The 57,671-nt window shown below is 38.3% G+C and carries 56 protein-coding genes and 1 tRNA gene (1 of these 57 running past the window's edge); 35 read left to right on the top strand and 22 right to left on the bottom strand.

Annotated features, from left to right (window positions below; all coding sequences use genetic code 11):
* Positions 1-1,078, bottom strand: partial view of a prephenate-dependent tRNA uridine(34) hydroxylase TrhP gene (gene trhP / locus MKL35_RS13770; protein WP_032010217.1) — the 5' portion only. It extends 293 nt beyond the left edge of the window; only the first 1,078 of its 1,371 coding nucleotides appear in the window; it begins with the start codon at positions 1,076-1,078; the stop codon falls past the left edge of the window.
* Between the two features lie 56 nt (positions 1,079-1,134).
* Positions 1,135-2,601 carry an aminotransferase-like domain-containing protein gene (locus MKL35_RS13765; protein ID WP_081404388.1) on the bottom strand — a complete coding sequence of 489 codons (1,467 nt, stop codon included), beginning with the start codon at positions 2,599-2,601 and terminating at the stop codon, positions 1,135-1,137.
* Between the two features lie 230 nt (positions 2,602-2,831).
* Here MKL35_RS13765 and MKL35_RS13760 point away from each other — a divergent pair, with 230 nt between their 5' ends.
* The gene (locus MKL35_RS13760; RefSeq protein WP_032010214.1) at positions 2,832-3,701 is read left to right on the top strand and encodes a PhzF family phenazine biosynthesis protein; all 870 of its coding nucleotides are present in this window, start codon (positions 2,832-2,834) and stop codon (positions 3,699-3,701) included.
* 53 nt (positions 3,702-3,754) lie between these two features.
* Here MKL35_RS13760 and MKL35_RS13755 read toward each other — a convergent pair whose 3' ends face one another.
* Complete coding sequence (locus MKL35_RS13755; protein WP_002049093.1) at positions 3,755-4,534, bottom strand: ferredoxin--NADP reductase; 780 nt, start codon at positions 4,532-4,534, stop codon at positions 3,755-3,757.
* A gap of 104 nt (positions 4,535-4,638) precedes the next feature.
* Here MKL35_RS13755 and tsaA point away from each other — a divergent pair, with 104 nt between their 5' ends.
* A complete protein-coding gene (gene tsaA, locus MKL35_RS13750; RefSeq protein WP_081404395.1) occupies positions 4,639-5,367 on the top strand; it encodes a tRNA (N6-threonylcarbamoyladenosine(37)-N6)-methyltransferase TrmO in 729 nt (242 codons plus the stop codon).
* Positions 5,368-5,377: 10 nt separating this feature from the next.
* On the opposite strand, the gene MKL35_RS13745 is transcribed toward tsaA, so the two are convergent.
* On the bottom strand, positions 5,378-6,646 hold the full coding sequence (locus MKL35_RS13745; RefSeq protein ID WP_004707821.1) for an MgtC/SapB family protein: 1,269 nt from the start codon (positions 6,644-6,646) through the stop codon (positions 5,378-5,380).
* A 288-nt stretch (positions 6,647-6,934) separates the two neighbouring features.
* Between MKL35_RS13745 and MKL35_RS13740 the strand changes: the two genes are divergently transcribed.
* The 4 genes from MKL35_RS13740 to MKL35_RS13725 all read left to right on the top strand — a co-directional run bounded on the left by MKL35_RS13740 (position 6,935) and on the right by MKL35_RS13725 (position 11,240).
* Complete coding sequence (locus MKL35_RS13740; RefSeq protein WP_004707823.1) at positions 6,935-8,692, top strand: GspE/PulE family protein; 1,758 nt, start codon at positions 6,935-6,937, stop codon at positions 8,690-8,692.
* Positions 8,693-8,767: 75 nt separating this feature from the next.
* The gene (locus tag MKL35_RS13735; protein ID WP_002049212.1) at positions 8,768-9,118 is read left to right on the top strand and encodes a NirD/YgiW/YdeI family stress tolerance protein; all 351 of its coding nucleotides are present in this window, start codon (positions 8,768-8,770) and stop codon (positions 9,116-9,118) included.
* Between the two features lie 104 nt (positions 9,119-9,222).
* Positions 9,223-9,885: a response regulator transcription factor gene (locus MKL35_RS13730; RefSeq protein ID WP_032010211.1), complete on the top strand. Its 663-nt coding sequence runs from the start codon at positions 9,223-9,225 to the stop codon at positions 9,883-9,885.
* Positions 9,882-11,240, top strand: a complete 1,359-nt coding sequence (locus tag MKL35_RS13725; RefSeq protein ID WP_032010209.1) for an ATP-binding protein — start codon at positions 9,882-9,884, stop codon at positions 11,238-11,240. The genes MKL35_RS13730 and MKL35_RS13725 overlap by 4 nt, the downstream gene beginning before the upstream one ends.
* Before the next feature lie 65 nt (positions 11,241-11,305).
* Here MKL35_RS13725 and hemP read toward each other — a convergent pair whose 3' ends face one another.
* Positions 11,306-11,476, bottom strand: coding sequence for a hemin uptake protein HemP (gene hemP / locus MKL35_RS13720; protein ID WP_000993415.1), 171 nt, complete (start codon positions 11,474-11,476; stop codon positions 11,306-11,308).
* A 136-nt stretch (positions 11,477-11,612) separates the two neighbouring features.
* Between hemP and MKL35_RS13715 the strand changes: the two genes are divergently transcribed.
* Entirely contained in the window at positions 11,613-12,515 is a 903-nt protein-coding gene (locus tag MKL35_RS13715) for an NUDIX domain-containing protein (RefSeq protein WP_032010207.1), read from the top strand.
* 22 nt (positions 12,516-12,537) lie between these two features.
* Here MKL35_RS13715 and MKL35_RS13710 read toward each other — a convergent pair whose 3' ends face one another.
* Both MKL35_RS13710 and mrcB read right to left on the bottom strand, forming a co-directional pair.
* Positions 12,538-13,089 carry a tetratricopeptide repeat protein gene (locus MKL35_RS13710; RefSeq protein ID WP_004707833.1) on the bottom strand — a complete coding sequence of 184 codons (552 nt, stop codon included), beginning with the start codon at positions 13,087-13,089 and terminating at the stop codon, positions 12,538-12,540.
* A gap of 20 nt (positions 13,090-13,109) precedes the next feature.
* Positions 13,110-15,506: a penicillin-binding protein 1B gene (mrcB, locus tag MKL35_RS13705; RefSeq protein WP_032010203.1), complete on the bottom strand. Its 2,397-nt coding sequence runs from the start codon at positions 15,504-15,506 to the stop codon at positions 13,110-13,112.
* A gap of 186 nt (positions 15,507-15,692) precedes the next feature.
* Here mrcB and MKL35_RS13700 point away from each other — a divergent pair, with 186 nt between their 5' ends.
* Both MKL35_RS13700 and MKL35_RS13695 read left to right on the top strand, forming a co-directional pair.
* Entirely contained in the window at positions 15,693-16,601 is a 909-nt protein-coding gene (locus MKL35_RS13700) for an NAD(+) kinase (protein WP_002049094.1), read from the top strand.
* On the top strand, positions 16,598-16,870 hold the full coding sequence (locus MKL35_RS13695; protein ID WP_003650690.1) for a YeaC family protein: 273 nt from the start codon (positions 16,598-16,600) through the stop codon (positions 16,868-16,870). The genes MKL35_RS13700 and MKL35_RS13695 overlap by 4 nt, the downstream gene beginning before the upstream one ends.
* A gap of 211 nt (positions 16,871-17,081) precedes the next feature.
* Here MKL35_RS13695 and MKL35_RS13690 read toward each other — a convergent pair whose 3' ends face one another.
* Positions 17,082-18,086, bottom strand: a complete 1,005-nt coding sequence (locus tag MKL35_RS13690) for a glycosyl transferase family protein (RefSeq protein WP_209796271.1) — start codon at positions 18,084-18,086, stop codon at positions 17,082-17,084.
* 498 nt (positions 18,087-18,584) lie between these two features.
* Here MKL35_RS13690 and MKL35_RS13685 point away from each other — a divergent pair, with 498 nt between their 5' ends.
* Positions 18,585-19,940, top strand: a complete 1,356-nt coding sequence (locus tag MKL35_RS13685; protein WP_002049312.1) for a dicarboxylate/amino acid:cation symporter — start codon at positions 18,585-18,587, stop codon at positions 19,938-19,940.
* Between the two features lie 159 nt (positions 19,941-20,099).
* On the top strand, positions 20,100-21,245 hold the full coding sequence (locus MKL35_RS13680; RefSeq protein ID WP_004707843.1) for an acyl-CoA dehydrogenase family protein: 1,146 nt from the start codon (positions 20,100-20,102) through the stop codon (positions 21,243-21,245).
* A gap of 50 nt (positions 21,246-21,295) precedes the next feature.
* On the opposite strand, the gene MKL35_RS13675 is transcribed toward MKL35_RS13680, so the two are convergent.
* Both MKL35_RS13675 and MKL35_RS13670 read right to left on the bottom strand, forming a co-directional pair.
* The gene (locus tag MKL35_RS13675; RefSeq protein ID WP_017393809.1) at positions 21,296-21,919 is read right to left on the bottom strand and encodes a hypothetical protein; all 624 of its coding nucleotides are present in this window, start codon (positions 21,917-21,919) and stop codon (positions 21,296-21,298) included.
* 108 nt (positions 21,920-22,027) lie between these two features.
* Positions 22,028-22,972, bottom strand: a complete 945-nt coding sequence (locus MKL35_RS13670) for an alpha/beta hydrolase (protein WP_119689361.1) — start codon at positions 22,970-22,972, stop codon at positions 22,028-22,030.
* 185 nt (positions 22,973-23,157) lie between these two features.
* On the opposite strand from MKL35_RS13670, the gene pheA reads away from it, so the two are divergent.
* The 5 genes from pheA (at position 23,158) to MKL35_RS13645 (ending at position 30,406) form a co-directional block, all read left to right on the top strand.
* Positions 23,158-24,267 (top strand): prephenate dehydratase, encoded by a 1,110-nt coding sequence (gene pheA, locus MKL35_RS13665; RefSeq protein ID WP_002049199.1) that lies wholly within the window; start codon positions 23,158-23,160, stop codon positions 24,265-24,267.
* Between the two features lie 108 nt (positions 24,268-24,375).
* A complete protein-coding gene (locus tag MKL35_RS13660; protein ID WP_032010198.1) occupies positions 24,376-26,622 on the top strand; it encodes a bifunctional prephenate dehydrogenase/3-phosphoshikimate 1-carboxyvinyltransferase in 2,247 nt (748 codons plus the stop codon).
* Positions 26,623-26,749: 127 nt separating this feature from the next.
* Positions 26,750-27,133: a hypothetical protein gene (locus MKL35_RS13655; RefSeq protein WP_002049301.1), complete on the top strand. Its 384-nt coding sequence runs from the start codon at positions 26,750-26,752 to the stop codon at positions 27,131-27,133.
* A 233-nt stretch (positions 27,134-27,366) separates the two neighbouring features.
* Positions 27,367-28,797, top strand: coding sequence for a formylglycine-generating enzyme family protein (locus tag MKL35_RS13650; protein ID WP_171073630.1), 1,431 nt, complete (start codon positions 27,367-27,369; stop codon positions 28,795-28,797).
* Positions 28,798-28,945: 148 nt separating this feature from the next.
* Complete coding sequence (locus tag MKL35_RS13645; protein WP_106479546.1) at positions 28,946-30,406, top strand: aminoacyl-histidine dipeptidase; 1,461 nt, start codon at positions 28,946-28,948, stop codon at positions 30,404-30,406.
* Positions 30,407-30,501: 95 nt separating this feature from the next.
* Here MKL35_RS13645 and MKL35_RS13640 read toward each other — a convergent pair whose 3' ends face one another.
* Positions 30,502-31,458 (bottom strand): ribonuclease Z, encoded by a 957-nt coding sequence (locus MKL35_RS13640; RefSeq protein ID WP_032010193.1) that lies wholly within the window; start codon positions 31,456-31,458, stop codon positions 30,502-30,504.
* Positions 31,459-31,651: 193 nt separating this feature from the next.
* On the bottom strand, positions 31,652-32,284 hold the full coding sequence (locus MKL35_RS13635) for an alpha/beta hydrolase (RefSeq protein ID WP_016805219.1): 633 nt from the start codon (positions 32,282-32,284) through the stop codon (positions 31,652-31,654).
* 125 nt (positions 32,285-32,409) lie between these two features.
* Between MKL35_RS13635 and yaaA the strand changes: the two genes are divergently transcribed.
* Complete coding sequence (gene yaaA / locus MKL35_RS13630; protein ID WP_106479545.1) at positions 32,410-33,189, top strand: peroxide stress protein YaaA; 780 nt, start codon at positions 32,410-32,412, stop codon at positions 33,187-33,189.
* 217 nt (positions 33,190-33,406) lie between these two features.
* On the opposite strand, the gene MKL35_RS13625 is transcribed toward yaaA, so the two are convergent.
* The 5 genes from MKL35_RS13625 to MKL35_RS13605 form a co-directional block, all read right to left on the bottom strand.
* Positions 33,407-34,192, bottom strand: coding sequence for a thiazole synthase (locus MKL35_RS13625; RefSeq protein ID WP_001154366.1), 786 nt, complete (start codon positions 34,190-34,192; stop codon positions 33,407-33,409).
* Between the two features lie 13 nt (positions 34,193-34,205).
* Positions 34,206-34,403, bottom strand: a complete 198-nt coding sequence (gene thiS / locus MKL35_RS13620; protein ID WP_001167820.1) for a sulfur carrier protein ThiS — start codon at positions 34,401-34,403, stop codon at positions 34,206-34,208.
* 13 nt (positions 34,404-34,416) lie between these two features.
* A complete protein-coding gene (locus MKL35_RS13615; protein WP_002049118.1) occupies positions 34,417-34,782 on the bottom strand; it encodes a DUF423 domain-containing protein in 366 nt (121 codons plus the stop codon).
* Positions 34,783-34,890: 108 nt separating this feature from the next.
* Positions 34,891-35,757 (bottom strand): RNA polymerase sigma factor RpoH, encoded by an 867-nt coding sequence (rpoH, locus tag MKL35_RS13610; protein WP_002049311.1) that lies wholly within the window; start codon positions 35,755-35,757, stop codon positions 34,891-34,893.
* 133 nt (positions 35,758-35,890) lie between these two features.
* Complete coding sequence (locus MKL35_RS13605) at positions 35,891-36,136, bottom strand: sulfurtransferase TusA family protein (RefSeq protein WP_004886267.1); 246 nt, start codon at positions 36,134-36,136, stop codon at positions 35,891-35,893.
* A 374-nt stretch (positions 36,137-36,510) separates the two neighbouring features.
* On the opposite strand from MKL35_RS13605, the gene MKL35_RS13600 reads away from it, so the two are divergent.
* Together MKL35_RS13600 and rhlB are read left to right on the top strand one after the other, a co-directional pair.
* Entirely contained in the window at positions 36,511-36,723 is a 213-nt protein-coding gene (locus MKL35_RS13600; protein WP_000126912.1) for a cold-shock protein, read from the top strand.
* 109 nt (positions 36,724-36,832) lie between these two features.
* Positions 36,833-37,984 carry an ATP-dependent RNA helicase RhlB gene (gene rhlB, locus MKL35_RS13595; RefSeq protein WP_002049290.1) on the top strand — a complete coding sequence of 384 codons (1,152 nt, stop codon included), beginning with the start codon at positions 36,833-36,835 and terminating at the stop codon, positions 37,982-37,984.
* 38 nt (positions 37,985-38,022) lie between these two features.
* On the opposite strand, the gene MKL35_RS13590 is transcribed toward rhlB, so the two are convergent.
* Entirely contained in the window at positions 38,023-38,403 is a 381-nt protein-coding gene (locus MKL35_RS13590) for a hypothetical protein (protein WP_002049100.1), read from the bottom strand.
* A gap of 203 nt (positions 38,404-38,606) precedes the next feature.
* Between MKL35_RS13590 and MKL35_RS13585 the strand changes: the two genes are divergently transcribed.
* The 12 genes from MKL35_RS13585 to MKL35_RS13530 all read left to right on the top strand — a co-directional run bounded on the left by MKL35_RS13585 (position 38,607) and on the right by MKL35_RS13530 (position 50,968).
* Positions 38,607-39,182, top strand: coding sequence for a nitroreductase family protein (locus MKL35_RS13585; protein ID WP_004886275.1), 576 nt, complete (start codon positions 38,607-38,609; stop codon positions 39,180-39,182).
* Positions 39,183-39,216: 34 nt separating this feature from the next.
* Positions 39,217-40,290 carry an NAD(P)H-dependent glycerol-3-phosphate dehydrogenase gene (locus MKL35_RS13580; RefSeq protein WP_002049214.1) on the top strand — a complete coding sequence of 358 codons (1,074 nt, stop codon included), beginning with the start codon at positions 39,217-39,219 and terminating at the stop codon, positions 40,288-40,290.
* Between the two features lie 55 nt (positions 40,291-40,345).
* Complete coding sequence (locus tag MKL35_RS13575) at positions 40,346-40,801, top strand: SixA phosphatase family protein (protein WP_002049122.1); 456 nt, start codon at positions 40,346-40,348, stop codon at positions 40,799-40,801.
* A gap of 22 nt (positions 40,802-40,823) precedes the next feature.
* Complete coding sequence (gene gspL / locus MKL35_RS13570; RefSeq protein WP_032010185.1) at positions 40,824-41,963, top strand: type II secretion system protein GspL; 1,140 nt, start codon at positions 40,824-40,826, stop codon at positions 41,961-41,963.
* Positions 41,963-42,442: a type II secretion system protein GspM gene (gene gspM / locus MKL35_RS13565; protein WP_016805581.1), complete on the top strand. Its 480-nt coding sequence runs from the start codon at positions 41,963-41,965 to the stop codon at positions 42,440-42,442. The genes gspL and gspM overlap by 1 nt, the downstream gene beginning before the upstream one ends.
* Before the next feature lie 89 nt (positions 42,443-42,531).
* Positions 42,532-43,536: a quinone-dependent dihydroorotate dehydrogenase gene (locus MKL35_RS13560; RefSeq protein ID WP_004707879.1), complete on the top strand. Its 1,005-nt coding sequence runs from the start codon at positions 42,532-42,534 to the stop codon at positions 43,534-43,536.
* A 6-nt stretch (positions 43,537-43,542) separates the two neighbouring features.
* Complete coding sequence (locus tag MKL35_RS13555; RefSeq protein ID WP_004707881.1) at positions 43,543-44,130, top strand: CvpA family protein; 588 nt, start codon at positions 43,543-43,545, stop codon at positions 44,128-44,130.
* A 25-nt stretch (positions 44,131-44,155) separates the two neighbouring features.
* Positions 44,156-45,697 (top strand): amidophosphoribosyltransferase, encoded by a 1,542-nt coding sequence (gene purF / locus MKL35_RS13550; RefSeq protein ID WP_002049153.1) that lies wholly within the window; start codon positions 44,156-44,158, stop codon positions 45,695-45,697.
* Positions 45,698-45,775: 78 nt separating this feature from the next.
* The gene (locus MKL35_RS13545; protein WP_004707885.1) at positions 45,776-47,665 is read left to right on the top strand and encodes a M48 family metalloprotease; all 1,890 of its coding nucleotides are present in this window, start codon (positions 45,776-45,778) and stop codon (positions 47,663-47,665) included.
* 100 nt (positions 47,666-47,765) lie between these two features.
* Positions 47,766-48,419, top strand: coding sequence for a hypothetical protein (locus tag MKL35_RS13540; RefSeq protein WP_022575394.1), 654 nt, complete (start codon positions 47,766-47,768; stop codon positions 48,417-48,419).
* 11 nt (positions 48,420-48,430) lie between these two features.
* Positions 48,431-49,396, top strand: a complete 966-nt coding sequence (locus MKL35_RS13535; protein WP_017393795.1) for a 2-hydroxyacid dehydrogenase — start codon at positions 48,431-48,433, stop codon at positions 49,394-49,396.
* A 144-nt stretch (positions 49,397-49,540) separates the two neighbouring features.
* On the top strand, positions 49,541-50,968 hold the full coding sequence (locus MKL35_RS13530; RefSeq protein WP_081404394.1) for a M48 family metalloprotease: 1,428 nt from the start codon (positions 49,541-49,543) through the stop codon (positions 50,966-50,968).
* A 102-nt stretch (positions 50,969-51,070) separates the two neighbouring features.
* Here MKL35_RS13530 and MKL35_RS13525 read toward each other — a convergent pair whose 3' ends face one another.
* Both MKL35_RS13525 and rpsU read right to left on the bottom strand, forming a co-directional pair.
* Positions 51,071-51,517, bottom strand: coding sequence for a GatB/YqeY domain-containing protein (locus MKL35_RS13525; protein ID WP_032010179.1), 447 nt, complete (start codon positions 51,515-51,517; stop codon positions 51,071-51,073).
* Between the two features lie 26 nt (positions 51,518-51,543).
* A complete protein-coding gene (rpsU, locus tag MKL35_RS13520; RefSeq protein WP_001136722.1) occupies positions 51,544-51,759 on the bottom strand; it encodes a 30S ribosomal protein S21 in 216 nt (71 codons plus the stop codon).
* Positions 51,760-51,904: 145 nt separating this feature from the next.
* Between rpsU and tsaD the strand changes: the two genes are divergently transcribed.
* Entirely contained in the window at positions 51,905-52,915 is a 1,011-nt protein-coding gene (gene tsaD, locus MKL35_RS13515; RefSeq protein WP_002049277.1) for a tRNA (adenosine(37)-N6)-threonylcarbamoyltransferase complex transferase subunit TsaD, read from the top strand.
* A gap of 2 nt (positions 52,916-52,917) precedes the next feature.
* On the opposite strand, the gene MKL35_RS13510 is transcribed toward tsaD, so the two are convergent.
* The gene (locus MKL35_RS13510) at positions 52,918-54,021 is read right to left on the bottom strand and encodes a DUF6670 family protein (protein WP_106479544.1); all 1,104 of its coding nucleotides are present in this window, start codon (positions 54,019-54,021) and stop codon (positions 52,918-52,920) included.
* Positions 54,022-54,122: 101 nt separating this feature from the next.
* Positions 54,123-55,004, bottom strand: a complete 882-nt coding sequence (locus MKL35_RS13505; protein WP_017393791.1) for an ATP-binding protein — start codon at positions 55,002-55,004, stop codon at positions 54,123-54,125.
* Positions 55,005-55,182: 178 nt separating this feature from the next.
* On the opposite strand from MKL35_RS13505, the gene MKL35_RS13500 reads away from it, so the two are divergent.
* The 3 genes from MKL35_RS13500 to MKL35_RS13490 all read left to right on the top strand — a co-directional run bounded on the left by MKL35_RS13500 (position 55,183) and on the right by MKL35_RS13490 (position 57,671).
* Entirely contained in the window at positions 55,183-56,691 is a 1,509-nt protein-coding gene (locus MKL35_RS13500) for a DUF3336 domain-containing protein (RefSeq protein ID WP_002049303.1), read from the top strand.
* Positions 56,678-57,484 carry a protein kinase domain-containing protein gene (locus tag MKL35_RS13495; protein ID WP_032010176.1) on the top strand — a complete coding sequence of 269 codons (807 nt, stop codon included), beginning with the start codon at positions 56,678-56,680 and terminating at the stop codon, positions 57,482-57,484. The genes MKL35_RS13500 and MKL35_RS13495 overlap by 14 nt, the downstream gene beginning before the upstream one ends.
* Positions 57,485-57,586: 102 nt before the next feature.
* Positions 57,587-57,671, top strand: a tRNA-Leu gene (locus MKL35_RS13490).

The following is a 57,671-nucleotide window of genomic DNA, read 5'->3' as shown; positions in this document are numbered from 1 at the left end:
ATTGTTGATAGTCAAAATGTGATGATCCGTCAGCATAGTTTTGATATTCGCTATGTACATGCCGTCTTAAAAAGCCTTCAGTGTAACCGCGGTTTGCCAAACCTTCGAGTTGGGTCATTAAACTTGGGTCAAAAGGTTTACCTGCTAATGCATCATCAATGGCTTTTCGATAAATTTGAGCAGTGCGAGCACAATAAAAATAGGATTTAGTACGGCCTTCAATTTTCAGTGAGGCAATGCCCATTTTTGTTAAACGATCTACATGTTGTACCGCACGTAAATCTTTAGAGTTCATAAAATAGGTGCCGTGTTCATCTTCTTCGGCAGCAAACATTTCTTCATCATTACGTTGTACGAGTAAAGTTTGAACCGAGGTTGTTTCTGATTGTGCTGATGAGCAGCAAGACTTTTCTGGTGTATTTAGCTGAGTGGTTGGAATTACATCGCCGTTTGCATCTTCTTGGGCTTCATGCAGTTTATAGTCCCAACGGCAGGCATTGGTACAAGCACCTTGGTTGGCGTCACGCTTGTTCATATATCCGGAAAGTAAACAGCGGCCTGAGTAGGCCATGCATAGAGCGCCATGTACAAAAACCTCGAGTTCAATATCGGGCACATGTCGCTGGATTTCTTCTATTTCTTCTAAAGATAATTCACGAGATAAAATCACGCGGCTTAGGCCGTAGTCTTTCCAAAATTTAACAGTAGCCCAGTTAATAGCGTTGGCTTGAACCGATAGATGAATTTGCACTTCTGGGAAATGCTCACGCACCATCATAATTAAACCCGGATCAGACATAATCAGAGCATCTGGCTGCATAGCCACAATTGGCTCAAGATCGCGTATAAAGTTTTTTAATTTGCTGTTATGTGGCTGAATATTTACCACAACATAAAACTTCTTACCCAAAGCGTGGGCTTCATCAATTCCGATTTTTAAATTGTCATGGTCAAAAGCATTATTACGTACACGTAAGCTATAACGGGGTTGTCCTGCATATACGGCATCTGCACCATAGGCAAATGCATAGCGCATGTTTTTAAGTGAACCTGCGGGAGAGAGAAGTTCGGTTTTCATAAAATAAAAGGCATAAAAAATATATGGTTTTATTTTATTAACTCTATATTTTCGATTCAACCTACTGAATTAGTAGGAATTTGAGTTATATCATTTTGCGCGGGTAGCATATTTTTTGCTAACTCTCCTAAGCGCATCAAAGCATTTAACATTTTCGGATTTAATTCGAAACAGGCTGCTATACGTAAACAATGGCTAAAACGTTTATCAGCCGAACATAAAATTCCTGGCATACATAAGATCTTTTCATCCATTGCTTGATGAAACAGTTCTAATGTATCAATAGATTCGGGTAGCTCTAACCATAAAATAAATCCAGCTTGTGGACGACTAACTCGAGTACCGAGTGGAAAATAGCGACAAATATAAGAGTTGATGGTGTCGATTTGTTGTTGATAGCGCTTTTTGAGCTGACGTAAATGCAGATCATATCCGCCATTTTCTAAAAAAAGTCCTAAAGTTTCGGTGAGTAAAGTTGGTTCGGCAACGGTTGTTGTTAATTTAATTTGCTGCACAATATTACGAAAGCGTCCAGCTTCTAGCCAACCAATTCGATAGTCAGGTGCCACAGTTTTGGTATAGCTACCACAGACCAAGACCCATCCATTTTGGTCAAATGTCTTAATGTTGGGTAGGAGAGGCTCAGTGAGTTGTAGTTCAGCATACATTGCATCTTCAATAACCGGAATTTGGAAGTGATTGGCAAGCTCTGCTAAACGCCGGCGGTTGCTTTCAGGCATGCTAAAACCAAGAGGATTATGTCCTGTTGGAATAGTTAATATGGCTCGTACACTTTTAGATTTTAAGAGTTCTTCAAGTGCATCTAGACACATCCCTGTATGCGGCGAAGTCGGCACTTCTACGATTTTTCGCCCTAAATTATGAAGAAGCGGGTACAAGTTATGAAAAGTAGGAATCTCAAGCGCTATGCTGTCACCTGCTTGGGTGGTTGCCATAATTGCGAGACTTAAAGCCTCCATAGTGCCATGAGTCAGCACAATGTCATCTGCGGACAGAAACATGCCAAGCTGTAAGCTTCGCCTAGCAATTTGAGTACGTAATCGTAACGAGCCAGGCGGCAAAGTATAGTTTTTAAAAATGTCTGCCTGTGTCCGTAAAACTTGAGCAGTTAAACGTTTTAATCTTTCTATTGGATAGAAGTTTTCTCCAGTAGGGCAAGCTAGAGCTAAATTGGCATAGTCAGGCTCCATCTGTTTTTTAACAATTTGTGCGAGAAAACAGCTAATTCCTGAAAGAGATACTTTTTCTTCACTGACATAACGCTCTTCGAGTTCTAGTAAGTTTGAAGGCGCATGACAAACATAGTAGCCAGACTGTGGGCGAACTGAAATTAAACCTTGGTCTTCAAGCTGACGATAAGCTTCTTTTACTGTGTTAATACTGACCTGATAATGTTGCGCACAGTCACGAATTGAAGGCAGCCTAGAACCTACAGGCTGCCTACCATTCTGGATTTGAAGGGTGAGGTCATCACTCACTTTTTTATATTTGTACATGTCAATTTATTAAAAAGTAAAAGTAATGGATACACTTTATAGTGATCTGGTATTTATCTCAAATATTGTTATTCGCTTAGATTGATCCTTTTAAGCAGGATTTATTTTTAAGAACTGTGTCTATTATTTTTCATATTAACTGATACTGTGACCATCAAAAATAAATTAGTAAGATCAAAAAATGGTGAGCATTTAAAGCCATATTTTTTTAATTATAAAATCAGTAGGAGTGGTCTATGTCTGTTGTTGCATTTAAACAAGTTGATGTTTTTACTTCACAAGCATTTCAAGGAAATCCTGTTGCGGTCATTATGGATGCCAGTACTTTAACATCTGAGCAGATGCAAGCCATTGCGAACTGGACCAATCTTTCTGAAACCACATTTGTACTTCCTGCGACCGATTCACAAGCTGACTATCAGGTTCGAATTTTTACTCCACAAAGTGAGTTGCCATTTGCAGGACATCCCACAATTGGTACCGCCTATGCTTTGCTTGAAGCGGGTATAGTGACTGCTAAAGAAGGTAAGCTAGTACAGCAATGCGGTGCAGGTTTAGTGACTTTGACTGTAAGTGATTCAAAGCATATTTCATTTGAACTCCCTAAGCCTAAAATTACTCCACTCGATGCAATGCATACTGAAAAATTGGCAGAAATTTTAAAATGTAAAATTAATACACAATGGAATGCAGCATTGATAGATGTAGGTGCGCGTTGGGTTGTATTACAAGCTGTAAATGCTAAGGCTGTTTTAGATAGCCAACCCGACTTTGCTGCTCTAAAAGAACATGATTTAGAAATGAAAGTTACGGGTGCGACAGTTTTCGGTTTTTATGAAAATGATGATATAGAAAAGCATATAGAGGTCCGTTCATTTGCACCTTCATGTGGTGTAAACGAAGATCCAGTTTGTGGTAGTGGTAATGGGAGTGTAGCGTCTTTTATTCGTTACTATGGTATTTTGCCAGCACAAAATGACCTTGTGCTTTCTTCACAAGGTCGCGCTTTAGGGCGCAATGGACAACTTAAGCTTGAATTGCATCAAGATAAACTTTTAGTGGGTGGAACAGCTGTTACCTGTATTGATGGCAGCATCACCTTATAAAAAGAGCTATAAAAAAACCGAGGACTTTACCTCGGTTTTTTATTTAAAAAATCTTATTTTTCTACGAACGCACGTTCGATCACATAGTCGCCCATTTCACCCATGCGAGGTGATTCAACTAAACCATGTTGGTCAAGTAATGCAGCAACGTCTTTTAAGAATGCAGGGCTACCGCAAAGCATTGCACGGTCAGTTTCACGGTTGAAACGTGGTAAACCGATTTTTTCAAATAAAGCGCCAGTTTCAATTGCAGTTGTTACACGGCCCTGTGTGTGGAAAGGTTCGCGAGTAACAGTAGGGTAATAAACAAGTTTGTCTTTAATACCTAACTCTTCAAAGAATTCATGGTTTGGTAATTCGTTCAAGATTAAGTCTTGATAAGCTAATTCAGAAATATAGCGTGTACCATGAACAACAATTACTTTTTCAAAGCGTTCGTAAGTTTCTGGGTCACGAATAATTGACAAGAATGGAGCAAGACCAGTACCAGAAGATAAAAGGTACAAGTTTTTACCTGGTAAAAGATCATCATGAACTAAAGTACCTGTTGGTTTTTTAGAAACTAAAATTTCGTCACCAACTTGTACTTTTTGCAAAATTGAAGTTAAAGGACCATCTGGTACTTTAATCGAGAAGAACTCTAACTCTTCTTCGTAGTTTGCACTTGCAATCGAATATGCACGCATTAACGGTTTGCCATTCACTTCAAGTCCGATCATCACGAACTGACCATTTTTAAAACGTAAGCTAGTGTCGCGTGTAGTTTTAAAACTGAAAAGGGTGTCATTCCAGTGGTGCACATGAGTAATGCGTTCAACGTTAAAAGCAGCCATTAAAGGTCTCGATCACGATTAAAAGAAAACAGATTGCTATTCTAATCTAATTTCATTCCCGATAAACTGAATATATTTAATTGTGTTTATAAGAAAAAGTGATGATGAATTCTGTCACCTTCCCAATAGTCGGGCACATGTGCTCACCTTTTCGAGAAAAATTTGGTATTCCACGTCAGCCTAATTTGGTTAATATCGAATCTTATATCGAGATGGTAGAACCTTATAACGACTTGTTGGCTTTTGAGGGAATTGAGCAATTTAGTCATCTTTGGCTCATTTGGCAGTTTCATGACAATAAAAATCAGGAGACTGCAACTAAGTTTCGGCCTCAGGTTCGTCCGCCACGTTTAGGGGGCAATGAAAAAATTGGTGTGTTTGCAACACGCAGTATGTATCGTCCAGCGCCTGTGGGTTTATCTGTAGTACGTTTAAAAAAGATTGAAAAAGTCGGTAAGTTATTAAGAGTGTACGTTACAGGCAGTGATTTATTAAATGGCACGCCAATTTTAGATATTAAACCTTATATTCAATATTCAGATGCCATTGTTGATGCTCAAAGTGGTTATGCGCAGGCTGAACCCGAACGAAAGTCGGTCATATGGTCGGAAACTGCACTCACTACCCAGCAATATCTTTTAAAGAATAAAAAAATTAATACGCAATATCTTGATGAATTAGAACAAGTATTGACGTTAGATCCTAGACCTGCCTATCAAGAAGACCCTGAACGCGTCTATAAAATGAAATTTTCGAATTTTGATATTCATTTTAAAGTGAATGGCAATGTCATTACAGTTGTTGATATAGCGAAAGATAAATCGCTTATCTAATAAAGCCGTTTTAGAACCAATGTATGTTCATCCAGAGCAAGCCAATAAATATTGTCATATGCAAAATTTGGGCAGGAATAAAAGCAAGGGCATAACGCATTCCACCAGAAATAGCCGAGTTAATGCTCTTGGCAATTGCATGAACAGCAAAGCCGCTCATGAAAGCAATGAGTAGTGAGGTATGAGCGTTATTTGGCTCACCTTGTACAATCACTGCTGCAATAGCTGCATGTATTTCAAACAAAGATGCGAGTAAGGTCCCTGCGATTAAGCCTGCATTACCTAAATATAGGCTTAGACCATAAACGCCTGCCTGAATGAGGGTAAGTGTCCCTGCAATAATAATTGCTTCTTTTAAGCTAAACATTCTGGAATCTAGCTCGGGTGAAGTCGCACTTGGCTCTGCCTTGCGTAATAAAATGAAGGCCCATACTGCTAAAAAAGCCAATGCAATGAGTGTTGGAAATATAATGAATTTGAACCATGCCAAACTTATACCGACGACAATAATTAAGGTTTGTACCAATGTGGAAACACATGACATTAATGCTGCACCTGCATTTGTCTTGGCATTTGCACGACCAGAGCGTACTTCCAAGCCCAGACTCGCGATAGTGGCGGTACTTGAAACAAAACCTGATGCTAAAGAAGAGAGTAATAAAGCATTTTTAGAAGACAAAAGCCGCTTTGCAATATGTGCGAGGGCTTGCACAAATAAAATTAAAGTCAGTAATTTTAAAATGACATGTGGGTTTAGAACGGGGCCCCAAAAAGGTTTATTGGGAACTAAGGGTAAGGCAATTAAAAGTAATGCCAGTAAAAAAATCCCGTCGCGCAATTCTGATTCGGTAATCCATTGACTGGCTATGCCATGCATAGATTGTTTTGCCAATAAGATAATCGTTATGATGACGGCAAGTCCTGCAGCCAGCGAAATATTCCAAATACAAAGCGCCCCGATGAAGTAAGTCATAATAAAGGCAAGTTCTGTGGTGACACCAGGATCATTAGGCTGATTTTTAAGAGAGACAATACTGATCGCTCCTATAAGTAGAGCACCTACAATTCCAATTTCAGTACCAAATAAAAAGCAGATTGCTCCGAGTAGGGAGCTAATTGCAAAAGATCGAAAACCCGCGAAAGTTTTATATTCGTGTTTTAACTTACTTCTTTCGCGCTCCAGACCAATTAATAACCCGCAGCCTAATGCAGCAGCAATGATAGTGATAAATTCTTCAAATGATGCAGTTTGTAATGACATTGTCATTGGAAGATTCATAATACTTCCTCTTAGGTTTATTGTTATATGTAGATGTCAGTCATTTTTAAATCATATATTCATGTCCAGTTTATGCTTTTTATTGTATTGATCCTAGTCTCTTTTTTAATCAAACTATCATAATAAATATCTTTATAAATATGATCTATGCCACAAAAAAAATCTAAGTTGAGAATTGGTTTAATTAATTGAAGTTAAAAGATATTTAAAAGCTAAATTTGAAGATTTCTAGACCAGCTAAATCTAAAACATCTCTGCTATATTATAAAAATATATTGGGGATAACACATGAATGCACATGTAGAAATAGACGCACATTGGTGCCTAGAACAATTATTACAAGAAGGCCGTATTACTGAACGGGACAAATTACTGGTACAAACGACAAATAGACAAAAAGATCAATTGAAATGGCATCCATTACAGTGGATTGCACATTTTAATTTAAAAGACCAACAGCACGTACAAGCACATTTAAGTTTAAACCGCCTGTGCCAATGGTTTGCCGATCGAGCGCAATTACCATTATTTGTGATTGATCCTTTAAAAGCAGATGTAAGCGCTTTAACTCAAGTCATGTCACAAGAGTTTGCAATTCGAAACCATATTTTAGCTGTAGAAGTCCATGCGGACCGAATTGTGATTGGTACCGACCAGCCTTTTAAAACAGATTGGTTAAACAATTTGGAAAGAAGCCTGGCACCGAAGAAAATTGAACGGGTATTGCTTAATCCCGAACAGTTGCAACGTTATTTGCGAGAATATTATCAGGTTAGCCGTGCGGTAAATTCAGCTCAGAAAGATGCTGCTCATGACCGTGATAACAAAGGGGTAGAAGCACTTTTACAGCTTGGCGATAGCCAAAACCCTGATGCCAATGATCAACACATTGTGAAATTGGTCGACTGGATTTTACAGTTTGCATTTGAACAAAGTGCCAGTGACATTCATATGGAACCGCGTAAAGACAATGGCAAAGTTCGGTTCCGTATTGATGGTGTTTTACATACCATTTATAACATGCCCTCAAATACACTGACTGCCGTGATTTCCCGAATTAAAATTTTAGGGCGATTAAATGTAGCGGAAAAACGTAAACCGCAAGATGGTCGATTAAAAACACGGACACCGAAAGGACAAGAAACCGAACTACGTTTATCAACTTTGCCGACTGCATTTGGTGAAAAACTGGTTATGCGTATTTTTGACCCAGATGTACTGGTACGTTCTTTTCAGCAATTGGGTTTTGATCAGTCTTTATTACAACAGTGGCAACGCATAACACAAAATAGTCACGGCATTATTTTGGTTACTGGTCCAACAGGTTCTGGTAAAACCACAACGCTATATTCTTCTTTAAAGCAGCTTGCAACCGAGCAGGTCAATGTCTGTACCATTGAAGACCCGATTGAAATGCTAGAGCCTAGTTTTAACCAAATGCAGGTCAATAATGCAATTGAGCTGGGCTTTGCTGATGGTGTGCGTGCCCTGATGCGTCAAGATCCAGACATTATTATGATTGGGGAAATTCGTGACCAAGACACTGCGAATATGGCCATTCAGGCGGCACTCACAGGGCATTTGGTACTGTCAACTTTACATACCAATGATGCGCCGTCTAGTTTGACTCGTTTACATGATTTGGGTGTGCAACCTTTTTTAACAGCAGCGACTATTTTAGGGGTATTGGCTCAGCGTTTAGTGCGACGACTTTGCCCACACTGTAAACAAGAAACTCATATAAATGAGGAAGAATGGCAGCACCTAACATTTGACTATATTATGGAAATGCCCGAAAAAGTTTATCAAGCAGTAGGGTGTGAACAATGCCGACATACGGGCTATAAAGGTCGAGTTGGTATTTATGAGTTTATGCCAGTTAGTCTTGAGCTTAAGCATCTTATTAGCAGCCATGCGACATTAAATGAACTACGAAGCCAAACCAAAAAAGAAAGTGTAGAGCCTTTGAGAATTGCGGGAGCACATAAAGTCATTGAAGGGCTTACCACTTTAGAAGAGGTATTAAGAGTTGTTCCATTAAACTAAACTTTTCTTAAGATTCACCTCATTTATGCTTGTTTTACTGATGTCATTCCAAGATGTAATCAAATAGGTGATTTTATGAAAGCATTTAAAGTGATCTTGATGACAGCGCTTACTGGTATAGCGCTAGCTCCTATATCTATGAGTCAAGCAGCGGCTATATCTGCAACGGTCACTACTGTTAAGCAAGCATTAACGGCAAAAGACGATACGCCTGTAAAACTACATGGACAAGTCGTGAAATCTATTGGAGATGAGAAATATCAGTTCCGAGACAAAACAGGTACTATCACTATTAATGTAGATGATGAGCTTTGGCAAGGTCATCCTATTTCCCCAACAACTAATATTGGTTTAGTTGGTGAAGTAGATATAGACTTTAAACCCTCAAAACATGTAGAAATTGATGTAGAACAAATCCAGTTTTAAGCACTGGACTTTACTTATAATATTTATAGCCGCACTGATGATGCGGCTTTGCTTTTTTAATAAAGGCTTGGCAAGATCAAGACAGAATATAACAGGAAAAATAGATGAGAATTTTGCTTGCAGAAGATGATCGCTCTCAAGCGGAAAGTATTCAATCTTGGTTAGAGTTAGATGGCTATCAAGTCGATTGGGTCGAAAGAGGTGATTATGCCCTTACTGCGATTGAGCAGCATGACTATGATTGTATTTTACTTGATCGAGGTTTACCTCAACTGGCAGGTGAAAAAGTCTTAACAACAATCCGTTATAAACAAAAAAATGTACCTGTCATTTTTATTACAGCGCGTGACAGCATTCATGACCGGGTAGAGGGACTAGATTTAGGCGCAAATGACTACTTGATTAAACCTTTTAGCCTAGAAGAGTTATCTGCCCGAATCCGTGCTCAATTACGTAATCAAACTTTAACTCAGCAATCGCTTTTAATATGGGGAGATTTACATCTCGATACTCAAGCAAAAGTTGTATCGTTGGCCGGAAATTCTATTGATTTAACAGCGAAAGAGTTCCAAATTTTACGTAAGCTCATGGTTCATCCTGAACATATTGTTACTCGGGATCAATTAGAAGAAGCGCTCTATGCATGGGGGGACGAGATTGAAAGTAATGCAATAGAGGTTTTTATCTATCAACTTCGAAAAAAAATCGGCAGTAGCAGTATTAAAACCATACGGGGACTAGGCTACCGTATGGGAGATTTAAAATGAAAACGAATCGCTCCTCTTTGCAGTCTCAACTGGTTAAAACCACTATGTGGAGCAGTATCGTGGTGGGACTGCTCGCTTTAAGTTTGCTTACCATATTTTCGATTTATCACAACATGTCAGTGCAAGATGAAATCATGGATGAAATTTCAGATACCTTACTGGTTTCTGATCTCTCTAAACATTCTATGAGACAATTTGACGAGCTCAGTGATGAGTTTGATATTCAGTATGAATTATTAAATTCTGGTCAATTGCTTACTCATTCTCATACCTACCAACATGAACTTTTTGAACAAGGCAATTTATCAAACGGTTTTTCATATTTTTGGTTTGATGGTCAATTATGGCGTAGTCTGGCCGCACAACAAAAAGATTCAGAGCTGCAAGTTGAGGTTTTTCAACCCATGAGTACTCGTGTTGAAGAGGTACTCAAAGCACTCGCTGGATATAGTGGTCTTATGGTTTTGTTCTGGCTACTACAATGGGTCATTGTAAGTTGGCGTACTGAACAACAATTGGCGGCTCTCAATCTACTCTCTAAACGTATTGCTCAAAAAACCGCATCAAATTTAGAACCGATTCAAGACCCAGATGTCATTACAGAAATTCAACCCGTCATAGATGCATTAAACCAGTTACTTGCAAGACTCCAAAGGGCACTCGTTGCTGAACAGCGCTTTACAGCAGATGCATCACATGAGTTACGTTCACCTTTATCTGCTATACAAATGCGTCTGCAAGTTTTACAACGTAAATATCAGCATATTCCAGAGCTTGATCAAGACTTTGAACGCATCCAAGAAGATGTTTCAAGAAGTACCAAAATTCTTGAAAATTTACTGCTTCTTGCTCGTTTGGAACCTAATGAAATAGAACAACCAGAACTCTTTAAGAGTGTGATTGATTTAAACCATCTATTGGCTCGAGTAATTGAAACTGTAAGCATGGATGCACAAGCCAAACAAATGATGATTGAGACAAATATTTTGTCAAATGAAACCAAAATATTTGCAAATGAAGAATTACTTTTCATTGCTTTTAGAAATCTGTTTGATAATGCTATTCGCTATAGTCCTACGTTGGGGTTTATTTATGTTGAGCTCAGTCATTATCAGCAACAACTAAAAATTTCTATAGAAGACACTGGAAATGGCGTAGATGATGAAGTTTTAAGACGTTTAGGACAGCGTTTTTTTCGTGTATTAGGTACGCAGCAACAAGGCTCAGGATTAGGAATATCAATTACTAAAAAAATTATTCAACTCCATGGTGGGGAACTGCAATTTATGCATGCAAACCAAGGTGGTTTAAAAGTTGAAGTGACATTGCTTTTTAATCATGAAATACAAAAATAGCATGGTTGCCCATGCTATCCATTTTTTGTTTTCCCACGAATATTATTGAAACGCGAGGGTAGTTCTTATTTAGTTAAAATGAGACGGTTATTACGAGTAAGGCGTAGTCGGTATTCCTCGCCAGCATGCATAATTCGGATTTCACGACCTAATGCAAATAGGTTGTTAGAATGCAGCATTGGTAAGGCATGAGCTGAGTCAGTGTTACGAGTAAATAAGCTAAAAGGTGCGTTCATTTGTTATGCTCCGTGGTATATTCTTGAACGATTTAAATGATAATCATTATCGAATAGATCTGTCAATGAGATTTTAAAGAATTTATAAATTGATAAAATTTGCTTACACTTGGGAAAAATTTGAGTGAGTAGAAAAATGCCTAAACCGATAGTCGATGTCGCAATAGCTATCTTAATTCATCGCGGAAAAATATTAGTTGGATGGCGTGGTGAACAGCAGCATCAAGGTGGAAAGCATGAGTTTCCAGGAGGAAAGGTTGAGCAGGGTGAAACGCCTGAAGAAGCATGCCGCCGTGAAATTTATGAAGAAGTCGGTATTGGTTTAAAAGATTGGCATCAGTTTGATTATATTCACCATGAATATGATGACATTATCGTCAACCTTCATTTGTTCCATAGCTATGTACCTGATGAATTATTAAATCTTATTCATCAGCCTTGGACATGGTATACGCGTGATCAGCTAGTTAACTTAAACTTCCCGAAAGCCAATAAAGATATTATTAAAAGATTGTATTGGCCGCATTTTATTAAAATTAGCGCTACGCTCACACTACCCGAAAATGATGAAACTTTAGTGTATTGGCGCAGTGAAAAAGATAATGTTAGTGAGGATGATCTAGAAAAATTAGCTCTTTTAGATACAAATCAGCTTTCAAAATTAATCATGAATGTCGATGTTTGGCACAAACTAAAACCTGATTTAAAAAGCCGTATAATAACAGTACATCTTAAACAGTCGCAATTAATGAGTTTGCATAAAGGCGACTTAGAAGTGGGAGTAAGCTTTATTGCTGCTTGCCACGATGCGGTTTCTTTACAGCATGCTCAGCAAATTGGTTGTGATGCTGTTTTTGTAAGCCCTGTCAAAGTAACAGAGACCCATCCTGGCGCTATCGCATTAGGGTGGGATCGTTTTGCTGACTTAATTGACAAATGCCAGATTCCCGTCTTTGCTTTAGGGGGCATGAGTCCTGATGATTTAGCCACAGCACAGCAATATGGTGCGTATGGCTTGGCAGGTATTCGTAATTTTTAAAAAGACATAAAAGCATTAAAAGCTAGAGCGCTTTTAATGCTTGCTGAGCTTCCTGAACAGTTTTTGGGTTATTACGTTGTTGACCCGCTTTTAAAATGGTTAGCCAAAGCTGTTTTTTCATCGCTTGGCTCTGAGCAAAGCTTAAACCACGTCTTGCAAGAGACTCAGCATTAGCATATTGCTGTTTATGATTTGCAGTCAGTGCAAGAAATAAATAAGTCTCGGCGGCCTGTGGAGCTAAACGCTGGGCTTGAAGGGCGTAGCGCTCTGCATCTGACCATTGCTGGTTTTTGTAAGCTTGCTCAGTTTTTTGCATTAAAGTTTTAAAAGCTGGTAACTGGCTTCCATCATCATTAAAGCGTTGGGGCTTTTTCTGCTGAGGAACAATCACCTGTAAACTTTTACGTTGAATATCTGGATGATCATAGGGTGTAATTTTTACACCAGATGGTGTCTCAGCATTCTTTTTTTCAGTAACAGGAGGGGTTTTCTCTTTTGGAGCTGAATGATCCGGTAAAGTTGTACAGCCGACCATAAGTACAGCACCAATATAAAAAACACCTTTCTTTAACATATCCTGTTTCCTGTTAATGCTTAGTTGTTATAACTACCACTAGAAATCACTCGTGTGTTATTCGACAGATCTTGTTCCATCTGGCTTTCACTCTCACGAATATAGCTATCGCTATTATCCGGTTGAGAAGCTGGTGCTGTGTTATCACTTTGTGGTGCGTATGTTGGATCAACTTGATAATACGGTGCTCCACATGGCGTAGCACGATGCGGAACCGTATGTGTCAGCATAGGGATATACATCGCGCCAGCACAAGCTTGTGCTGATAAATCACCTGTTGCATGGTCAATCCATTGCCACTGTACCGTGTCTGGCTGACGTAGATTTACTGGTGTTTGACGTAATTGTTTCATCACATTAATCCACACTGGTAATGCACCAGATGAACCTGTTAAGCCAGTTACTTTGTTGTCATCTAGACCTAACCATACTACAGCGACATGGTTCCCCGAATAACCGGCAAACCATGAGTCACGTGTATCGTTAGTTGTACCTGATTTACCAGCCAATTTTAAAGTAGGAGGCAAGCTGTTATACGCTGCGCGGCCCGTACCTGATGACATGACCTGTTGTAGGCCATAGTTCATGATATAGCCAACCGAAGGGTCAATGGTTTGTTGTACGTTTAAACCATAACGATCAAGTAAACGGCCATTTGCATCTACCACAGAACGAATCGCACGAGTTGGATATTTGAAGCCACCTGTAGCGAAGTTTTCATAAATACCGAGTACTTCCATTGGTGACATATTAACTGCACCAAGGAAAATAGAAGGGTAGGCTGGAATTGGTGATTCAACGCCAAATTTTCTTAAGTTGTTGGTAAATGTAGATAACCCAAATTCTTGACCTAGACGAACTGCAGATAGGTTGTAAGAGTTTGCTAAGGCTTCACTTAAACTTACAACGCCATGCCCACCGCCACTATAGTTTTTCGGTGTCCAACTTTTACCGCCATCTACCGGAATGCTAATAGGAGCATCTTCGATCTTACTTGCCCAGTTATAACGTCCAGACTCAATTGCACTTAAATAAATAACTGGCTTCAATAAAGAACCGACTTGACGTTTTGCATCTAAAGCACGGTTAAAGCCAGTAAAATCTTGAGTTGAGCCAACGGCTGCAATCAACTCACCGTTTTCAGGATGTGCAATCAGTACCGCACCTTGCAAGTTTTTCAAGCGGGCAGGGTTACTTTGAGTAAGACGTTCTACAGATGCTTTAAATGCATCTTGAACCTGAGTTTGTGCAATTGGGTCCAAGGTCGTAAAAATACGTAATCCTTGATTAGTTAAATCGCTTTCTTGATATTCGGTACGTAACTGACGGCGCACAATATCTAGGAAATCAGGGAATTTTGCAGGACCTAAGCTTGGCTTGCTGAGAACACCTAAAGGACGTGCAATTTCAGTTTCATATTCGGCTTGAGTTAAATAACCCATTACACGCATGTTATTCAATACTGTATCGCGACGATTTTTTGCTCCTTCAGGGTTTTTCCAAGGGTTATATAAAGATGGCCCTTGAACTAAACCGACTAAATAAGCTTGTTGCGCGACATTAAGTTCCCGAAGTGGTAAACCAAAATAAAACTGCGAAGCCAAGCCATAACCATTAATTGAATAGTTACCATTTTGGCCTAAATTTACTTCATTTAAATAAGCTTCTAAAATTTCATCTTTGCTGTAATGAAGCTCAATAAGTAAAGCCATTAATGCTTCATTAACTTTACGCTTTAATGTACGTTCAGGGGTTAGATAGAAATTTTTGACTAACTGTTGTGTCAGGGTTGAACCACCTTGGCGACGTCCTCCAGTGACATTACTCACCAAAGCACGTGCTGTACCACGAATTGAAATACCGTGGTGATGGTAGAAATTACGGTCTTCTGTAGAAATTAAAGCTTCAATGAGTGGTTTAGGAACATTATTGAGTTTGATCAGAACACGGTCTTCATTATGCTGAGGATAGATCCCCCCAATCAGTAAAGGTTCTAAACGAGCCACACCTGTTGAAGAAGGTTTTGTACTGCGTACCTCTGCAACTTGGTCATTTGCAAAGCTAAGTTCTAAAACTTGTTCTGGTTCTACGCTATCACCATAGTCAAAACCGCGTGTATGTACATACATGTTGCTGCCTTGAGCAACGAAGGTTCCAGACTTGTCATAATTACTTGAAATTTTGTAACCTAATAATTTTAATTCTTGGGTAAAATTTGCTTGAGTAATTGGGGCATTATTATAAATTTCCAAAGGCCGAGCGAACACTTTGGCAGGAATGTCCCAGCGCTGTCCTTCAAATTTTTCACGGATAATATTATCTAAACGAATCAGATAGATACTAAGAGCAATAAAAGCACCAATCACCAATATGGAAAAAATTAGCGCGAAGAAACCGATACCACGTTCAAACTTCATATAAATGAGATAAAACCCTAAACAATACGTTAATGATGCGATAGCTTGTCATCAATTTGCAATGATAAAACTGTGAATAAATGGAAAACTTAGATTGAATTTTACAGCATCTTGTTGTTATGTTTTTTTTAAATTAATCAGGTTAATGTTATGATAGCGTAGAATCGCAGCGGAGCTTACTCATTCGTGCAAATTTCACATAAGTCCTTCAGAAACGTCGGGTTAATTGGTCGACCGGATAAATCATCAGTTGTAGAAACACTATGTTTAATTCATGACCATTTGCTAAGTTTAGGCCTAAACCCCATTTTTGATCAGGAAACTGCCGAATTAGTGCCCTATGATCATGCACAAGTTGTTAGTCGTCACTTATTAGGTGAAGTTGCTGATCTGGTGATTGTAGTAGGTGGAGATGGTTCTTTACTTCATGCAGCTAGAGCTTTAGTTCGCTACAATACACCTGTCATTGGTATTAACCGTGGGCGTTTAGGATTTTTAACCGATATTAAGCCTGCGGAAGCTATTTTTAAACTTGATCAGGTATTACAAGGTCATTTCCAACTTGATCGCCGTTTCTTGCTTGAAATGGAAGTACGTACTAATGGTGAAGTCATTTATGATGCAATTGCTTTAAATGACGTTGTACTACACTCAGGTAAGTCGGTACATATGATCGACTTTGAACTTAATATTGATGGTCAGTATGTTTACCGTCAGCATAGTGATGGTTTAATTGTTTCGACCCCGACAGGATCAACTGCTTATGCATTGTCAGGTGGTGGTCCAATTTTACATCCGAGTATGGATGCTATTGCATTAGTCCCTATGCACCCCCATACATTATCTTCACGCCCGATCGTAGTTGGTGGGCAAAGTGAAATTAAAATCGTCATTCGCGAAAATCGGGTATTACCGATGGTGAGTGCAGATGGGCAACATAGTGTATCGCTCAATGTTGGTGACAGTTTGCACATCCGCAAACACCCATTTAAATTAAGTTTATTACACCCACCAGGTTATGATTTCTATATGGCTTGTCGTACCAAACTGGGTTGGAACCAAGATTTTGAATCTTTTCAAAGAGATGAATCATGAATATTGAACAAATGCTATCTGTTTTAAACCCTGAAATTGTAGAGCGTTTAAAAACAGCAGTAGAAATTGGTAAATGGCCAAATGGTGTTGTTTTAACGAAAGAGCAGCGCGAAACATGTATGCAAGCTGTGATTGCTTGGGAGTTAAAGAACTTACCGGAAGAACAGCGTAGCGGTTATATTGACCGTGGTACAAAAGAAGAGGGTGAGGTTTGTGAAGATGATCATCACAAGCATGAGCCTGAATTTAAACCGATTCGTTTTGTTTAAAACCGTATTTTAAAACAAAAGAATAAATCCTAGTTAGCATTTGCTATCGCGTCGGCGACATGGATGTCGCCAGTTGAGCAACAGTACATGGAAGTACTGTTTGCTCAACAAAAGATTTTTGTTACTTTTCATCTTTGAAAAGTAAGTATTGCCTATATGTAGCAATATAAGAAAAACATGCTATAGAAGGCTGTATGGTCTTATATTAGTTTTATTGGCTTGAATTACGTGTTTCCCATAACACTTTTGCTTTTTGCATCGCTTCCTCGAAATTAGAAACAACGCCCATGGTATATAACGCAATACTTATAGTTTCTGTTACGGCCATTTCCCCATATTCATGATTTTGCTTTCCAAGCCAGACCGCTTTAAAGGTGGCTAAGTCTAACTCTTCTTCAATTGGACTACGTTCAGGCGTAAGCTTTGGTAACTCATGTTCATAGAGCTCACCATTTTTAATACCACAAATCAGGGTTTTAGCATCGGGGTTTCGCTCAAATTCACCGCCTTCACCTTTAATGACTGCACTATTTTGATAGCCTAAGCGAAGCGCACTATGTTGATGAGAGGTTCTATACGCGGGATGGAATATCGCTTGTAAGGTAGCTTTTGCATAAAATGGGTTAATGAGACGAGCCAAAGTGTGAATAGGTGAGCGTAAACCCATGACATTTCTTAAAGAAATTAAATCGCTTAAAACAGGTGAAATTACATCTAATGGTAAGTAAGCAAAATTCTGTTCGGCCAATTGTGTGCGGACTTCTTGTTCAGAATGGCAAATTTTATAATCTAAATATTGCAAAACTTGTTCGGTGTAGACCCGGTTAATCGTATGTCCAGAAGCGCCATGCATGACGATTTTATAGCCGTGGTGAGCAAGAGTAAGAGCTGCTAATAAAAACCAAGGGTAATGTTTCCGCTTGCCTGCATAAGATGACCAGTCCAAGTCCACATCTAAAGGTTGAAAATTAAGTTGGTCTTTGGTGGCTTGTACAAAGCCTGCAAGCTCATCAATGGACTCTTCTTTAACACGTAGCAGCATTAAAAAAGCACCCAACTGAACATCAAGAACTTCACCTTTTAAAATCATGGTAAAAGCCTGATAGGCCTCTTCATAACTTAGTGAGCGAGAGCCGGTTTTCCCCTTACCTAAAATACGGACATATTGAGCAAAGGGATGTTCAGCATCTTTATAGATATTACGTTTAGTATTCATGGCAATTCAAAACAGTAAAAATAAGGGGGAGACAGCTCAAAATGAAATGTCTACAAGGACTTATCAATATGACATAAAAAACTGCTGAAAAAATATCAAAAGTGTTTCTCATACTAAAGTCTTAAGGCTGCATGAGTGTTTTTTGTGCGTATTAGCCAAAATTTTAACCGAATTGCTATTTAATTCGAGTAAACTTTCACGTGCTTTTTTGAGCACTCATATCATAATTTTATGTGATTCTCCTATATCTTCAGCTTTTTATTGGAAAAGTAAGAGGTTATTTCTGGCTACTCAAAGTGGTTGGAAACTTCAGGTATTCTCCTGTTTTAGAAAACTGTATTTCGTTTTCATTGAGGTAGTAGGAAGGTTTTTTGTTCCCAAAAAACCGTTTCCCTTTTGCGGTGTTTATGTGAAAGGTTAGGGCTGTGTATTCGTAAAGAATAGACGTTTCATTTTGATATTTCCAACGGACTTGGAAATATAGATTGAAGTAAAGTTATGGCTAAAAAACCGATTTATAAATCACTTTATTTTCAAGTGATTATTGCGATTATTGCGGGTGTTCTGGTTGGGCATTTCTCACCAAGTACAACGCAAATAGTGAATGGTGTTGAACACCATATTCCAGGTTTAGGTGAGCAACTCAAGCCATTAGGTGATGCTTTTATTCGTTTGATTAAAATGATCATCGCACCTGTTATTTTCTGTACAGTGGTCAGTGGTATCGCTGGTATGGAAAGTATGAAGTCAGTGGGTAAAACTGGCGGTGTTGCGTTGTTATACTTCGAGATCGTTTCAACAATCGCACTTCTGATTGGCCTTGTGGTGATTAACATCGCAAAGCCAGGCGTAGGAATGAATATTGATCCTGCGACTCTGGACACTTCAGGTATCCAAAAATACGTCACTTCTGGTGAGTCACAATCTACCGTTGATTTCTTAATGCATATCATCCCAGATACAGTAGTGGGTGCATTTGCAAATGGTGAAATCTTACAGGTCCTTCTTTTTGCCATTCTATTTGGCTTTGCACTGCATAAGCTAGGTGATGCAGGACGTCCAGTTTTAAAGTTAATTGATCAAATTGCTCATGTGTTCTTTAACATTGTAAATATGATCATGAAGCTTGCTCCATTAGGTGCATTCGGGGCAATGGCGTTTACTATCGGTAAATATGGTGTGGGTTCACTGGTACAGTTGGGCCAGCTCATCCTCTGTTTCTACATTACCTGTTTATTATTTATTTTCTTGGTATTAGGAACCATCAGCCGTTTGAGTGGATTTAGCATTCTTAAAATGGTGCGTTTGATTCGTGAAGAACTTTTAATTGTACTTGGTACATCTTCTTCTGAGTCAGTTCTACCACGTATGCTACGTAAGCTTGAAATCGCAGGTTGTGAAAAGTCTGTGGTTGGTTTAGTTATCCCAACAGGTTATTCATTTAACCTCGATGGTACTTCAATTTATTTGACCATGGCTGCAATCTTTATTGCTCAGGCAACAAATACACAGCTTGATATCCAGCATCAAATTACTTTGCTATTGGTACTTTTAATTTCATCTAAAGGTGCGGCGGGTGTAACGGGTTCTGGTTTTATTGTTATGGCTGCAACTTTATCTGCTGTTGGTCATATACCAGTTGCAGGTTTGGCATTGATTTTAGGTATTGACCGTTTCATGTCAGAAGCACGTGCTTTAACGAACCTTGTTGGTAACTCTTTAGCAACGATTGTGGTTGCGAAATGGGTAGGTGCATTAGATAAAGATAAACTAAATGATGCACTGAATAATCCAGATGAAGTAGATAGAAAAATGCTTGAGCAAAAAAGTGTAATTGCTGAGGCATCTCACTAATCATTTATCGTAATAAAAAAGGAGGCTAAGCTTCCTTTTTTATTGGCTGACTGAAAAGTACAGTTTAAATGAGCAGCTATGCCATGACAGTAACTAAAAAAATGATTAGCATGCACAGCAATGAGATTCGATAAAACAATAAAGCCGAAGGAAAATATTATGTTGGCATATGATGCAGATTTAGAATTATTCCGTGATAATTTTAAACGTTTTATGAATGAGCATATTGCTCCACATTACGACCAATGGGAACGTGAAGGAATTATGCCGCGTTCAGTGTGGAATCAACTGGGCGAAAATGGCTTTTTATGTGTGGATGTCCCAGAAGAATATGGCGGTTATGGGGTTCCAACTTACTATTCATTAATGTTAGTTGAAGAGTCTGCTCGAGCTGGTTTTTGTGCATTATCAACTGCTATTTCATGTCACTCTGAAATTGCTGCACCTTATATTTTACATATTGGTACAGAAGAGCAAAAACAATATTGGTTGCCGAAAATGGTAACTGGTGAAGTGGTTGGGGCAATTGGTATGACTGAACCGGGTGCTGGTTCAGACTTACAATCAATGCGTACGAGCGCCATTTTGCAAGATGACCATTATTTACTAAATGGATCAAAAACATTTATTTCAAATGGTCAACATGCTGACCTTGTGGTGCTTGCAGTAAAAACCGATCCTCAAGCGCGTGCGAAAGGGGTATCGTTATTATTGGCAGATACACATTTGGATGGCTTTAAGAAAGGTACCAACCTCGACAAAATCGGTTTACATTCTCAAGATACTTCTGAGCTATTTTTTGACAATGTTAAGGTTCCTAAAAACCAGTTACTCGGTCAAGCTGGGCAGGGGTTTGCTTACTTAATGCAAGAGTTACCACGTGAACGTACAGCCATTGCATCTACCGCTATTGGTGCTATTCGTGGTGCAATTGATTTGGCAACGGCTTATGTAAAAGAACGTCATGCATTTGGCCAGCCTATTTCACAGTTCCAAAATACGCGTTTTGTTTTAGCTCAAGCAAAAATTGATGAGCTTGCTACGGCTGCTTTTTACGAGAGAAATGTTGCTCTATATCAAGAAGGTAAGCTAGATGTGGAAACAGCAGCCGCACTTAAAAGTTTTAGTACGGATATGCAAATGAAAGTAGCTGACAACTTGCTGCAACTTTTTGGTGGTTATGGTTATATGACTGAATATCCAATTTCACGTTTCTTTGTAGATGCTCGTATTCAGCGTATTTACGGTGGTACAAATGAAATTATGAAAGAAATCGTAGCGCGTGGCTTAATTGGTAAAGCCTAATTAAATAGTTTTAAAAAAAGCCTACCTTTGAGTAGGCTTTTTTATATTACCTATTTGTTAGTTCGATAAATGACAGGATAGTCTTGTTGCTTGGGTAACTTGTGTAAGGCCTGATTGATCTTTATTAAAAATGCATCGGCTTCATCTTGACGAAAAGAGTCTTCGGTATATTTGCTACGTTTTTGATTGATGCCACAACCCGTTATTTCCATATTTTCAGGATTAAATGACCAGTCATTTGGATTCTTTAAGTTAATGTCTAAATCACTTTCACAGCTTTTCCATAAATGTAAAAACTCATTTGATAATTCTGTTTTAAATCCTCGTGCTGGATAGACCGAGAAGCCTTTCATTTCGGGATTAGAAAATTGTATAAACATATCTACTGGCATACCTCCCCAAATGATTGCTGTATTTTCTGGTAATGCAATGCCTGATAAATTTTTTTCTTTTAAAGCATGTGTTTGCTCAAATTTCTGTCTGAAATTTTGCGATTGATAGGTCAGCTTGGTTTGAGGTGGGATTGGAATACCACGAATTTGATTACTGACAGTCGTCATATAGTACGGAGAATTATCAGTACCATTGCAACCTGCAATTATTGGACAACCGCCGCAAGCCGTTAAACTAAAAGTTGTAAAACCCAATAGGCTTAAAACAATAATTTTATTCATTCTATTTTACTGTTGTTATGACATATTGGGTCAGTATAACCAATCCATGCATTAAGAGGGCTATCTTTAAGAACAACGAAATAATCAGCTTTAAATGTAATTATGTTTTTACTTGGCTGGCTGATCTAATGGTCCATCAAATAAAGATTTACAGCTTTCTAAATTTTGACAAGAAGCAAACATAAGTGCTTTAGGTAAGCTCGCATACAAATTTGTAATGTGTTGTTCGGCAGGGTTATAAAAATGCCAATAACTAAATTCGTTTGAACGTTTATTTTCTAAAGCTTTAAAAAAGTCTGCTTCATTAAGCGTATTATTCAGTTGAGTAAGAGGGCCACCTTGTTCATGTGTACCGACTGTGGTCATGAGTAAAGGGAAATGATTTGGTTTTTGACTTTGCCAATGTTCTAACTGTTGAAATAACATGCCTTGATCAAACCACAAAGAAGGACTTGCAGCGAAGTAACGCTGAAATGCATTTGGCTTTTGAAAAAAATGATAAAGCACAAACAAGCCTCCAAAAGAGTGCCCATAGAGGCTTTGTTGCTGGCTGTTAACCGGAAACTGTTTTGCAATTTCAGGTTTGAGTTCGTTATTTAAAAAGGCAATGAACTGATCAGCACCACCATATTTATATTTACCGTGTGCTTGAAATTGGGCAGAAGGTTCTGGTGTGTAATCATAAGCACGCTTTTGCACATCAAAGGTTTTTTGATGTGGATAACCAACAGCTACAATCATGAGCGGATCTAAACCTAATTTGGTCGAACCTGCTCCAATTGACTGAGCAATATTGGCAGCACTAGGGAAAGTTGCATTTCCATCTAATATATAAAGTACAGGGTAACCATGTTGGGGCGGGGCCACAGGCGGTTTATAAATTTGAATTAGATATTCATGACCTGTATTTTTAGATTTGATTTGAAATTGTGCCTGATTATTTTGAAAAACGATTTTTGATTGATCTTTTATTGAAGGTTGAGCCAAAACAGGCGTACTTATTAAAGTTCCCAAGAGAAAACTACAAGATAAAAAGAAAAATGGTTTAAGCATAATAAAGTTAAGAAAATGTTATAAGTAAAATAATAAATGAAAATCATTATCAAATAAAGTAATCTTATTGACAGGTTTGAGAGTGATTAACGAAAATAGCCGGTACACCGATATTGCCTAACAAATCAAAGCCGACTATTGTTATACTCTCGTTTAAAAGATGATTTTTCTGAGGCTGCATTCCAATGATCAACGATGATCAAAACAAAACGACTTCTCTTAGTTTAGAACAAATTCGCGAAGATATTGATAGCGTAGATCAACAGATTCAAGAGTTATTAAATCGCCGCGCAAGCCTTGCTGAAGCTGTTGCTAAAGCTAAATTTGCTTCCGAAGAGAATCCTTTGTTTTATCGTCCTGAACGTGAAGCACAAGTATTACGCAAAGTTATGGAACGCAATCAGGGACCTTTATCTGATGTAACCATGGCGCGTCTGTTCCGTGAAATTATGTCTGCTTGCCTTGCTTTAGAAGCTCCGCAAAGCATTGCATTCTTAGGACCTGAAGGTACTTTTACGCAATCTGCTGTGCTTAAACATTTTGGTAAAGATGCAGTTGTACGTCCATTACCAACTATTGATGAAGTGTTCCGTGAAGTAGAAGCGGGTAGTGCACATTATGGTGTAGTTCCAGTTGAAAACTCATCTGAAGGTATTGTGAACCACACACTAGATTGCTTTAAAACATCGAATTTAAATGTGATTGGTGAAGTTGAATTGCGTATTCATCATCAATTCCTGGTTTCTGAAAATACGCGTAAAGACAGCATTAAACAGATTTATGCGCACCAGCAAACTTTGGCGCAATGCCGTCAGTGGTTAGACGCGCATTATCCAGGTGTTGAACGTGTTGCCTTAAACTCAAATGCAGAAGCTGCACGCCGTATTCGCAACGAATGGCACTCAGCAGCAATTGCATCTGATATTGCAGCAGGTATGTATAATCTTGAAATCTTGCATAGCAATATTGAAGATAATCCGGAAAATACCACTCGTTTCTTAGTGATTGGCCGTGAAAAAATTCCACAAAGTGGTAATGACAAAACATCGTTATTAATTTCAGCACATGATCGTGCAGGTGCTTTATTAGAAATTTTAGCGCCGTTTGCAAAGCATAATATTAGCTTAACGAGTATTGAGACCCGTCCAGCATTACCTGAAAAATGGGCTTATGTATTCTTTATCGATTTAGAAGGTCATATCGATCAAGAAAACGTTGCTGCTGCAATCAATGATATCCGTCCAATGGTAAAAGAGCTTCGTATTTTAGGTTCTTATCCCGCTGCTGTTCTTTAATTACTTACGTTGGAATAATGACATATATCCAAAGGAATATGTCATTAAGCTTAAAAAACAAATTGCTCAAAGATTTAAATAACTTTGAGCAAAAGCAAAGTTGAAGTTATGTCACAACCCCTATTTAAAAAAGTTGCATTTATTGGTTTAGGACTCATTGGGTCGAGTTTGGCTCGCGTTATTGTTGCAGAAAAGTTGGCGACAACTATTGTGGCATCTACACGCTCACAGAAAACTTTAGAAGATGCAAAATTACTTGGTTTAATACAAGAAGGATTTTCCGATCCTGTAGAGGCCGTGAGAGGGGCGGATTTAATTGTTTTAGCCTTACCTGTACGTGCTACACAAAAAGTGCTTGAGCAAATTAAACCTTATTTGTCAGAAACCACAATTTTGACCGATGTGGGAAGTACAAAAGGTAATGTGGTTGATGCAGCAAAAGCTGTATTTGGTGAAGATTTACCAACGGGTTTTGTACCCGGGCATCCTATTGCAGGTAGTGAACACACGGGTGTTCATGCAGGTAAAGTCGATCTCTTTGCAAATCATAAAGTGATTTTAACGCCGTTACCAACAAGTGCAGAATGGGCTGTTGAGAAACTAATTCAACTTTGGTCAGCTGCTAAAGCTGAAGTTATTTGTATGGATGTTGCTAAACATGATGAGGTTTTGGCACATACGAGCCATTTACCGCATTTAATGGCATTTAATCTAGTCGAGCAACTTGCAAACCGTGAAGATAACTTGGATATTTTCCGTTATGCGGCTGGTGGTTTCCGTGACTTTTCACGAATTGCAGCAAGTGATCCTCAAATGTGGCATGACATTTTCTTTGCCAATAAAACCGCTATCTTAAATGCTGTAGATGGCTTCGAAAAGCAACTTACCGTACTTAGAAAATTGATTGAAAACGAAGATTCTCATGCATTAATGGGTTTACTCGGCCATGCTCAGGCAGCACGCCAACATTTCAATCATATGTTAGCCAAAAAACCTTTAATGGAGAAAAATAAGGTGACACAGCAATTCAGTATCTTACCGGGAAATAAGGCGTTTAAAGGTAAATTTACCGTACCGGGTGACAAATCTGTGTCACATCGCTCCATTATGTTTGGTGCTATTGCCGAAGGCACCACCCATGTAACTGGCTTCTTAGAAGGTGAAGATGCTCTAGCAACTTTACAAGCTTTTCGTGATATGGGTGTAAGCATCGAAGGCCCTAAAAATGGTGAAGTGACCATTCATGGCGTGGGTATGCATGGCTTAAAAGCACCAGCAAGTGCATTGTATATGGGTAACTCTGGTACAAGCATGCGTTTGCTTTCAGGTATGCTTTCTGCACAAAAGTTTGATTCTGTTATGACAGGTGATGCATCACTTTCTAAACGTCCAATGGAGCGTATTGCTAAACCCTTACGTTTAATGGGTGCGCAAATTCAAACAACAGGCGAGAAAGGTACACCACCTGTAAGTATTACTGGTGGTCAGCAATTAAAAGGTATTCAATACGATTTACCTATGGCATCTGCTCAAGTGAAGTCTGGTATTTTACTTGCTGGTTTATGGGCTGAAGGTGAAACTTCGGTAACTGAGCCGGAACCAACACGCGATCATACAGAGCGTATGCTTCGTGCATTTGGCTATGATGTTAAAACTGAAGGTAATAAAATCTCACTCATTGGTGGCGGAAAATTAGTAGGTACTAATATTCAAGTACCATCTGATATTTCATCTGCTGCTTTCTTTATGGTGGGTGCTGCAATTACTGAGGGTGCAGACGTTGTACTTGAAGCGGTAGGCATTAACCCAACACGTACAGGTGTAATTGAAATTTTAAAACAGATGGGTGCCGACCTGACTGTTGAAAATGAACGTATTGCTGGTGGCGAACCTATTGCTGATATTCATATTAAAGGTTCATGCACCCTTAAAGGTATTCATATGCCTGAAGATCAAGTACCTTTGGCAATTGATGAATTCCCAGCATTATTTATTGCAGCGGCTTGTGCTGAAGGTCAAACAGTACTCACAGGTGCGGCAGAGCTTCGTGTGAAAGAATCTGACCGTATTCAAGTTATGGCAGATGGTTTAAAAATCATGGGTATTGACTGCACACCAACTGAAGATGGCATCATTATCGAAGGAAAAGGCAAATCTGGCGATTGGTCACCAATCTTTGCTGGCGGTGAAATCGAATCGCATCATGACCATCGTATTGCTATGAGTTTTAGTATGGCAGGTCTTCGTACTTCTGGTCCGATTACAATTCATGGTACTGAAACTGTTGCTACAAGTTTCCCAACATTTACTGAGTTGGCGAATCGTGCAGGTTTAACGATTGAAGTTAGCCAATAACTTTTGACCTAATACATTTTATAATTGCTAACACAATAGCAACGGCAGCAGCGAGCTAAAGGCTTGGCTGCTGTTTGTTTATTGCTTATGCTAAGTGCAGATAATGATAATAGTGTTAGGACAAAGGATGAAAAAATTACAATTTATTGCCAGTTGCCCAGAACATGGGGTGCTTGATCATCCACCAAATGAATGCCATATCACTCAAGAATATGTAGCGGCCTTATTATTTAAACAATTGGGGCATTATGGTTTTGATGCACAGCATATTGTACATGAGCATGAAAAAGTAGAAGTAAGCATTGATAATCATCTTTTGCCGTTGTCTATTACTTGCCAGAAAACAGACCATGATGGACACTTGATGTGTGAAATTTCTGCCAATCCAGATGAAGAACAAGACTGGTTTGAAAAAATCGAAACACAAAGCATTATTCGTCAGCTTGCGCAGGCTGTTGAAAATAGTTTGAAAGCCGATCAGAGTTTCTCCGAATTTGTTTGGAAGTCTTGACCAATTAAGCATATTTTGTGAAGAAAGGGTGAACATATTTGTTCACCCTTTTGATTTATTAATATTGATAAGAATTATTTATTTTTGTAGTGACATTATTTAATAAAAATTAACAAACAAAAAAATAATATTGTTTGAATTTTGATCTAAATTTCTATTAATTTAAAAATGCTTTTTAACAAACAACTAATCAATTTCCTCTTTTTATTTATATTATTTTACAGAGAATTAACATGAACATAATTTCTAGTAATTATTCAAAAGGCTTTGGTATATTGATTATCTCCTTATTATCAGCTTGTAATAATGATGATAAAGATGTAACCATAAATTCAAAGAATCAGAAGTTGTTAGAAGAAACAATTACTTCCTTGGAGAATCTTAAACAAACTTTGGTATGGCAAGAAAATCAATGTGATAGTGTCTATTCTAAAGTTATCGGTGATGCGACAATTGCTCAAAAATCAGCGGCAGAACTAAGAGCCAATATCGCGAGTTCAAATAATTTAGGAGTCTTTCTTGATAATCAAATTATTCCCAAACTAGCTCAGCTTACTGATGAGTCGACAGTATTAAGAGCGAGATGTAATGCTCCTGACTATGATGGAACTGGAGTAAGTATTGAGCGGCCTGCTATGCTTAGAGAAATGTTAAGTGAGTGGAAAGGAACAATTAATTTATTAATTCGTCAAATAAATAACCCTCCTAATATGAATCCTGAAATTAAATTAGCTTCATTAACCAATATCAATGTTAATCAATTAACGGCAGCAAAATCTAAATTTAAAGATTGTTCAGATAGTTTTTGTCCAGAAATGACGGTTATTCCAGCTGGTAGCTTTTTAATGGGCGGAAATATAAATGAGCAAGAGCAACAAAATGTCCCTGCTCAATCTCGGCCATATGAATTACCTCAACATTTAGTACAAGTCGAAAAACCATTCGCAATGTCAACTTATGAAACAACAATTGCTGAGTTTCAGGCTTTCCAAAAGGAAACTGGCTGGGAAGTCGAAGGATGCCGTAATTGGGAAACGCGAAATGGTGTTTTCAATATGTGGTATCGAGATGATTTAAATCCAAATAATTCGGGTATGAATCAGACACCTCAGGATCCTGTTGTATGTGTACGCCGTGAAGATGGAAGAGCATTCGCGAAATGGTTATCTAAAAAAACGAGCCAGACTTACCGTTTACCAACAGAGGTTGAGTGGGAATATGCGGCTCGTGCTGGAACGACAACAGCCTATTATTGGGGAGATGACCTTAATCTTGACCAAGCTTGTAAATATGCAAATGTATTAGATCCAGCAACAGTTGTAGCACTACCACAAACCAGTGGTTGGAGTTTATTTAATTGCACAGATGGTTATCCTTTTACGTCACCAGTAGGGAAGTTTTTACCAAACAATTTCGGTTTATATGATATGAGTGCCAATGCCCGAGAATGGGTGGATGATTGCTGGCATGCAAATTATGAAAATGCTCCTAGTGTAAATCATCGTTGGGGTGAGGAAAATAATGGGCAGTGTAACTTCCCAGTTTTACGTGGGGGAGCATGGATATATAACACTTATAACGTACGAACTGCCTATCGTAATGCTTATGTAACTTCACAAGCCCGTTCAATCATGTGGGGTTTCCGTTTGGTTCGTGAAATTTAACTTTGATTTTTATATCTAATCTATTCTACATTTAGAGTCATTTTTAATTTATCAGCGTCGATTTTAATAAAGGCTAAAACTGCGCTGATAAATTCTTATCTTTGAATAAACCTAAGTTTATTAAGAATATTTGTGAGAGTATAAATATATGGTGCCATTTGATTTTTCAAACTTATCTCCTCAAATTGTTTGGCAGCATTTTCAAACACTTTGTACGATTCCGCGTCCCTCAAAGCATGAACAACAGCTTCGTGAGTATCTAAAAAACTGGGCCGAAAGTCGAAATTTAGAAACTTACGTAGATGAAGTTGGTAATTTAATTATCCGAAAGGATGCAACTACGGGTAAAGAACATGTATCTGGCGTTATTCTTCAAGGCCACTTAGATATGGTCACACAAGCTAACACTGGCACGGTACATGATTTCTTTAAAGACCCGATTTGTCCAGTCCTCGAAGATGGCTGGTTAATTGCCAAAGACACTACTTTAGGTGCTGATAATGGCATTGGGGTGGCTTTGGCTTTAGCTGTTTTAGATTCAAATGATATTGCTCATGGACCAATAGAAGTTCTTTTAACAGTCGATGAAGAAGCAGGTATGAGCGGTGCTCGACTTTTAGAAGCCGGTATATTAAAAGGAAAATGGTTATTTAATATTGATACAGAAGAATGGGGTGAGTTGTATCTAGGGTGTGCTGGTAGTATTGATATTGAGGTAGAGCAGCCGCTTAGCTATGAACCAATTTCTAAAGATTTAAATATTGTGAATATTCAGGTGGCTGGTCTTAAAGGCGGACACTCTGGCATAGATATCCATTTAGGACGCGGCAATGCAAATGTTATTTTGGCTCGTTTTTTAAATCAATATTTAGGCTCACTTGGTGGGCATCTTGTTGAGTTTACAGGTGGTACGGCCCGTAATGCTTTACCGAGAGAAGCTGTAGCGACTATTGCAATTTCATCTAACCAATTGCCTGAATTAGAAAAATTACTCGATGAATATCAAACAGCATGGAAAAAACAGCTACAAGGTGTTGATGACAATCTGCAATTAACAATTCAGCCTAATAGTGCTGAAGTGACTGAAGTGATTGCTCAACAACAGCAAAACGAGTGGTTACAAGCTTTAGCAACAAGTCCTTATGGCGTTGCAAGTATGAGTCAAGCTTTACCAGATGTGGTTGAAACTTCAAATAACATTGGAGTGGTGAGACTAAATAGAGAAGGTGGAAAAGCTGTTTTAATGGTTCGCTCAATGGTCAACCAAGAAGCTCAAGATTTTGCAGAAAAAATTCAGGCACATTTTCGTCAATTTAATATCACCTCTATACTCACACCGTTAGTTTCAGGATGGACACCAAACCCTGACTCGGCGGCTTTAAAGTGCCTACAACAAGCCTATCAAAATGCGTTTAATATTGAACCAAATCTAAAAGTAATTCATGCGGGTTTAGAATGTGGGATTATTGCCGAGCATTATCCACATTTACAGATGGTTTCGTTTGGGCCTGATATTCAAGGTGCACATGCACCGGGCGAACGAGTAAAAGTAGATACTGTAGAGAAATGCTGGAAGCTACTGGTAACTGCTTTGGCATCTGTAGAGTAATTTTTTTAAGAAATAAGAAGCTCAGTTATGAGCTTCTTAAACTTTTACATGGAAATGATGTATAGTTAATTCGATCTCTCAATAAATATAATTTTTTACTCGATTTTTAAAAGCTGTCCAGCTTCACTTAAAGTAAATTCATCAAAATCATTTGCTAAATAAAAATGACCTTTATAAAACTGGCGAACTTCTTCGGAAATAGCTTGCTGGCCAGATTTATCCTGATGTCTAGGGCTAAAATGCGTCAGAATTAAATTACCCAAAGATTGCTGTTCTGCAAATTCAGCCACCATTTTTGCTGAGCTATGCATTGGACCTTTGCCGACTTTATCTAAAACCGTTTGCAAGTATGTTGATTCGTGAATAAGGAGTTGGGTATCTTTGCAAGCGTCGGCTAATAGTTCTGGTTGGTCATTATCACCACCTATAATTGCATGAACTTGATGATTTTGAATTTTGATAAAGTCTTGAGCTTTTAAAGTTTGTCCCTCAAATTCAATATTGTAGCCACGTTTTAAATGGCCCCACATATCGCCTTGAGGCACGCCTAGCTGTGTGAGAGCTTGGATATCTAACTTCTTCTGAATAGATTTGATATAAATACTAAAAGCAAAACTTGGAACACGATGGCTTAGAGGATGTGCTTGAACAATAAATTCATCAGTGATCTGTTGTGGCTGTATTGCATCATTCACATCAATAAATTGCAGTGAATAGGGTAAGTGTAAGTCTGTGAGTTGGGCCGTGATCTCAAACCATTGCTGAATTTCTTTCGGAGCAATCACGATTAAGGGTTTGCTACGAGCATTCATTCCCGCACTTGCCAATAAACCAACTAGACCATAACAATGATCGCCGTGAACATGTGTAATACAAATGGCAACTAGGTTTTGCAAGGAAAGTTTAGCTTGTTGAATGCGGTGCTGTGTACCTTCGCCGGCATCAACTAAAATCCAGTCCTTATTTTTGCTGTTACGAACCGCTAATCCTGAAACATTACGGGAAAGTGTGGGTACACCTGATGATGTGCCTAAAAAGGTAAAATGAAGCATATTCTTGGAATTTTTTAATCAAATGCGTAATTTATATTATAGACACTTATTAGAATTTTATAAAAATTATAGTAAATGATAGCGACCGAGTAAAAAATATTTGGCACGTTCTGGGTTAAGTTGGAATAATTTTCAATAAGGACATACTTGAAAATGATGGGCATACTCTCAAGTTATGCCCATCAAATACACTTTATTTCATGATAATAAAGCGTGTAATGATTTGACGAAGCTGTTTTAAATAACCTGTAAAGAAGTGGTTAGCGCCCGGTAAAATCGTAATTGGATGCTTCTGCGGTTTTGCCCATGCAATTGCATCTGAAAGTAAAGTAATATCATCTTGCTCACCATGAATGAGTAGAATATCACCTTGAATTTCAGGGGTTTTATAGTGACGTAATCCCACAACAGTAGCTGTTGGTAAACCACATAAAATTAACTGTACTGGCTGTAATTCAGGGCTAAGCTGCGCATGACATTTTGCCAAAACATGTGAGCCGAAGCTAAAACCGCCTGCATAGAATGGTAAGCCTTCATGAAGCTTACGAACGTGTTCAATCACAGCTAAAATATCTTCGGTTTCGCCATGGCCTTCATCATGAACACCTTCACTGCCACCTAAACCACGGAAACTAGGACGGTAAACAATACAACCATATTCATTAAAGATTTGGGTTAAAAGAGCAGGGACTTTATGTTGAGGAGTTCCACCTTGCAATGGGTGCGGATGGCAAACAACCGCAAAGCCTTTGATTTCACCTTCAGGGCGGTCTACAAAAAGTTCAATTTTACCTACTGGACCCTGAATGAAAATTTGCTCAGACATATAAGAATCGATAAATAACAATACGTATTCCTATTTTACCGATAGTCGTCATTGAAAACACGAGTTAGCATTAAAAAATATCTACTGTTATAGTTGGTATTAAGAATAATTTTTTCAGGTTGTCTATGCTTGCTTTAATTTCTCCTGCAAAAACTTTAGATTATGAAACAGCGTTACCTACAGATGAGTTTACTCAGCCGCGCTTATTAGAAAACTCAGCACAATTAATTGATGTTTGCCGCAAACTTTCCGCTTCGGAAATTGCGACTTTAATGAGTGTTAGTGAAAAAATTGCTGCATTGAATGCAGACCGTTTTAGAGATTGGAATCCCGAATTTAATTTCTCAAATGCTCGCCAAGCAATCTATGCATTTAAAGGTGATGTGTATACTGGTTTAGATGCGTACCATTTAAAAGACAAAGATATTGATTTTGCACAGCAGCATTTGCGTATGCTCTCTGGTTTATATGGTTTATTGCGTCCTTTAGATTTAATGATGCCTTATCGTTTAGAGATGGGTACTAAATTAAAAAATACTCGCGGTCATAATTTGTATGAATTCTGGGGTGATATCATCACTAACCAAATTAATGAAGACTTGGCAGCAATTAAATCTGAATTGCTGGTAAATCTAGCTTCAGATGAATATTACAAGTCTGTCAATGAAAAGAAAATTAAGGCTGATATTGTGAAGCCTATTTTCCTTGACCAGAAAAATGGCAAATATAAAGTCATTAGTTTCTATGCTAAAAAAGCACGTGGTTTAATGGCTCGTTTTATTATTGAAAACCAATTAAATAAAGCCGAGGAACTTAAAGCTTTTAATACTGAAGGTTACTACTTTGATGCTGATAACTCATCGGCAAAAGAGTTAGTATTTAAGCGCGATGAGCAAGTGGCTTAATTAAATTAATAATTTTACATGATATGCGACCTTTGGTCTCATGTTTAATTTATTAAGCTCTATATTGGCTATGCTTTACTTTTGAAAGGTCAAAAGTAACAAAAACCTTTGTTGAACAGAGGGCACATCCATGTGGCCCCTGTTCAACAGTGGCATCCATGCCACTTGGCACGATAGCTTTTGTTATCGTGCTTTAAAATTTAGGCAAAATTAATGATTACTTAAAGAAATAACCAGTCTCAGGTGAACTAGCATTTGCCATGCGTTTACGTGGCATACGTCCAGCTAAAAATGCTTCACGTCCAGCTTCAACAGCTTTCTTCATTGCAGAAGCCATTAAAATAGGATTTTGCGCAGCTGCAATGGCAGTATTCATCAGCACGCCATCACAACCAAGTTCCATCGCAATAGCTGCATCACTTGCTGTACCAACACCTGCATCTACTAAAACTGGTACTTTCGCATTTTCTTTAATAATTGAAATGGTGTGCGGGTTTAAAATACCTAAACCTGAACCAATCAAACTACCTAAAGGCATAATTGCAACACAACCCATACTTTCAAGTTCTTGCGCAATGATTGGGTCATCCGAGGTGTAGACCATAATCTCAAAACCGTCATCAATTAAAGTGCGAGCAGCTTTTAAGGTCTCGGTTACATTTGGATATAAGGTTTTTTCATCACCCAACACTTCAAGCTTTACTAGGTTATGACCATCGAGTAATTCACGGGCTAACATGCATGTGCGTACTGCGCTGTCAGCATCAAAACAACCTGCGGTATTTGGCAAAATTGTATATTTTTCTGGTGGGATGACTGAAAGTAAATTCGGTTGATCTGGATTTTGTCCAATATTCACGCGGCGGATTGCGACAGTTACGATTTCAGCACCACTGGCTTGAATAGCTAAATCCGTTTCATTTAAGTCTTTATATTTGCCAGTTCCTACCAATAAACGAGATTGAAAAGAACGTGAACCAATAATGAGAGGGGTGTCTTGCATGGATAACTCCGACTTAGCCGCCGCCAACAGCGTGAATAATTTCGATACGGTCATGTTGAGCAATCGTAATTTGCTCTAATTTGCTTTTAGGTACGATTTGCTGATTGTGTTCAACAGCAAAACGTTTTCCTTCAAGTGCCAACTCCTGAATGAGTTGCAAAAGGTTTTGGCTAGGCGTGTCCGTTAATTCGCCATTTAAATAAATTTGCATGATCACATTCCGATTATTTTGCGTATTTGAAAGCATTCCAAGCCAAAACTAGCCATCCAGCAATCATTAAGGCTCCACCGATTGGCGTAATTGCGCCTAATATGCGTGGTAAACCTAATGCCATGATATAAAGCGAACCACAAAAGAACAGAATGCCAATCTGAATAAGCAAGAAAGATAACTTGATTGGGAAATGGGGAAGAACCTTACTTAGAATACCAAGGGCTAATAGCCCAAGTGCATGATAAAAAAAGTAGTCGGTTGCAGTCTGCCACCAAGCAATTTGTTCAGGGCTCGCGTGAGCTTTAAGACCATGTGCTCCAAAAGCACCCAACATGACTGCAAAAGCAAGATTAAGGGCTGAAATGGCAATCCACATAACAAAAACGCAACTGAATAATGAAAGGCAACGTTACCATAGAATAGGTTGGCTAAACATAGCCAGATAAAACAAAAGGGCTGATCGCCCTTTTATTTTTTATTTACTTTAGCTTGCTGACATAGCGACTTTAATTTTTTCCATCGCATTTTTTTCAAGCTGACGAATACGTTCTGCTGATACATTATATTCAGCAGCAAGCTCATGTAGGGTAGATTTATCATCATCTAACCAACGGCGCTGCAAAATATTACGCGAACGATCATCTAACTGGTCCATTGCATCATGTAAAGCAGATGTACTTTGCTCTTCCCAGTCTTCATTTTCAACTAAACGAGCAGGGTCGTAACGGTTATCTTCAAGATACAACGCAGGTGCTGTATGTGGAGTATCGTCGTCATCATCGCCTTGCGCTTCAAAAGCAGCATCATAAGCAGTTAAACGACCTTCCATTTCCAAAACTTGTTCTGGAGTTACATTTAAGTCGTTAGCAATAGATTGTGCTTCTTCGAGTGTTAATTTTTTACTCGATTTTTTCAAACTACGTAAGTTGAAGAAAAGTTTACGTTGAGCTTTAGTTGTTGCAATTTTTACAATACGCCAGTTACGAATAACGTATTCATGAATCTCTGCCTTAATCCAGTGGACGGCAAAAGATACGAGACGTACGCCCATATTTGGGTCAAAACGTTTTACGGCTTTCATTAAGCCTAAGTTACCTTCTTGAATAAGGTCGCCTTGAGGGAGGCCATAACCTGCATAGCTGCGCGCAATATGAACGACAAAACGTAAATGCGACATTACCAGCATTTTTGCGGCATCAAGATCTTGGTCATAATAATAACGTTCAGCAAGTTCTTTTTCTTGCTCGGCCGTTAAAATAGGAATCTGATTGACAGTACTGATATATGCACCAAGGTTTACACCGGGCGCAGACAATGACAGGGGCATCAATTGATTGCTGCTGTCACTCATGAGTTCTCCTTATAGGATAGGATGGATTAACCAATAAATTCATCTTAATTTGAATTGGCTTCATAATTAAGGAAAATTGGGTAGAAAAATGTAAAATTTTATGCAGTTTCTAATCTTAGATTTTAACAAAGAATCATTGAGTTTCAATTAAATAGTGAAATTCTCTTTCTGAAATCTGCATGGTTTGACACATAAAATGATGTAAAGTGCAGTAACGCGTTACATCAATTTCACTATGCGGGTCAGATGATTTCAATAAAAATAGCTGCTTTCCTGATACTTTCTTAAGTTCACGTTTTAACATTAATAAAGGCATTGGACATGGTTGACCAAGGGCATTAATTTCAATAGGTGCTACAGCAGAAGAAGTAGTGCTCATTCATTTTAAAAACAACTAAAAAAAATATTTTAACAAATTTTTTTACGAACTCTAGGTATTTTATAAAAATTAAGAGCTAAAGGAATACATAAAAATTATTGTAATAAGCTGTTTAAAAAAAGAGCTAAAAATAGGGGAAATATTTGAAAAAAATTCTATTAATTGTCATAAACCCGTGTTAAGCTCGAACCGTTTTAGGAATTACCACACAGTTAAATTGTTTTAATAACCTATAACAAATGGATGTAACCGGAAATTGTTGATAGTTTTACAGAATGATTACAAGCTTTAAGATTATAAAAATTTTAAAACCTTGTTTGCTCTGCTGTTTGCAACACCGGAAGGTCCTTTTTTCATCATCTGAGGATTGACTTATGACAGCTCGTGAACAAGGCGTAGTAAAGTGGTTTAATGACACTAAAGGCTTTGGTTTTATTCAACGTAACGGCGGCGACGATGTATTCGTTCACTTCCGTGCAATCGTAGGTGACGGTCACCGTTCTCTACGTGACGGTCAACGTGTAGAATTTAGCGTTGTACAAGGTCAAAAAGGTTTTCAAGCTGAAAACGTTCAGCCTTTAGACTAAGACTAATTCATCTTTTTGATGAATCATGGACGCTCCAATTTTTGAATTGGGGCGTTTTTGTTTATAATGATCTTCTCATTCGAGAGATTGTTTGTTAGAGCGCGTATTTATGACATCTGGTTTTGAAACCTTGAATTTACATCCGCAACTTAAAAAGGCGATTGATGCTTTAGGGTTTACTCAAATGACCCCAATTCAGCAAAAGGTTTTAAAATATACATTAGCCGGGCACGATGCAATTGGGCGAGCACAGACAGGAACAGGTAAGACAGCTGCCTTTCTGATTAGTGTAATTAATGATTTACTCAATAATCCGGTTAAAGAACAACGTTTCCGCGGCGAACCTCGTGCTTTAATCTTGGCGCCTACTCGTGAGTTGGCCTTGCAAATTGAAAGCGATGCAAAGTTTCTCACAAAATTCTCTAATTTACATTTAGTGACCCTATTGGGTGGTGTTGATTTTGATAAGCAGAAGAAGCAACTTGATGCTAATTTTGTCGATATCATGGTTGCTACACCAGGACGTTTAATCGATTTTGTAGAACAAAAAGAAGTCTGGCTCGATCAAATTGAATTTTTGGTGATTGATGAAGCTGACCGATTATTAGATATGGGCTTTATTCCTTCGGTAAAACGTATTGTTCGTTATTCACCACGTAAGGAACAACGTCAAACCCTGATGTTCTCGGCGACTTTTAGTTACGACGTCTTAAATTTAGCAAGACAGTGGTTGTTTGAGCCGGTAACAGTTGAAATTGAGCCTGAACAAAAGACCAATAACGATGTAGAACAACGTGTTTATGTTGTAGCTAAACAAGATAAATATCGTCTTTTACAAGATATTTTACGCGAAGAACCAATTGATAAAGTCATGATCTTTGCCAACCGCCGTGATCAAGTGCGCCGTCTTTATGACCATTTGAAAAAAGATGGATATAAAGTAGGAATGCTATCTGGTGAGATTGCTCAAGATAAACGTTTGAAAATGCTAGAGCAGTTTAAGCAAGGGAAGCATAATATCATGATTGCAACGGATGTTGCAGGTCGTGGTATTCATGTAGATGGCGTCTCGCATGTTATCAACTTCACTTTACCTGAGCAGTCTGATGACTATGTTCACCGTATTGGGCGTACAGGTCGTGCAGGTGCACAAGGTGTAAGTATTAGTTTCTTGTCTGAAGATGATGCTTTCTATTTACCAGAAATTGAAAAAGCAATTGGTAAAAAACTACCACTTACCCGATTAGAGGGGTATTGCTAATAAAAAAATCCCAATCAATTGATTGGGATTTTTTTCAATTAATTAATTTTACAATAGAAGGTAAGAGTAGTTTGATAGTCGTCATCTTTTGCTAAAGATGCATTTTTACCAGTTAAAGTACCAATAACACCTGCAGCGGCTTCTACCATTTGACCCGTCTTTTCACTTACTACATCTTTTAATACACCATGATAAGTGGTTTTTTCATCAACAATAACAGGAGTTGTATTCTTAGAGCACGTTTTTTGTGCGGCAGTAACTGCATTATTCTTTGCAATTAAATTAGTTTTGCCAATACCAGTCACTTCAAATTGATTATTTTCTTTTTGAATTGCTAAAGTATTTTTAGGAGTGGTAGCACAAGCACCAAGTAATAAAACAACGCCGCTCATTGCGCTCGCTAAAATTATTTTTTTCATGATTCACCTAAGTTAATCGCTAAAAGACATAGCTATTTGAACATAAGTTTTCTATTTGATTTTGAATACGTTGTATGAGTTTTGAAGTTTTGTATTAAAAAATGTCAAACTATAAGTTCACTAAGTTTATAGGCTAGATTCCATGGTGGATTAACGGTAGATTATGCTAATCTATTTCGAATTTTTGAGTTAGATCAATATTAATGACGGATTCAGCAATACAAATAATTCACCAAAATATTCATCAGCGTCAGTCTATTGGCCAATTAATTGAGCCAGCTCCAAACTCAGATCAATTAGAGTTGGCTTTTCAGGCTGCTTTAACTGCTCCAGATCATCATAGGCTTAAGCCAACACGCTTTGTCGTTATTTCTGGTGAACAACGTGCTGCTTTTGGTGAGGTTCTAGCAAAAGCATTGGTAGATTTAGGAGAATCTGACCCCGCTCAGCTGGAACGTGTTAAACAACATCCTTTTCGCGCTCCGCTACTGATTTTAGCTCTTACACAGTTACAAGATCATCCAAAAGTGCCACATTTTGAGCAAATCTTAAGTACTGGGGCGGCAGTACAAAATCTCTTGTTGTCTTTGCAAGCTCAGGGGTTTTCAACTATGTGGCGTAGTGGTGCTGTTGTTGAATCAACTTGGTTAAAACAGCATTTAGGTCTGCAACCGCATGATTTAATTTCAGGTATTATTTACGTTGGCACAGCAGCTAAAGCAATTGCACCGCGTGCAGATATTGAAAGTAAAGAATTCGTAAAAGTTTGGCAGGCTTAAGCGTCTGTAAAAGTAAGAAATAGGATAATAAAGCATGGCTGAATTTAAGTTTACAGATTTGGTGGAACCTGTTGCGGTCGATAAAAAAACGGCACTACGTATTACCGTTTTAGGGGGCGGTAGCTTTGGTACAGCCATGGCGAATTTAGCTGCTCGTAATGGCTGCGATACTATGATCTGGATTCGTGATGCTGAAACAGCAGAAGAAATTAATAAAACCCATATTAATAAACGTTATTTACCAGACTTCACTTTAGAATCTTCACTACGTGCTGTGTCTGATCTTGAGCAAGCGGTATGTGACCGAGATATTATTTTAGTTGCAATTCCTAGCCATTCTTTCCGCGATGTCTTAAAACAAATTGCTCCTTATATTACTGCACAAGCAGTTGTATCTTTAACCAAAGGTGTTGAAGCTAAAACATTTAGTTTTATGAGCGATATTATTCGTGAAGAACTACCAGAAGTTCCCTATGGTGTATTGTCAGGTCCAAACCTTGCCAAAGAAATTATGGCAGGTATGCCATCTGGTACAGTGATTGCTAGTGATTCTGAACTCGTCCGTTATGCCGTGCAGCATGCGCTTCATAGTGCGTTATTCCGTGTTTTTGGTAGCGATGATGTGCATGGAGTTGAGTTGGGCGGTGCACTTAAGAATATTTATGCAGTCGCGATGGGAATTGGGGCTGCATATAAAATTGGTGAAAATACCAAAAGTATGATTTTAACGCGTGCTTTGGCTGAAATGAGCCGTTTCGCGGTAAAGCAGGGCGCAAATCCGCTTACATTTTTAGGTTTGTCTGGTGTGGGTGATTTATTTGCGACGTGTAATAGTCCATTGAGCCGTAATTATCAAATTGGATATGCATTAGGTTCTGGCAAGACACTTGATCAAGCAAGTAAAGAATTGGGGCAAACTGCAGAAGGTATTAACACGATTGTTCAGGTGCGTGGTAAAGCACAAGAACTAGATGTATATATGCCAATTACCAATGCTTTATATGAAGTCATTTTTGAAGGTGCTCCACCATTAAATATTGCACTTTCTCTTATGAAAAATGGTCATCGTAGTGATGTGGAGTTTGTTTTACCTCATCATGAAGTCTGACGAATAAATGTCATAAATTGTGGTTATAATGCAGAATTATTAACAAGGAAATTTTATGCAACTGACATTAGTTCGTCATGGGGAAGCTGCTCCACCAGTTAATGGTAATGATATTAAACGTCCCCTTACTGCGCGTGGACATGCACAGGCTGAGCAAACAGCAACATTTTTAAAAGACATTGTAAAACCGGATATTTTTGTTGTTAGTCCTTTGTTGCGTGCTCAGGAAACATTGGCGCATATCCAGACTTATTTTAAAGATGTGCCAGTGCTGTTATGCGACAAAATTAAGCCAGATGATGATGCAAAAGAAGCAGTTGAGTGGTTGTCTCAAATTCCTTATGAGTCGATTGTAGTGGTTTGCCATATGAATGTAATAGGTCATATTGCAGAGTTACTTACTCATGAAAATTTCAATCCATTTGCGCTTGCTGAAGCTAGAATTTATGATCAAGCTGTTATTGCAAATGGTTTATCAACACAAAAAAATAGTTTTATACCCACAATATAATTAAAAAGGTTATTTCGCCAACATGCTGTATATATGGATGCCTGAAACCAATGGAATATGGCATTGGTCTAACGGAGAGAGCTGGTTGCAGGCTGCGAGTCTCGATCAATTAATACAAGACTTGCAAATACATCAGGGAAAAGAAGCTACGGTTTTTTTTCCGAGTCGTCATGCACAAATGCTTCAGCAAACTATGGCGAAGTCCCACTATAAACAACTGGGGGCTGATGGGGTTAAATATCTACTAGAAGAGTTTGTGACTTTACCGATTGATCATATGAAAGTGGTTCACCATTTTCATGCCGATCAGTTAACTGTCTTGGGTGTCGCTCAAGGGATGGTCGAGACATGGCAACATTCTTTGGCTTTGTTGCCAACCAAACTTGTTTCCTTGCTACCAGATTTTCTAATATTGCCAGAGCCGCAAAACGAGCAAGTTATTCTGTGTAATATTAATCACCAACTTTTGGTGCGTGAAAATAAATGGTTGGGTAATTCAATTGATGATTTGGGGCTTTTTTTAGAATTTCAGTCAGCTGAAAAACATTATCAATATAGTGGTTTAACATCAGGGCAACTAGAAAGTTTAGAAGCAGCTTCAAGTACAGAACAACGTTCTGAGTTCGTTTATCAATTTCAGCCATTAGATAAAACTAAGCAGCATCCTTTTAATGTTTTACCAAAATCAAAAGGTCACGAGCGTACTTTTTCTGGTTATTGGAAGGCATGTGCTGCCGTTATTTTAGCAATTATTGTAGTTCAGTTTAGCTATGATTTATTGCGTTGGGTCAAATTGAAAAAAGTAGCAAATCTAACTGCTGACCAGACAATTGAACAATATAAATACTGGTTTGGACCATCTAGTCGTGTGACTGAACAAAATATAAAAGGTCAATTTGAAAGTCATTTAAGAATGAGTCAGCAAGGTGATACACAAGCACTTTCTTTGTTAAGCCGTGTTGGACCTATTTTAATGCAAAGACAGATTTTGGCTCAGCAACTTAATTATGATGCTTCAATTTTAACGATGGCATTAAAAGCAAAATCGGCAGATGATTTACAAGCTTTGACACAACAATTAAATCAGCAAGGATTTAAAGCTGAGCTAGGTAATGTCCAAGCAAATGGTGGTGGGGCAATTGGGGTGGTGAAAATACAATAATGAAAATGTTAGCTCAATTGCAGAATCGTTTTGATCAGTGGATTGAACAAGTTGTTCAGTACCTAGATCGTTTAACTGTCCGTGAACGCGTTATGGTGGTCTTTACTACAATTTTTGTGGTAGTGGCTATTGTTGGGTCTTCACTTTGGAAAATGCATTCCTTGGCAGAACAACAGCAAAAACGCTTAAATGATTTAAAAGATCTGATGGTGTGGATGCAAAGTAATGCAGTTACTATGAAGCCTGCAAATGAGCTTGAACTTGATAAGTCTGGAAAAATACAAAGGATAGCTCAACAGCAAGGTTTAACTGTGACTTCTCAGCAAAATGGAGAGCAGTTACAAATTGTTGTAACGCATCAGAATTATGCAATTTTAGCTAACTTTTTAACACAACTTGCACAGATGGGTCTTAGTATTCAGAAGATGGAAATGGTTTCAAGCGAAGGTCAGATTAAATTAACAGCGACAGTTCAATAACATATCAAAATATGCTTATGTCAAGCATGGTGTTTTGTGCTGCCTGTGCCTATAATATGCGTACCTAAAATCAGTAGACTGTGATTGGTATGTTATATTCACTTGCTCGCCCGATGTTGTTTAGTTTAGCACCAGAGCGTGCCCATGAATTAACATTATCCATGCTTGATAAAGCGCATAAGCTAGGCATGATGCGTCAGGCCGTAGAAGCAAAACCTACTACATGTATGGGAATCGAGTTTCCTAATCCGGTAGGTTTGGCAGCAGGTCTAGATAAAAATGGTGCTCATATTGATGCATTAGCCGGATTAGGTTTCGGTTTCATTGAAATTGGTACAATTACACCTCGCCCACAATCGGGTAATCCAAAACCACGTTTATTTCGTATTCCTGAAGCTAAAGCCATTATTAACCGTATGGGTTTTAATAATGATGGTGTTGATAAACTTATTGAAAATGTTAAAGCTTCAAAGTTTAGAGGCATTTTAGGAATCAATATTGGTAAAAATGCCGATACGCCTGTCGAAAAAGCAGTTGATGATTACTTAATTTGTCTTGAGAAAGTTTATAACTACGCTTCATATATTACTGTCAATATTTCATCACCGAATACTAAAAACTTACGTAGTTTACAAAGTGGTGATGCGTTAACTGAATTACTGCAAACCTTAAAAGCGCGTCAACTTGAGTTGGCTGAGCAATATAACCATTATGTTCCTCTAGTACTTAAAGTTGCTCCGGATTTAACAGCTGAAGATGTTGAGTTTATCTCTGCTCAATTATTAGATTTTAAAATTGATGGTCTTATTGTGACCAATACCACTTTGTCGAGAGAAGGGGTGGAAAACCTGCCTTACGGTAATGAGTCAGGCGGTTTGTCTGGTGCACCTGTATTTGAAAAAAGTACAGAATGTTTACGTTTATTTGCTCAATCATTAAAAGGACAAATTCCTTTAATCGGTGTGGGTGGTATTTTGTCTGGTGAGCAAGCTTTAGCAAAACAACAAGCTGGAGCAACACTTGTTCAAATTTATAGTGGTCTAATCTATACGGGACCAACGCTTGTAAAGCAATGTGTTGAAGCTATGACCTAATTGAACATGAACACTATTGATATCATCATTCTAATACTTTTGCTCATTGGGGGGCTAAACGGTTTGCGACAAGGATTTATAAAAGCCTTTGCGAACTTGGTAGGATGGATTTTTGCATTAATTATGGGTGCAAAATATGCTGTTCTTCTAGCTCCGTCAATGTCGGGTTTAAGTCAGGATCCGGTGGTTCAAAAGATTGCAGCTTTTGCATTTATTGCACTCATTATTATTGTTTTAACTTGGATCGTCACCGCATTTTTAAATGGCCTCTTGAAAAGTTTAAAATTGGGGCCATTAAATCGTTTAGCAGGTGGTGCTTTTGGTTCGTTGAAGGGTTTATTGGTTGTTCTTATTACTATGCAAGGTGTTGGTCCTTGGGTAGAAAGTTCACCTCATTGGAAGCAATCCAAATTTATCCAGTTTTTATTGCCTTACGCACCTTTAGCCACGGAGCTTTCTAAAGGGGCAGCAAGTGAGGCTTTTCATCAGATAACATCTGGAGGCGGTGTATCTCGCACTTCTCCAAAACCAATGGACGAGCCGGAAGAACCAGAAATCCGGCCCGACCATTCAACAAAGAATCCTTTTTATTAATTCCTAGCTTGTCTGCGAGGTTGCTATGTGTGGAGTTGTTGGTATAGCCGGTAAATCGCCAGTGAACCAAATGTTGTTTGATGCATTAACGATGTTGCAACATCGTGGGCAAGATGCAGCTGGAATAGTAACCTGCCATGAAGGCCGTCTTTTCCTTCGTAAGGATAACGGTATGGTGCGTGATGTTTTTCATACTCGTCATATGAGAGCATTACTTGGTAATTACGGTATTGGTCATGTGCGCTACCCAACTGCGGGCTCTGCTAGTAGTGCTGAAGCTCAACCATTTTATGTGAACTCACCTTACGGTATTACACTTGCGCATAATGGTAATTTGACCAATGCAGAAGAAATTCATGATGACCTGTTTAAAACAGATTTGCGTCACATGAACACTGATTCTGATTCAGAAGTTCTTTTAAACGTTTTTGCACATGAGTTGCAAAAGAAAGGAACGTTAAATCCTACAGCTGAAGATATTTTTCATACGGTTTCTCGTGTTCATGAGCGCTGCCAAGGTGCTTATGGCGTAGTTGCTATGATCACTGGTCATGGTTTGGTTGGTTTCCGCGATCCAAATGGTATTCGTCCACTGATTTATGGCTCGCGTGTGACTGAACAAGGCGAGATGGAATATATCATTGCATCTGAGTCTGTGGCGATTACTGCTCTTGGTTTTAAAATCGAACGTGATATCGCACCAGGTGAGGCAATTTTCATTGATGCTGAAGGTCAGTTATTCACTAAACAATGTGCGGCTAATCCAAAATATCGCCCATGTATTTTTGAATATGTTTATTTTGCTCGCCCAGATGCAATTATTGATGGTATTTCAGTTTATAAAGCCCGCTTAAAAATGGGTGAAAAATTAGCGCATAAGATTTTGCGTGACTGGGGTGAAGACCATGATATTGATGTGGTTATCCCAATTCCAGATACAAGCCGTACTTCTGCATTAGAACTTGCAAATATTCTTGGTGTGAAGTTCCGTGAAGGGTTTATGAAAAACCGTTATATCGGTCGTACCTTCATTATGCCGGGTCAGCAACAGCGTAAAAAATCTGTACGTCAGAAATTAAACCCTGTTGAGTTAGAGTTTAAAGGCAAGAACGTTCTATTGGTTGATGACTCTATTGTACGTGGTACTACGTGTAATGAGATTATTCAAATGGCGCGTGACTCAGGTGCGAAAAAAGTATACTTTGCTTCAGCAGCACCAAAAGTGATGTATCCAAACGTATATGGGATCGATATGCCTGCTAAAACTGAGCTTATTGCATCAGAACGCAGTGTAGAGGAAATCCAGGAAATTATTGGTGCTGATCGTTTAGTATTCCAAGATTTGGAAGACTTGAAGAACGCCGTACGTACAAGTAAGGTTCCTACATTGACTGAGTTTGATTGTTCTGTTTTTGATGGTATCTATGTAACTGGTGGAATTGATGCAGACTATCTGAATAATTTGGAACAGAAGCGTAATGATTCTGCGAAAAAGAAAAAAGATGGTTATATTGATGTCAATATTGATGCAGCGTCAGTAGATTTGACGGGTATTAAAGAAGAATAGAAATAGCCGAAAAAAGCGGGTGTTTCCCGCTTTTTTCTTTTATGATGAAACTTAACAATGTAATTGGGAATATTTACATTGAAAGAAGTAAGCCACTATTTAATCGAAAATAAAAATATGGCATGGTCCATCACTATGTGTTTGGTCGCTGTGCTTTTGACTATTTTTATTTTAAATCTCATTTTAGGTTTACTTGTTCATTTTTTTGATTATAGCCAACCGATTTGGTGGCATGCCTTAAGCCCCTATTTTATTGCTCTTTTGCTTTTTATTATGGTTTGGTCGGTGGTGACCGAGCTTTATATTTTACGTAAAGGTGGTCATTCCCTTGCTAAACAGCTTAAAGCGCGTCGTTTGGTAAAAGGCGAGAGTACACCAGAAGAACATGCGGCATTAAAAATTACAGAACATTTGGCGCAAACATTTTCTCTTAACGTTCCAACTCTTTATGTTTTGCCTGATGAAGTGGGTGTAAATGCATTAACTGCAGGTTTTCACTCAAATGATATTGTCATTATTTTGACTTGGGGAGCTTTACAGAATCTAGATGAATTGGAGCTGTATGGTTTACTGGGTCATGAATTTAACCAAATTTTATCTGGTGAGGCTGTAGAAAATACTAAATTAAAAATTTTATACAGCGGTTTAACGACTTTCAGTCAATGGGGCAGTAAGCTCGCAAAACAAGGTTTTAAGCGCTACAGTCCGGGTTATAAGCATAAGTTCGAGACTGTGTTTGTAGCTGTTGGTGGAGTGATTTGGTTAGCAGGAAGTTTAGGTGTTTTAATCACTCGCTTTATTAAATATTTAACATTAAGTGGCCGCACATTTCGCAATGACCAAAAAACTATGCGGTTGCTAAAAAATAGTACGAATACCCAAACATTATTACGTATTTATGTTCACCATTCAGGATCACAAATTCATAGTGCTTATTCTGAATCAATCGCGCATATGTGTTTTGCAAATTCACTTAGCCCTCAAAGCTGGATGAATATTCACCCGAGCATTCGTGAACGTATTTACGAACTTAATCCCACTTTACTGCAAGATTTACAATTAGAAAATTTAAAGAAACTTCGCAATAGGCCTTTATTTAGTCTTTTTCGTTCATTAGAAGAATCTGAGACGGAAATCTATATTCCGTGGTCATCACCACAACCGCTGCCATTATTGCGTCTTTCTCCAATTAGCTTTGCATTAAATGATGCGATCAAGCCTTTAAGTAGTGATATCCGACGTAATAAAAAACGCCCTGAACTTATTCAGCGTGCATTGCAAACAGCCACTGGTTCACGTGAGGTGATGGTTGCGATTTTAATGATTCGTCAATATCGAGAATTTATTCCGCAAGAAGCTCCTGTAAGTCATTCGATAGTCGATGCTTTGCTTAATTTGGATGGTCGTATTCATATTCAGATATTTCACGACGCATGTAAAAATATTGGCCATATGCCAGCAAGTATTGCGCGTCAATTTTTGACAAAACTGGCACTTATTATTCAGGAAGATGGGGAAATTGGGCTGCTTGATGCCTTATTATTAGAGCGGGTCAAATATGAATTGAACTTGATGCCGCTTCATTTGCCAACAGCATTTGAAGAAGTGAAACCTCAAATAGTTCGTTTAATTGATGCGTTACTTCATGTGCAGCAAATTAATAGTCCAAACCAGTTGGAAGTCCGTGAGCGTATTTTGCGTTCTTTGCTTAACCCAGATGAAATGCATATTTATGATGAAATTTCGGATGAGCCTTTAGACTTGGCTGAAATTTTAAATGACATTGCTGGCCTTTTACTTCGTGACCGTCTAAGTATTTTGGCAATTGCTGAGATGTGTTTATGGAGTGACCGCATTATTACTCAAGATGAACTTGATGTGCTGGAGTTACTCTACTGGCGATTTGGTTTTGAGTCCGATGAAATTGTAGAGCAAATGCAGAAGAAAAATAGCGTTATGATTATTTAAGAGACATATGTGATTTCCACTAGCGATCATTAAAAGAAAACGCTGAAAAAAAGTCAGAAGCCCGTTAGAATGTGTGTAGATTAGAGGTACTGATTTAAACATGATTGGGCAGCAAAGAAATATACTGGCAACTTTAGGAATTGATATATGGATTCCTAGAACACAAGCGTGCCAAAAAAATAATGCCCATACTGTATGGCGAGATCAGATTGTTGAATCTCATACACCAATTATCGCACCTACAATAGATGTTCCTGCTTTTGGACAAAAGCCATCTAAGCCTTTGTTGCCTGAAGCACCTAAAGTTGTAGAGCAACCTTCAATAGCAATTAGAGATGTTCCGCAGTCTGAAAGGGTTATTGAAAAACCTGTGATTGCTGTTGAGCAAGAGGCGATTGCTCCATTCGAGTTGCAGGCTTATTGCCTTGAAAAGTGTGTAATCTTTGTTGATGTGACAGCACTAGAAAAAGAAGAGAAACAACTTTGGACAAATATACAAAAGGCTAAAGTGGGTCACTATGCTGAATTAAAATGGCCTTTTCCCTTAGCGGCATATCAAGATCAACGCGGTGTGGGTTCATATATTCAGGGTTTCTTAGATGCTGTAGCTGCAGAAAAAAAGATTTTGTGTTTAGGTAAATGTGCGTATATTCAACATGCAAATCTTATTCATTTAGCTAGTTTAAAAGAAATGTTAGATAAGCCTCTCCTTAAGAAAAGATTGTGGCAACTTATGCAAGATAACAATGAGTAGTAGGGATATACATGAAAAAGGTTGTAGTTTTTAGTCAAATTGATGAAGAGATTTTGTCACGGTTGCAGCAGGATTATCACGTTGTCGTATTAAACCCTAAACTGGGTGATATTAATGAGCAGATACGACAAGAAGTGGTAGATGCTGATGGAATGATTGGCGCGGGACGCTTACTTAATGAAAGTAACCTTGCTCCAGCACAAAAATTAAAAATTATTTCATCTGTGACTGTTGGTTACGATAATTATGATGTTGCTTATTTGAACCAAAAGAAAATCTGGTTATCAAACACACCTCATGTTTTGACAGAAACTACTGCGGATCTTGCCTTTACTCTATTGTTAAGTGCAGCTAGAAAAGTACCATTTTTAGACCACTGGACTAAACAAGGCGAATGGAAAAGAACAGTAGGGCCACAGCAGTTTGGTCTGGATGTTTTTGGGAAAACACTTGGTATTATCGGACTTGGTAATATTGGTGCTGCAATTGCGCGTCGTGGTTTTTATGGTTTTAACATGAATATTGTTTACCATAATCGACGCGAAAAGCCTGAATTGGCCGAGCCATTGAATGCTCAATATCTAGGTTTGGATGAGTTGCTACAACAGTCTGATTTTGTAGTCACAGCAGTTGATTTAAATGCAGAATCTAAAGCCTTAATGGGCAAAGCTCAATTTGAGCTGATGCAAAAGCACGCTATCTTTATCAATATTGCGCGCGGTTCAGTGGTTGATGAGCAGGCACTTATTGAAGCTTTGCAGCAGGAAGTCATTTTTGCTGCTGGCTTAGATGTATATGAAAAAGAGCCTTTGCAAGATTCGGCACTTTTTAAATTACCAAATGTTGTTACCTTGCCTCATGTGGGGTCTGCTACAGCTGAAACACGCAAAAAAATGGCAAATTTAGCTTATAAAAACTTAGTAGAAGCATTGGAAGATAAAACACCAAGGTATTTGGTGAACCCTAATTTCGTATAAATATTGAATAACACTTCATTGCAAATATAGTCTATTTTCAATGTTATAGTGAAAGCCTGCTCATATGATGCAAGAAACTCAAGCATTATATGAATGGGCTTTTTTGTTAGTTTAATTTTTAATAGAGAAGAACTTTTGAAATTTTTGCCAGTTATTTTAAGTTTGGCTTTTATAACAAATGCCTCTTACGCTGATCCTTTTGACTCAAAACCAGCTTCTGGGCAGGTTGAAATTCCGAATATTGGTAGTGGAATAGGATTACTTGATCAACAAAAAGAAAAATTTATCGGTGAAAAAGTTTTCCGTGAAGTTCATAAACAAATGCCAGTCATCCAGGATGTATGGTTGGAAGATCAGTTTTTTCAAGTTTTCTCTAATATCTTGGCTGAAACACAGCTTGGACAACCTATTGGGCTTGTCGTCATTAAAGACCCACAAATTAATGCCTTTGCTGTTCCTGGTGGTTTATTTGCATTAAATACAGGTCTTATTTCCTCGGCTCGAAATATTGATGAGATTGCTGGAGTGATGGCGCATGAGATTGCTCACGTTTCGCAGAGGCACTTTAGTCGTTCAGAAGAGGCTTTTAAAGGGCAAACTCTTTTAAGCTTAGCTGGTTTGCTAGCAGGTGTGGCTTTAGCTGCCCAAGCAGGTGGGGATGCTGGAGCTGCAGTCATGTTGGGTACGCAAGCTGCACTTCTGGATAAACAGCTCACTTATAGTCGTAATCAAGAGCGTGAAGCTGACCGTATTGGAATGCAATATATGTATGCTGCAGGTTATAACCCGCAAAGTATGGCAGATTATTTTGAAACAATGCACAGGGCAACAAGTCATGTAAGTTTCCTGCCGGATTTTTGGCTTACGCATCCCTTAACGACTGAACGTATGAGCGAGGCTCGTTTAAGAGCAAACCAGATGCCTAAAGTTAAAAGTCGAATATATGATGTCGATTTTGAAATTTTAAAATGGTACACCATGGTGGTTGCGGGAGAGGCGACTGAAAACCAATTGCAAAGTTTGGCATCGCAAAAAAATCTCGCAGGGTTACTGGCTTTATCTGCTTTTTATCTTAAACAAGGAGATTATGCCCAAGCTCAAACAACCTTAGATCAAGTAAAATCTAGTGGTAAGCCACTTGTTTCTTTAATTCAAACAGATATTTATTTAGGCCAGAATAAACTTGATCAGGCCTATAATTCGATTGCGCCATTGCAAATGACTATGCCTGAAAATAAAGCGTTTAGCTATAAGTTGGCTGAGGTGTTGTTGCGTCAGGGGAAATATATGCAAGTACAGACACTTGTTCAGCGTTTTATTAATAAAAATGCTAGAGATATTCAAGGCTGGCAACTATTACAGCAAGCCGCTAATTTAGATAAACAGTCACCGTTAAGAGCGGTGAATGTGTTGCGATATCGTGCAGAAGCACAGTATTGGTCTGGTAGTGAAGAAAATGCAATTAAATCTATGCTACATGCACAAAGACTAGCGAAAGGCAATCAAGCCATGTCAGCTAAAATTGATGGTCGATTAAAGCAAATGCAAGATGAGCGACGAATGAAAATTTAGAGCTTGTAGTTTGAGCTTATGCTTTTCAAACACACAGATATGCTTAAACTGACAAGTAAATGAAAGCTTAGTCTAAGAGTATATAAAGGAGAGAGGAGGGAATTAAGCTAATTTAGCTTTAATTTTTGCTGAAACTTGAGCAGGATCGGCACGCCCGGCTATGATCGGACGTAGAGAATTCATCACCTTACCCATATCTTTCATGCTAGTTGCTTCTTGAGCAGCAATCGTTTGCTCAATGATAGAATCAAGCTCTTCCTCAGTCATAGCTTCTGGTAGAAACTGGGAAATAATCTCAGCTTCGGCTTGTTCTTTACTAGCTAAATCATCACGACCAGCACCTTCAAAGGCTTTGATCGATTCTTTACGTTGTTTAATTTGCTTTTCAATGACCGCAAGAACCTGAGCGTCGCCAAGCTCTATGCGCTCATCAATTTCGATTTGCTTAATTGCTGCTTGTAGACTACGCAAAACCGTCACTGTTGCCATATCTTTGGCACGCATAGAAGTTTTTAATGCATCAGTAATTTGGTCTTTTAAAGTAGTCATAATTTCAGCAGTCAATCACAAATTAATTAGTAAAGGCGAGTAGTACGTACAGATTCGCGAGCCAATTTCTTTTGGTAGCGTTTAACTGCAGCAGCTTTTTTGCGCTTACGTTCTTGAGTTGGTTTTTCGTAGAATTCGCGCTTACGAACGTCAGCTAAAACACCAGCTTTTTCGCATGAACGTTTGAAACGACGGATAGCTACGTCAACTGGTTCGCCTTCTTTCAACTTAACTTGTGGCATGTAAAATCCTCTAGATTATGGATAAGATCAGGCACACCATTGCGCCGGATCACAAGTGAAGGTCAGTATTTTACTCATTTACAACTCATATCACAAGTCTATAATAGCGATTGCAATATTTTGACTCATATAAAAGGCAGTTTTGATGATTGTTTTAGGCTTGGAAACTTCTTGTGATGAAACAGGGTTGGCACTTTATGATAGCGAACTCGGCTTACGGGGACAGGTTCTTTATAGCCAGATAAAACTTCATGCCGAATATGGTGGTGTGGTTCCGGAATTAGCTTCTCGTGACCATGTTCGTAAGCTTATTCCTTTAATGAATCAGCTGCTTGAACAAAGTGGTGTTAAGAAACAGGAAATTGATGCAGTCGCTTATACACGTGGCCCAGGTTTAATGGGAGCATTAATGACAGGCGCATTATTTGGAAGAACTTTGGCTTTTTCTTTAAATAAGCCTGCCATCGGTGTTCACCATATGGAAGGACACATGTTAGCTCCATTGCTCTCAAGCCAACCGCCTGAGTTTCCATTTGTTGCATTACTTGTTTCAGGTGGACATACACAATTGATGGCGGCTCATGCGATTGGTCAATATGAGCTGTTAGGCGAGTCAATTGATGATGCAGCCGGTGAAGCTTTCGATAAAGTTGCAAAAATGATGAATCTGCCATATCCGGGTGGGCCAAATATCGCAAAACTGGCGTTATCTGGTGATCCTTTAGCATTTGAATTTCCACGTCCAATGCTTCATCAAGGTCTAGATTTTTCTTTTAGTGGCTTAAAAACGGCAGTTTCTGTTCAACTGAAAAAATTGAATGGCGAAAACCGTGATGCTGACATTGCTGCTTCATTCCAAGAAGCTATTGTAGACACCTTAGTAAAAAAATCGGTAAAAGCTTTAAAGCAAACTGGACTTAAGCGTTTAGTGATTGCTGGTGGGGTGAGTGCAAATTTACGCTTACGTGAGCAATTAGAAACTTCTTTAGCAAAAATTAAGGCGCAAGTTTACTATGCTGAACCTGCTTTATGTACTGATAATGGGGCAATGATTGCATTTGCAGGTTACCAGCGTTTAAAAGCAGGTCAGCATGATGGTTTAGCTGTCACGACTACACCGCGTTGGCCAATGACAGAATTGTCTATTCCTAAATAAAATTATTCATCTGCAAAGGCTTGTTGATTTTCAATATCTATATATTCGAGATAACCCCGGCCTTGCACCTCATTGCCAAAATAATGGCCCGTAAATATATAACCACTTGCATAACCTTGCCCATGACCATAGCGGAATGGGCAGTCAATTTCTGCCTGAATGTTTAAGATAATTTGCTTTGCATCATTTCGGGCAATCCAAGAAAAGTATTTGGGAAGTCGCATTTTTTTGCCCGTTGGAGAAATGAAGTCATCAACTTGGTGTGAAATAATATCAAAGCTAACGTCTGTATAAATTTCAGCTGGTCGATCAAGATGTCTAATGTGCAAGGTATAGGTTACTGTTTGCCCCACAATATCTGCTTTTGTTAGAAGAAGTTGAGTGTTTTCATTTAAATTGATGATTTGATAAGTGAAAAAATCAAGCGGTAGTTTATGGTTCTCAGGTATAAGTTGAGTTGTGAATGAGTGGGGACCAACTGCACGAGCATATTCGTAAGTGCAAAGCCCTTCACTTTCAATGCGTTTTTCCTGATAGTTTAAAAAACCTTTAAATTTTGCCAACAAACTAAAATGGTCATAGACTGGTGTTTTTATGAACCATGAAACATGTGAAGTCACATCAATATCAAAGTCGAAATCTAGACCCTGATAATGCCCATTAATATGAATTTGAGGGAATTTTCCTTGAATTGAAATTTCCTTACCAAGTTCTATTAAACTTCCATCTTTATTAATTTTTGTCTCTTCGGGAATGATATAGGCTTTCAATAATGCTTGTTCAAGGGCGGCTGTACTTGAAAAGAAAGTCGCTGTTTTTCTAGGGTTTCCAACGATAATATCATCATGATCAAATGCAAGTGCGCCAGGCGTACCGATTAAAATCATAATATTTAAATAGCGATGAGGTTCTGGCAAAACTGGAAAAAAGATTCCGTAGTGGGTCCAGCTATAGTATTTTTCGTCAACACGTGGGCGAATGATATAAGATTGAGTAAAAGGAAGGGTTGAATATTTTTTTGCTTGATCTAAAAAGCCTTGTGCGAATAACAAACTTTTAGCAACAGTTTTGCTTACTAGAGAAATTTTTGGCAATTGTTTTTTCATATATAAACCTAAAGAAAACTATCTATATTTAGGTTATGGAAAACAATTGCCAAAGCTAAGCGGTTTATAGGCCAAAGCTAAGGCTTTGTGGGACATTTTATTTAACTGTTAGACAGTTCTTTTAAAGCGTTTAAACCGATCCAATGCTTAGAAAACTGATAAGCCGCACGACCAGAGCGCTGACCACGCATTTGACACCAACGTAAACTCTCAGCTCGAACTTCATCATTGAAAGGCATGTTCGCTTTATCTAGATAATGTTCTACGATTTCTAAATATAAATTTTGATCCATTGGGTAAAAAGATAACCACAAACCAAAACGGTCTGATAGAGAGATCTTTTCTTCAATCGCTTCTTGAGGATGTAGTTCGGTATATTGGGGCACATCTACTTTGGTTACAGGTGTGTTTTCGTGCATGAACTCAGGTAACAAGTGACGACGGTTACTGGTCGCATAAATAATAAAATTTGTTGAACCTGACTGTAATGAACCATCCAATACACTTTTTAAACTACGATAATTTTCATCTTCAGCATTAAACGCTAAGTCATCACAGTAAACGATATACTTTTCAGGTCGGTTTTGAATAATTTTTTGAATTTTTGGTAAGTCTGCTAAATCATCACGTTCAATTTCAATTAAACGTAATCCTTGAGGAGCATACTCAGTGAGTAAAGCACGCACAATAGAGGATTTACCTGTACCACGTGAGCCTGTTAACAGTACATCATTTGCGGGTAAGCCATTTAAAAACTGCAAAGTATTTTGAATAATTTTTTCTTTTTGACGTTCGATGCCTTTTAAGTCATCAAGATAAATATTCTTAGGCGTATAAATGGCTTTAAGTTGCTGGTTTTCCCATCTAAAAGCTGGTGCAGTGAAATCAGTTTCTTGCTTCGGTTCAGGTAAGACCTGCTGTAACTGATTTAATACAAGTGATAAGGTTTGAACTAAATTGTCGGGTAAATCAATGGTAGCCATGGTTAATCAATCATGTTAAACAGTAATTTACTAGGATACTAACACCGAAATTTGCAAGCTGACAAAAAAGATACTGGTAATGCAGTTTATCGGTTTTGCAATTGATTGAAATGTTCAGACCGCGCATAGTGTTGTCATGTCTATTCAGTAAAATCATCTGTGAAGATGAGGACGAAATATGTTTGAAAAAATACGAAGTGATATGAATCCACATCAGGCTTACCGTATCAAAAAATTACAACGTCAATTAGACATGGCTGAATCTTATGAAGAATGGAAGTCTTTTGCATTAAAACTGGATGAAGAAACAGGTGCACAAGAGTGGAAGTTTGATAATAGTTCGCCTTACTTCGATGCCGAGCTCATTTCTTATCGTTACACTTTACTGAAAAGATATCGTCAGCAACACCGTACTCTGGATTTGATTTATCTTTTAAAAGAAGGGCTAACCTACGATATTGCAAATATTGGTCATCCTATGTTGTTTGCTGCCACACATGTAGGCACAAAAAAATTAATTGAAGATTATATTGAAGAAGTCAGTCAAAGCTTGGCTTATATTGCATCTAGTGAATGTATTACGTTTCAAAGAAAAGAAAAAATCGAGTTTTTTGAAAATTGTGAAAAAGCTTATGGTCAGCCTGCTCTTATGTTTTCGGGTGGTGCAACTTTAGGTCTTTTTCATACTGGTGTATGTAAAGCTCTAATTGAACAAGATTTAATGCCTAAGGTACTGTCAGGCTCAAGTGCGGGCGCTATTATGACTGGTATGTTGGGAATTTCTGCCAGTGAAGATATTCAAAATTTGTTAAATGGCGAGCAATTTTTCAGTGATGCGTTTCACTTTAGAAAACTTCGTGAACTTATAAAAGGGAATGGTGGTATTGCAGATGTCCACTATTTAAAAAAATTCCTCATTGAAAATTTGGGCGATCTTACTTTTGAAGAAGCATTCAAAAAATCAGGTTTGAATATTAATGTCGCTGTTGCGCCGTATGATGCAACAGAAAATCCTCGGATTATGAATGCAATTATGACACCCAATGTTTTGGTTTGGAGTGCTGTGTTGGCTTCTTGTGCTGTACCAGTTTTATTTCCGCCTGTGCGTTTAACCAGTAAGCGTTATGATGGTGAACATACGCCGTATATGGCAAACACTAAATGGGTAGATGGCAGTGTGCGTAGTGACTTTCCACAAGAAAGAATGGCAAGGCTTTATAATTTAAACTACACCATTGCTAGTCAAGTGAATCCGCATGTTGTGCCATTTATGCAAGATGATGCACACCGTTTCCGTAAGGATGTTTTAAGTTGGCCTGAACGTATTTTAAGACGCCAAGGTAAAGTGCTTTCGATGGGAATAATGGATTTTACCCGTCAAAGATTAGGAGCCATTTCTCCAGTAAGGAGATTGCTTGATCACGGATATGGTGTAGTAGGGCAGCGATATTATGGAGATGTTAATATTATTGCCAAATATAGCTTAAAACATTATGCCTATACGTTACAAAACCCTCGTCCACATTTATTTAAACGATTACAGCGAGAAGGTGAGCGTGCGACTTGGCCGAAAATATCTTCTATAGAAACTCATGCGCGTATTGGTAAAACAATTCAGCATTGTTTAGAAGTTTTACGTTTTGAAGAAAAGAAACAACAGCCAGAGTCTTATTATGCTGAAGCATGATTTTGCTTCTCATATAGAACACTTAAAATGCGTAACAAAACCTAAAAGTTCAGCTTTAGGAAGGCATCTATGGACATGTTCTATAGATGCTCATTACTACTGGCTAAAATACCAAGTGCCGCATGTACATGCTCAAGGTGAGCAAGATTTTTTGCATGAATTGCAATTTTATGAAGATATTCAGCATAAAAATATAAATTGGATTTTGCCATTTAAAATAGTTGATGCCGACATTATTTCCCCACTACAACTGCTTAAAGGGAAAGTATTAATTTTGCCAAGCACCGATTGCTGGTTTGATGACTTAGATCAAAAGCAAAATTTAAAAGATATTCATGAGATGATCTATACAGCGCTTATGGCTTTAGCAGAACTTCATGAGCTAGGGTGGATTCATGGCGATATTAAAAAAGAACACTTTCGAAAGTTTGAGCAGGGGCTATATTTAATTGATTTTGAAAAAACACGGCTTATAACTACTCCTGATTCAAACATTGATGCTACACCAAGGTATATGGCACCTGAACTGTTCCATGGAACTAGGAAGAATATACAAAGCGATTTATATGCTTTTGGAGTTGTTTTATATGAATGGCTAAGTCAAATACGTTTACAAGCAAACACTTATCATGACTGGGCTGTATTGCATTGCCAAAACTTAAACATTCAATTACCAGATTCATTTCAAATTTTTTACCCGTTACTGGTGGGGTTATTGCAAAAACAGCAGAAAAATCGATTTTCAAATGCATTTGAAGCAATCAATTGTTTAAATGCTCTCTCAAACTTATAAAAATCATTGATCTAGTATCTGTATACAATTTACACGGTCAGTTTTTTTTAGAAAAAAAACACTTGTCACTGTTAGATCTTATCGCTAATATACACAGCCATCGGGGGCGTGGCGAAATTGGTAGACGCACTGGATTTAGGTTCCAGCGCCGCAAGGTGTAAGAGTTCGAGTCTCTTCGCCCCCACCA

This window comes from Acinetobacter sp. AOR41_HL (genome assembly GCF_027854645.1).
GTDB lineage: Bacteria > Pseudomonadota > Gammaproteobacteria > Pseudomonadales > Moraxellaceae > Acinetobacter > Acinetobacter nosocomialis.
The sequence above is the reverse complement of the archived record's forward strand: the minus strand, read 5'-3'. Positions and strand labels throughout refer to the sequence as shown.

Bases quoted from the DNA above. Each gene is read 5' to 3' on its own strand.
- MKL35_RS13760 (WP_032010214.1), top strand. From the start codon at position 2,832: ATGTCTGTTGTTGCATTTAAACAAGTTGATGTTTTTACTTCACAAGCA.
- MKL35_RS13755 (WP_002049093.1), bottom strand. From the start codon at position 4,534: ATGGCTGCTTTTAACGTTGAACGCATTACTCATGTGCACCACTGGAAT.
- tsaA (WP_081404395.1), top strand. From the start codon at position 4,639: ATGAATTCTGTCACCTTCCCAATAGTCGGGCACATGTGCTCACCTTTT.
- MKL35_RS13745 (WP_004707821.1), bottom strand. From the start codon at position 6,646: ATGAATCTTCCAATGACAATGTCATTACAAACTGCATCATTTGAAGAA.
- MKL35_RS13740 (WP_004707823.1), top strand. From the start codon at position 6,935: ATGAATGCACATGTAGAAATAGACGCACATTGGTGCCTAGAACAATTA.
- MKL35_RS13735 (WP_002049212.1), top strand. From the start codon at position 8,768: ATGAAAGCATTTAAAGTGATCTTGATGACAGCGCTTACTGGTATAGCG.
- MKL35_RS13730 (WP_032010211.1), top strand. From the start codon at position 9,223: ATGAGAATTTTGCTTGCAGAAGATGATCGCTCTCAAGCGGAAAGTATT.
- MKL35_RS13725 (WP_032010209.1), top strand. From the start codon at position 9,882: ATGAAAACGAATCGCTCCTCTTTGCAGTCTCAACTGGTTAAAACCACT.
- hemP (WP_000993415.1), bottom strand. From the start codon at position 11,476: ATGAACGCACCTTTTAGCTTATTTACTCGTAACACTGACTCAGCTCAT.
- MKL35_RS13715 (WP_032010207.1), top strand. From the start codon at position 11,613: ATGCCTAAACCGATAGTCGATGTCGCAATAGCTATCTTAATTCATCGC.
- MKL35_RS13710 (WP_004707833.1), bottom strand. From the start codon at position 13,089: ATGTTAAAGAAAGGTGTTTTTTATATTGGTGCTGTACTTATGGTCGGC.
- mrcB (WP_032010203.1), bottom strand. From the start codon at position 15,506: ATGAAGTTTGAACGTGGTATCGGTTTCTTCGCGCTAATTTTTTCCATA.
- MKL35_RS13695 (WP_003650690.1), top strand. From the start codon at position 16,598: ATGAATATTGAACAAATGCTATCTGTTTTAAACCCTGAAATTGTAGAG.
- MKL35_RS13690 (WP_209796271.1), bottom strand. From the start codon at position 18,086: ATGAATACTAAACGTAATATCTATAAAGATGCTGAACATCCCTTTGCT.
- MKL35_RS13685 (WP_002049312.1), top strand. From the start codon at position 18,585: ATGGCTAAAAAACCGATTTATAAATCACTTTATTTTCAAGTGATTATT.
- MKL35_RS13680 (WP_004707843.1), top strand. From the start codon at position 20,100: ATGTTGGCATATGATGCAGATTTAGAATTATTCCGTGATAATTTTAAA.
- MKL35_RS13675 (WP_017393809.1), bottom strand. From the start codon at position 21,919: ATGAATAAAATTATTGTTTTAAGCCTATTGGGTTTTACAACTTTTAGT.
- MKL35_RS13670 (WP_119689361.1), bottom strand. From the start codon at position 22,972: ATGCTTAAACCATTTTTCTTTTTATCTTGTAGTTTTCTCTTGGGAACT.
- pheA (WP_002049199.1), top strand. From the start codon at position 23,158: ATGATCAACGATGATCAAAACAAAACGACTTCTCTTAGTTTAGAACAA.
- MKL35_RS13660 (WP_032010198.1), top strand. From the start codon at position 24,376: ATGTCACAACCCCTATTTAAAAAAGTTGCATTTATTGGTTTAGGACTC.
- MKL35_RS13655 (WP_002049301.1), top strand. From the start codon at position 26,750: ATGAAAAAATTACAATTTATTGCCAGTTGCCCAGAACATGGGGTGCTT.
- MKL35_RS13650 (WP_171073630.1), top strand. From the start codon at position 27,367: ATGAACATAATTTCTAGTAATTATTCAAAAGGCTTTGGTATATTGATT.
- MKL35_RS13645 (WP_106479546.1), top strand. From the start codon at position 28,946: ATGGTGCCATTTGATTTTTCAAACTTATCTCCTCAAATTGTTTGGCAG.
- MKL35_RS13640 (WP_032010193.1), bottom strand. From the start codon at position 31,458: ATGCTTCATTTTACCTTTTTAGGCACATCATCAGGTGTACCCACACTT.
- MKL35_RS13635 (WP_016805219.1), bottom strand. From the start codon at position 32,284: ATGTCTGAGCAAATTTTCATTCAGGGTCCAGTAGGTAAAATTGAACTT.
- yaaA (WP_106479545.1), top strand. From the start codon at position 32,410: ATGCTTGCTTTAATTTCTCCTGCAAAAACTTTAGATTATGAAACAGCG.
- MKL35_RS13625 (WP_001154366.1), bottom strand. From the start codon at position 34,192: ATGCAAGACACCCCTCTCATTATTGGTTCACGTTCTTTTCAATCTCGT.
- thiS (WP_001167820.1), bottom strand. From the start codon at position 34,403: ATGCAAATTTATTTAAATGGCGAATTAACGGACACGCCTAGCCAAAAC.
- MKL35_RS13615 (WP_002049118.1), bottom strand. From the start codon at position 34,782: ATGTGGATTGCCATTTCAGCCCTTAATCTTGCTTTTGCAGTCATGTTG.
- rpoH (WP_002049311.1), bottom strand. From the start codon at position 35,757: ATGAGTGACAGCAGCAATCAATTGATGCCCCTGTCATTGTCTGCGCCC.
- MKL35_RS13605 (WP_004886267.1), bottom strand. From the start codon at position 36,136: ATGAGCACTACTTCTTCTGCTGTAGCACCTATTGAAATTAATGCCCTT.
- MKL35_RS13600 (WP_000126912.1), top strand. From the start codon at position 36,511: ATGACAGCTCGTGAACAAGGCGTAGTAAAGTGGTTTAATGACACTAAA.
- rhlB (WP_002049290.1), top strand. From the start codon at position 36,833: ATGACATCTGGTTTTGAAACCTTGAATTTACATCCGCAACTTAAAAAG.
- MKL35_RS13590 (WP_002049100.1), bottom strand. From the start codon at position 38,403: ATGAAAAAAATAATTTTAGCGAGCGCAATGAGCGGCGTTGTTTTATTA.
- MKL35_RS13585 (WP_004886275.1), top strand. From the start codon at position 38,607: ATGACGGATTCAGCAATACAAATAATTCACCAAAATATTCATCAGCGT.
- MKL35_RS13580 (WP_002049214.1), top strand. From the start codon at position 39,217: ATGGCTGAATTTAAGTTTACAGATTTGGTGGAACCTGTTGCGGTCGAT.
- MKL35_RS13575 (WP_002049122.1), top strand. From the start codon at position 40,346: ATGCAACTGACATTAGTTCGTCATGGGGAAGCTGCTCCACCAGTTAAT.
- gspL (WP_032010185.1), top strand. From the start codon at position 40,824: ATGCTGTATATATGGATGCCTGAAACCAATGGAATATGGCATTGGTCT.
- gspM (WP_016805581.1), top strand. From the start codon at position 41,963: ATGAAAATGTTAGCTCAATTGCAGAATCGTTTTGATCAGTGGATTGAA.
- MKL35_RS13560 (WP_004707879.1), top strand. From the start codon at position 42,532: ATGTTATATTCACTTGCTCGCCCGATGTTGTTTAGTTTAGCACCAGAG.
- MKL35_RS13555 (WP_004707881.1), top strand. From the start codon at position 43,543: ATGAACACTATTGATATCATCATTCTAATACTTTTGCTCATTGGGGGG.
- purF (WP_002049153.1), top strand. From the start codon at position 44,156: ATGTGTGGAGTTGTTGGTATAGCCGGTAAATCGCCAGTGAACCAAATG.
- MKL35_RS13540 (WP_022575394.1), top strand. From the start codon at position 47,766: ATGATTGGGCAGCAAAGAAATATACTGGCAACTTTAGGAATTGATATA.
- MKL35_RS13535 (WP_017393795.1), top strand. From the start codon at position 48,431: ATGAAAAAGGTTGTAGTTTTTAGTCAAATTGATGAAGAGATTTTGTCA.
- MKL35_RS13525 (WP_032010179.1), bottom strand. From the start codon at position 51,517: ATGACTACTTTAAAAGACCAAATTACTGATGCATTAAAAACTTCTATG.
- rpsU (WP_001136722.1), bottom strand. From the start codon at position 51,759: ATGCCACAAGTTAAGTTGAAAGAAGGCGAACCAGTTGACGTAGCTATC.
- tsaD (WP_002049277.1), top strand. From the start codon at position 51,905: ATGATTGTTTTAGGCTTGGAAACTTCTTGTGATGAAACAGGGTTGGCA.
- MKL35_RS13510 (WP_106479544.1), bottom strand. From the start codon at position 54,021: ATGAAAAAACAATTGCCAAAAATTTCTCTAGTAAGCAAAACTGTTGCT.
- MKL35_RS13505 (WP_017393791.1), bottom strand. From the start codon at position 55,004: ATGGCTACCATTGATTTACCCGACAATTTAGTTCAAACCTTATCACTT.
- MKL35_RS13500 (WP_002049303.1), top strand. From the start codon at position 55,183: ATGTTTGAAAAAATACGAAGTGATATGAATCCACATCAGGCTTACCGT.
- MKL35_RS13495 (WP_032010176.1), top strand. From the start codon at position 56,678: ATGCTGAAGCATGATTTTGCTTCTCATATAGAACACTTAAAATGCGTA.